Annotated in this window: 35 protein-coding genes and 3 pseudogenes (1 of these 38 running past the window's edge); 21 read left to right on the top strand and 17 right to left on the bottom strand. The window is 70.2% G+C overall.

What is annotated here, in order from left to right; all coding sequences use genetic code 11:
- Nucleotides 1-360: 360 nt before the first annotated feature.
- The 3 genes and pseudogenes from NQZ70_RS53450 to NQZ70_RS26590 form a co-directional block, all read left to right on the top strand.
- Nucleotides 361-1101 (top strand): annotated as a pseudogene (locus tag NQZ70_RS53450) (transposase zinc-binding domain-containing protein); the annotation flags it as partial.
- On the top strand, nt 1002-1874 hold the full coding sequence (locus NQZ70_RS26595; protein ID WP_237245676.1) for a transposase: 873 nt from the start codon (nt 1002-1004) through the stop codon (nt 1872-1874). The pseudogene NQZ70_RS53450 and the gene NQZ70_RS26595, both read left to right, overlap by 100 nt.
- Before the next feature lie 1259 nt (nt 1875-3133).
- Complete coding sequence (locus tag NQZ70_RS26590) at nt 3134-5842, top strand: kelch repeat-containing protein (RefSeq protein WP_129576710.1); 2709 nt, start codon at nt 3134-3136, stop codon at nt 5840-5842.
- 154 nt (nt 5843-5996) lie between these two features.
- On the opposite strand, the gene NQZ70_RS26585 is transcribed toward NQZ70_RS26590, so the two are convergent.
- The gene (locus NQZ70_RS26585) at nt 5997-6308 is read right to left on the bottom strand and encodes a hypothetical protein (RefSeq protein ID WP_129576709.1); all 312 of its coding nucleotides are present in this window, start codon (nt 6306-6308) and stop codon (nt 5997-5999) included.
- A gap of 518 nt (nt 6309-6826) precedes the next feature.
- Between NQZ70_RS26585 and NQZ70_RS26580 the strand changes: the two genes are divergently transcribed.
- Both NQZ70_RS26580 and NQZ70_RS26575 read left to right on the top strand, forming a co-directional pair.
- Nucleotides 6827-8023: an IS110 family transposase gene (locus NQZ70_RS26580; RefSeq protein ID WP_129572584.1), complete on the top strand. Its 1197-nt coding sequence runs from the start codon at nt 6827-6829 to the stop codon at nt 8021-8023.
- Between the two features lie 1556 nt (nt 8024-9579).
- Nucleotides 9580-10764 (top strand): hypothetical protein, encoded by a 1185-nt coding sequence (locus tag NQZ70_RS26575; protein WP_129576707.1) that lies wholly within the window; start codon nt 9580-9582, stop codon nt 10762-10764.
- Nucleotides 10765-10789: 25 nt separating this feature from the next.
- Here NQZ70_RS26575 and NQZ70_RS53445 read toward each other — a convergent pair whose 3' ends face one another.
- The 3 genes and pseudogenes from NQZ70_RS53445 to NQZ70_RS26565 all read right to left on the bottom strand — a co-directional run.
- Nucleotides 10790-11080: a glycoside hydrolase family 30 beta sandwich domain-containing protein gene (locus tag NQZ70_RS53445; RefSeq protein WP_408022440.1), complete on the bottom strand. Its 291-nt coding sequence runs from the start codon at nt 11078-11080 to the stop codon at nt 10790-10792.
- Between the two features lie 356 nt (nt 11081-11436).
- On the bottom strand, nt 11437-12063 hold the full coding sequence (locus NQZ70_RS26570) for a JAB domain-containing protein (RefSeq protein WP_207218010.1): 627 nt from the start codon (nt 12061-12063) through the stop codon (nt 11437-11439).
- Nucleotides 12060-12245, bottom strand: a pseudogene (locus NQZ70_RS26565) (sigma factor-like helix-turn-helix DNA-binding protein); the annotation flags it as partial. The gene NQZ70_RS26570 and the pseudogene NQZ70_RS26565, both read right to left, overlap by 4 nt.
- A gap of 113 nt (nt 12246-12358) precedes the next feature.
- Between NQZ70_RS26565 and NQZ70_RS53440 the strand changes: the two are divergent.
- Nucleotides 12359-12514, top strand: a pseudogene (locus NQZ70_RS53440) (hypothetical protein); the annotation flags it as partial.
- On the opposite strand, the gene NQZ70_RS26560 reads toward NQZ70_RS53440, so the two are convergent.
- Nucleotides 12476-12613, bottom strand: a complete 138-nt coding sequence (locus tag NQZ70_RS26560) for a hypothetical protein (RefSeq protein WP_237244081.1) — start codon at nt 12611-12613, stop codon at nt 12476-12478. The pseudogene NQZ70_RS53440 and the gene NQZ70_RS26560 sit on opposite strands and share 39 nt — an antisense overlap.
- Between NQZ70_RS26560 and NQZ70_RS53435 the strand changes: the two genes are divergently transcribed.
- Nucleotides 12577-13179 (top strand): transposase, encoded by a 603-nt coding sequence (locus tag NQZ70_RS53435; RefSeq protein ID WP_408022439.1) that lies wholly within the window; start codon nt 12577-12579, stop codon nt 13177-13179. The two genes, NQZ70_RS26560 and NQZ70_RS53435, sit on opposite strands and share 37 nt — an antisense overlap.
- Here the strand turns inward: NQZ70_RS53435 and NQZ70_RS26555 are convergent.
- Complete coding sequence (locus NQZ70_RS26555) at nt 13127-13540, bottom strand: transposase (protein ID WP_129576704.1); 414 nt, start codon at nt 13538-13540, stop codon at nt 13127-13129. The genes NQZ70_RS53435 and NQZ70_RS26555 overlap by 53 nt on opposite strands.
- On the bottom strand, nt 13530-13952 hold the full coding sequence (locus NQZ70_RS26550) for a transposase (RefSeq protein ID WP_165374180.1): 423 nt from the start codon (nt 13950-13952) through the stop codon (nt 13530-13532). Before NQZ70_RS26550 ends, NQZ70_RS26555 begins: the two co-directional genes overlap by 11 nt.
- A 602-nt stretch (nt 13953-14554) precedes the next feature.
- On the opposite strand from NQZ70_RS26550, the gene NQZ70_RS26545 reads away from it, so the two are divergent.
- The 4 genes from NQZ70_RS26545 (at nt 14555) to NQZ70_RS26530 (ending at nt 30032) form a co-directional block, all read left to right on the top strand.
- On the top strand, nt 14555-19777 hold the full coding sequence (locus NQZ70_RS26545; protein ID WP_129576702.1) for a non-ribosomal peptide synthetase: 5223 nt from the start codon (nt 14555-14557) through the stop codon (nt 19775-19777).
- Nucleotides 19764-25193, top strand: a complete 5430-nt coding sequence (locus NQZ70_RS26540; protein WP_020737863.1) for a type I polyketide synthase — start codon at nt 19764-19766, stop codon at nt 25191-25193. Before NQZ70_RS26545 ends, NQZ70_RS26540 begins: the two co-directional genes overlap by 14 nt.
- 112 nt (nt 25194-25305) lie before the next feature.
- Nucleotides 25306-25704 (top strand): nuclear transport factor 2 family protein, encoded by a 399-nt coding sequence (locus NQZ70_RS26535; protein ID WP_237244080.1) that lies wholly within the window; start codon nt 25306-25308, stop codon nt 25702-25704.
- 137 nt (nt 25705-25841) lie between these two features.
- Nucleotides 25842-30032 (top strand): AAA family ATPase, encoded by a 4191-nt coding sequence (locus NQZ70_RS26530; RefSeq protein WP_129576700.1) that lies wholly within the window; start codon nt 25842-25844, stop codon nt 30030-30032.
- 56 nt (nt 30033-30088) lie between these two features.
- Here the strand turns inward: NQZ70_RS26530 and NQZ70_RS26525 are convergent, their stop codons facing one another.
- The 3 genes from NQZ70_RS26525 to NQZ70_RS26515 all read right to left on the bottom strand — a co-directional run bounded on the left by NQZ70_RS26525 (nt 30089) and on the right by NQZ70_RS26515 (nt 32748).
- Nucleotides 30089-30505: a nuclear transport factor 2 family protein gene (locus NQZ70_RS26525; protein ID WP_061614382.1), complete on the bottom strand. Its 417-nt coding sequence runs from the start codon at nt 30503-30505 to the stop codon at nt 30089-30091.
- A complete protein-coding gene (locus tag NQZ70_RS26520; RefSeq protein ID WP_237244079.1) occupies nt 30424-31353 on the bottom strand; it encodes a hypothetical protein in 930 nt (309 codons plus the stop codon). The genes NQZ70_RS26525 and NQZ70_RS26520 overlap by 82 nt, the downstream gene beginning before the upstream one ends.
- A 144-nt stretch (nt 31354-31497) precedes the next feature.
- Nucleotides 31498-32748 carry a zinc-dependent alcohol dehydrogenase gene (locus NQZ70_RS26515; protein ID WP_129576698.1) on the bottom strand — a complete coding sequence of 417 codons (1251 nt, stop codon included), beginning with the start codon at nt 32746-32748 and terminating at the stop codon, nt 31498-31500.
- A 771-nt stretch (nt 32749-33519) separates the two neighbouring features.
- Between NQZ70_RS26515 and NQZ70_RS26510 the strand changes: the two genes are divergently transcribed.
- The 3 genes from NQZ70_RS26510 to NQZ70_RS26500 all read left to right on the top strand — a co-directional run bounded on the left by NQZ70_RS26510 (nt 33520) and on the right by NQZ70_RS26500 (nt 38426).
- Nucleotides 33520-33642 (top strand): hypothetical protein, encoded by a 123-nt coding sequence (locus tag NQZ70_RS26510; protein WP_257792724.1) that lies wholly within the window; start codon nt 33520-33522, stop codon nt 33640-33642.
- Between the two features lie 96 nt (nt 33643-33738).
- On the top strand, nt 33739-35271 hold the full coding sequence (locus tag NQZ70_RS26505) for a metallophosphoesterase (RefSeq protein WP_129576697.1): 1533 nt from the start codon (nt 33739-33741) through the stop codon (nt 35269-35271).
- 11 nt (nt 35272-35282) lie between these two features.
- Entirely contained in the window at nt 35283-38426 is a 3144-nt protein-coding gene (locus NQZ70_RS26500) for a tetratricopeptide repeat protein (RefSeq protein WP_129576696.1), read from the top strand.
- A gap of 517 nt (nt 38427-38943) precedes the next feature.
- Here NQZ70_RS26500 and NQZ70_RS26495 read toward each other — a convergent pair.
- The 6 genes from NQZ70_RS26495 to NQZ70_RS26470 all read right to left on the bottom strand — a co-directional run bounded on the left by NQZ70_RS26495 (nt 38944) and on the right by NQZ70_RS26470 (nt 47688).
- Nucleotides 38944-39999, bottom strand: a complete 1056-nt coding sequence (locus NQZ70_RS26495; protein ID WP_237244078.1) for a hypothetical protein — start codon at nt 39997-39999, stop codon at nt 38944-38946.
- 203 nt (nt 40000-40202) lie between these two features.
- Nucleotides 40203-41888, bottom strand: a complete 1686-nt coding sequence (locus NQZ70_RS26490; RefSeq protein WP_129576694.1) for a glycoside hydrolase family 43 protein — start codon at nt 41886-41888, stop codon at nt 40203-40205.
- A gap of 579 nt (nt 41889-42467) precedes the next feature.
- On the bottom strand, nt 42468-44249 hold the full coding sequence (locus NQZ70_RS26485; RefSeq protein WP_129576693.1) for a hypothetical protein: 1782 nt from the start codon (nt 44247-44249) through the stop codon (nt 42468-42470).
- Nucleotides 44250-44623: 374 nt separating this feature from the next.
- On the bottom strand, nt 44624-46321 hold the full coding sequence (locus tag NQZ70_RS26480; protein WP_129576692.1) for an AAA family ATPase: 1698 nt from the start codon (nt 46319-46321) through the stop codon (nt 44624-44626).
- 87 nt (nt 46322-46408) lie between these two features.
- A complete protein-coding gene (locus NQZ70_RS26475; protein ID WP_129576691.1) occupies nt 46409-46804 on the bottom strand; it encodes a hypothetical protein in 396 nt (131 codons plus the stop codon).
- A 158-nt stretch (nt 46805-46962) separates the two neighbouring features.
- Nucleotides 46963-47688, bottom strand: coding sequence for a tetratricopeptide repeat protein (locus NQZ70_RS26470; RefSeq protein ID WP_129576690.1), 726 nt, complete (start codon nt 47686-47688; stop codon nt 46963-46965).
- Between the two features lie 212 nt (nt 47689-47900).
- On the opposite strand from NQZ70_RS26470, the gene NQZ70_RS26465 reads away from it, so the two are divergent.
- The 5 genes from NQZ70_RS26465 to NQZ70_RS26445 all read left to right on the top strand — a co-directional run bounded on the left by NQZ70_RS26465 (nt 47901) and on the right by NQZ70_RS26445 (nt 55386).
- Nucleotides 47901-49175, top strand: a complete 1275-nt coding sequence (locus NQZ70_RS26465) for a glycoside hydrolase family 1 protein (protein ID WP_129576689.1) — start codon at nt 47901-47903, stop codon at nt 49173-49175.
- 25 nt (nt 49176-49200) lie between these two features.
- Nucleotides 49201-51027 (top strand): B12-binding domain-containing radical SAM protein, encoded by a 1827-nt coding sequence (locus NQZ70_RS26460; protein WP_129576688.1) that lies wholly within the window; start codon nt 49201-49203, stop codon nt 51025-51027.
- Nucleotides 51028-51548: 521 nt separating this feature from the next.
- Entirely contained in the window at nt 51549-53156 is a 1608-nt protein-coding gene (locus NQZ70_RS26455; protein ID WP_129576687.1) for a peptidase M10, read from the top strand.
- 142 nt (nt 53157-53298) lie between these two features.
- A complete protein-coding gene (locus NQZ70_RS26450; protein ID WP_129576686.1) occupies nt 53299-54111 on the top strand; it encodes a HugZ family protein in 813 nt (270 codons plus the stop codon).
- Between the two features lie 192 nt (nt 54112-54303).
- A complete protein-coding gene (locus NQZ70_RS26445; protein WP_129576685.1) occupies nt 54304-55386 on the top strand; it encodes a hypothetical protein in 1083 nt (360 codons plus the stop codon).
- A gap of 47 nt (nt 55387-55433) precedes the next feature.
- Here the strand turns inward: NQZ70_RS26445 and NQZ70_RS26440 are convergent, their stop codons facing one another.
- Nucleotides 55434-56720: a PAS domain S-box protein gene (locus tag NQZ70_RS26440; RefSeq protein ID WP_129576684.1), complete on the bottom strand. Its 1287-nt coding sequence runs from the start codon at nt 56718-56720 to the stop codon at nt 55434-55436.
- A 498-nt stretch (nt 56721-57218) separates the two neighbouring features.
- Here NQZ70_RS26440 and NQZ70_RS26435 point away from each other — a divergent pair, with 498 nt between their 5' ends.
- Complete coding sequence (locus NQZ70_RS26435; protein ID WP_129576683.1) at nt 57219-57494, top strand: hypothetical protein; 276 nt, start codon at nt 57219-57221, stop codon at nt 57492-57494.
- Nucleotides 57495-57537: 43 nt separating this feature from the next.
- Nucleotides 57538-57671, top strand: partial view of a PAS domain-containing protein gene (locus NQZ70_RS26430; RefSeq protein ID WP_129576682.1) — the start only. 766 nt of this gene lie beyond the right edge of the window; the window shows 134 of its 900 coding nt (coding positions 1-134); it begins with the start codon at nt 57538-57540; its stop codon lies beyond the right edge, outside the window.

Here is a 57671-nt window from a genome sequence, read left to right as displayed (position 1 = left end):
ACCACGCCTCGGCGCTAGAGAGCGCAGATTCAAGCACGTGCCTGGCACGCTGCTCATCCATGGTCCCAATGAGAGGCATGACCATCACCTGCTCGGTGATCGGGATCATCGCGTGGACAGCTCCGCTAGCCGGCTCTGCTGCACCCGGATGATCTCCTCCTGCAACGCTGCCCGCTCGCGCTCTGCGTTCTCGCGCGCCGACATATCGAGCGCGAGGCGGGTGCTCGGCGAGCGCCTCCGCCGCCGCGGCAGCGAGCGTCGCGGCCCGCCGCCCCCCGCCCCGCCGCTCCGCCATGGCGCCGCCATGGGCGATAGCCCGGCGGGTTGTCGAAATTCGCGGCGAAAACGCGCCCTCACCGCGTGGCGTGCGGCGTGCGGTGTCGGCGCCGTGTGGCCAGCGCGGCTCGCACCACGGGCGTCGTCTACGAGCGCCGTCGCCCCGAGAAGACGACGCTCTACGAGATCGTGCGCGACAATGTGGAGACGCTGTACGGGGCCATCGACGACGGCGCCATCGCCGTCCGGATACCCAAGCACGCGAAGAAGGAGCTCGAAGCCTACCTCGACTGCGGGCTGCTCTGCCGCGGGTTCGCGCGGCTCCGGTGCGAGCGCTGCGAAGAGAGTCGGCTGGTGACCTTCAGCTGTAAAGGACGCGGTTTCTGCCCGTCGTGTCTGGGCCGACGCATGTGTGCCACGGCGGCGAACCTGATCGAGGACGTCCTGCCCGAGGTGGCGCACCGTCCGTGGGGGGTGACGTCTCCGTTTCCGTGGCGGCGCAGGCTCGCCCAGGACGGGGCGTTGTTCGGCGTGCTGACCCGCATCTTCGTCGAGAGCGTGGAGCGGTTCTACGAAGAGCGCGCCGCGCGCCGAGGCGCGTGCGGCGCGGTCAAGAGCGGCGCGGTGACCGTCGTGCAACGCACGTCCGGCGACATGCGGCTCAATCCGCATCTGCACGTGGTCTTCCTAGACGGGGCTTATCACGAAGGCGGCACCGAGCTCGTGTGGAACGAACTCGGTCACCTGCGAACGCGCGAGGTCGGTCAGGTCCTGGAGCACGCCGTCGGGCGGATGCTCCGTTACCTCCGGCGGCACGGGCATCTCGAGATCGAGCACGACGTCGAGGAGGACGACGAGCCCGAGGCAGCGCTCTGTGCCTCCGCCGTCTCGGGACGAGAGTCGCGCCACACGTCGTCGCCCCGCAATGGCTCCGCGGGCTCTCGCCGTCTTCTCCGAGCGCGCTCGCGTACGACAAGCCGCTGTGCGCTGCGCTCGATGGCTTCACCTTGCACGCAGCGACGCGCGCCGGTGCGCACCATGCCGCAGCGAGGGAGGCGCTGCTGCGTTACGTGCTCCGACCCCCGATCGCAAAGGAGCGCGTCGAGCCGCAGCAGGACGGCCTGGTGCGGCTGTCGCTCAAGCGCGCCTTCGCTGACGGGACTGTCGCGGTGGACATGGATCCGCTCTCGCTGCTGTGCCGGCTCGCCGCCAGCGTCCCGCCGCCGCGCTTTCACACCGTCAAGTACGCGGGGGTGCTCGCCTCGGCAAGTCCATGGCGCAAGCGCATCGGACCGCGCCCTGCGAAGCCACAAGAGCCTACGAGGGCGGACGAAGACGCCGCTTCGAAACGCAAGCGTGGCGGCTATCGGCCGTGGGCCGAGCTCTTGCGCCGCACATTTGCGATCGACGTCCTCGAGTGCCCAACTTGCAAGGGGCGGATGAAACTCGTCGCCATGGTGACCGAGCCAAGGAACATCGCCCGCTTCCTCTCCGCGCTCGGCGAGCCGACCGACGTCCCAGCACGCTCTCCCAACCGAGGGCCGCCGTACTGGAAGAGCACCGTTCTGCGCCGCAAGGCGCCCGGTGACGCCGCATAGCGTCTCGCGACGCGCCTCCCGGGCCAGACCAACGCCCGGACGGACACATGGGCCCACGGCACGTCGCTGCGCCCCGTAGCGCGCTCGGCGCCGCCCGGACCACGCTCTTTCGGCCCAGGACCGAGCCATCACGACGCTCGCGGCCCCACCCTTTCGGTTTACTGCGCTACACTTCTTCGCGCTGCGATCCGGCTTCTTTTACCTACGCGCCGCGATCCACGATGGCGAGCTCCACGGGTTTCCAGGTGGATACAGCGCTTACGCCGAGTGGGCGGGTCTCCGGGCTACCCCTCAGGGTTGAGGGATCGCGCCGGCAGCATCGAGAACACGCGCGTGTGGCCCGCTCCCCAGCCGTCACCCTTGCGATCCAGCTGCGACTTCAGGTTCGCCAGGATGTCGGGTCACACGAACGTCAGCGACGGGTCCTTGCTCGGCAGGGCGCGTTCGCCGATCTGCTCTTCGGTGAGATCCAGGAACTTCTCGCGGTGCATGCGGAGGTAGTTGCCCTCGTTGCTCGAGCAGTAGGCGCACCCGAAGCCGCAAGGTCCATGATGTCGAGCTTGAAGTTGGACAGCTTCTTCTTCTCGAAGCCAGATGGATTGTGCGCCCGTGGAGCCGCGCAGCGCCCGGGCCCGTTTGCCGCCTCCGCTGTCGACATGCGGGTGAAGGTCTTCAGGTACACGCCGGCGGCGTGGCATGTCACGCCCGAAGCGTGACATCGGCCGTGACATGTCACGCCTAAAGCGTGACATCGACCGTGACATGTCACGCCTGAAGCGTGACATGCTCCCCGCTTACATCGGACAAGCTGTAGGGCGACGGAGCTGAACGACGGAGCCATCCGACGCCCCCAAAGAGCCCTCTCCGGCTGGGCTTTCCACGATCGCACTGCGCGGGAGGCGAGATGCTGGCGTGACAGGCTGCGGGAGGGAGGAAGAACGCCAGCTGGCACGCGGGTTGCAAATTGCAACCAACGCTTGAGGCTGTTCGGGACGTTTGCCCCCGAGCCGCTCATCGCCGGTCAAGCGAGGTACCAACCGCCAGGATTGCCTTTCGAATGTCATGAAACCGGTCGTTTTGCTCGCGCCGGCGATGCATGCGCGGAGTTTATCGCAGCGTGCAGCGCTTTCAACCGTCCTTCTCGCCGTACCCATCACGCCTCCCCGTAGGGGGTCGATGGGATCTCTCTGAACCCAAGGAGATCCTTAATGCATATCCGTATCCGGGCTCAAAGCCTGCCATTGGCATGCTTCACATGGATGACATCGCTCCTCGCCGGAGCGCTCTCCCTGAGCGTCCTCGGCTGCGCACAGGACAGCTCGCCGCCATCGGGTGACGATCTGCGCCTCCGCTTCCCTGAGCAGGCCGCAGAGGTGCTCGAGGGCAGCAACGCGTTCGTCGCCGTGGACGACGGGTTCACGATCGCCTCGACCGGCGATTCGAGCCGGGGCCTCGCGGAGCTGTTCGAGCGCCGCGGCGGGCTGCACGCCAGCCTGCCCGAGCGCGGGGAAGGCGAGGTCCGCTTCCATCTTCCCGGCGGCTTCGAGGTGGGCGTGCGCGAGATCGACGCCGAGGGCGAGGGCGCCGTCGTCGAGCGCGCCGTCGCGTACCGGCGGCAAGGCGGGACGTCGTTCTGGTCCGCGGTCGACGCCGGCTACGAGGAGTGGCTGCTGCTCGACGCGGGCGTGGCGAACGGCGACGCACCGGCGGCCGAGTGGGAGGTCAGCGGCGCGACGCTGCGACAGGACGGCGACGCGGTCGATGTCGCCGCCGCGGACGGCGTGGCGCGGCTGCGTGTGACGGCGCCAGTGGCGTACGCGAGCGGCGGGCGGCAGGTCCCGGTGCGGCTCGAGGTGCGCGGCGCGAGGATCGCGCTCTGGGTCGACGCGGGCGGCGAGGAGGTGCTGGTCGACCCGATATGGGCGCCGAGTCCCAACATGAGCACAGCGCGCTACTCCCACACCGCCACGGAGCTCGGGAACGGCAAGGTGCTGATCGTGGGTGGGTACGGCGGCAGCGGCACGCTGGGGAGCGCCGAGCTGTACGATCCGCTCCTCAATGCCTGGACGTCCGCTGGTTCAATGACCGCGGTACGGGAGGATCACACCGCGACGCGTCTCCTGGACGGTCGGGTGCTGATCGCCGGCGGGTATGCCGGCAGCGGCACCTACGTGTCGACCGCCGAGCTCTACGACCCGACGAACAACACCTGGGGGCCTGCCGGAACGATGGGCACGGGCCGGCGCAATCATACCGCGACGCTGCTCTCGAGCGGTAAGGTGCTGATCGCCGGCGGGTATACCAGCGGCAGCACCTACCTGGCGAGCGCCCAGCTCTACAACCCGGCGAACAACACCTGGACGTCCGCCGGAACGATGGGCGCGCAGCGCAAGTATCACACCGCGACGCAGCTCCCGAATGGTAACGTGCTCGTCGTCGGCGGGAGCAACAGCGTCGGGAACCTGAGCAGCGTCGACATCTACGACGCGGTGAACAACACCTGGCTGCCGCCCCTGTCGGCCCAGCCGATGTCCGTCGCCCGCAGCTCGCACACGGCGACACAGCTCCTGGACGGCAGGGTGCTCGTCGTCGGCGGCTCCACCAGCTCCGGCATCACGACGAGCGCCGAGATCTTCAACCCGGGGTCGTCCGACTGGACGTCAGTCACGCCGATGGGTCTTGGCCGCTACTGGCACACCGCGACGCGGCTGAGCGACGGCAGGGTATTCGTGGCTGGCGGCATGGACCCAGTCAGCTCCGGTGGCTCCTCGAGCGCCGAGGTCTACGATCCCGTGGGTAATACCTGGGAAGAGGTCGAGGAAGGGATGAGCACCGTCCGCATCAGCCACACCGCGACGCTGCTCTCGACCGGCAAGGTGCTCGTCGCGGGCGGCTTCGAACTCGTAGGCCTGAGCTTCGTGGCGAAGTCGAGCGCCGAGCTCTACGACCCGCAGGGCAAGAAGTGGACGAGCCTGTCGCCGATGGCGCCCACGCGCGCCAGGCCGACCGTGACGCGGCTGAGCGATGGCCGGGTGCTCGCCGTGGGTGGCGCCGTGGGGGACACGAGCGCCGCGGTGTACAACCCGACGACCGATGCCTGGACAGCGACCGGGTCGCTGACCGCGCCCCGCGTGGGTCACACCGCGACGCTGCTGGCGAACTCGAAGGTCCTGGTGGTGGGGAGCTCTGCCAGCCCCACTTCCGCGAACGCCGAGCTGTTCGACGCCTCCACCAACACCTGGGCGACCGCGGGCTCCACCTCGGCCCCGAACCCCAAACGCTTCAAGCACACCGCGACGCGGCTCCTCGACGGCAAGGTGCTTATCACGGGAGGGATACAGGCTGGCTCCAGTCCCGCGACCTACCTGAAGACCACCGCGGTCTTCGATCCCTCGACCAGCTCCTGGCTCGCGCGCCCGGACATGTCGGTCGAGCGCGCAGGGCACGTGGCGGTGCTGCTCCAGAGCGGCCAGGTGCTCGTCGCGGGAGGCACGAACGCCGGGGGGTCGCTGAGCTCAGTCGAGATCTACGATCCAGGAACCAATACCTGGACGCCTGCAGCCGCAATGCCGATCTCCCGCCGCGATTTTGACGCGGTCGTGCTCAACAACGGCGACGTGCTGGCGGTTGGCTCGACCACGGTCCCCTCGGTGTACAACCCGGGATCCGATTCCTGGACGCATCTGACGGGGGAGCTTGTCGGCGCTCGCTACGATCATACCCTGACGAAGCTCAGCAACGGCACGGTGTTGATCGCAGGAGGGAGGCAGACTACCAGTGGCAACCTCACTTGGGCGAAACCGGTCCTCTTCGATCCCGCAACCAACGATTGCATCCCGCTCGCGGACATGAAATACCCCCGTTACGGGCATGGAGCAGTCTTGCTCTTCGACGGCAGGGTGCTGGCCGTCGGTGGCATCGACAGCAGCGGCAACACCGTGTCGAGGCCTGAGTTCTACACCCCCTGACGCTGCCCGGCGCCGGGGCCGACCGTCGCGAGGACCCTCGACGTCCCCTCGCTGCATGGTCGGCCCCGGACGGGGCGGAAAGCTCAGGCCTGCTTACGCGCCTCCGCCTCCTCCACCGCCCTGCGGATCCCCCACACCCTCGGAGCTGAAGAGCTCAGCGGCCATTCGCCAAGCCCGTCAGGAGCGAGGCCACCACCGCGAGGGGGACGACCTCGCGCACGAGGTCGGCGCACTGCGCGAAGACTTGGGCCTTGGCGGCCTCTGGATCCGCTCCCATCCGGGAGGCGACCTGCCCCGCGGCCGCGGCGGCTTTCACGATGGGTTTGTAGGCGTTCTCCACGGGGTCATCCACCACGAACGCGAGGTTGGCCGCATGGGCGGCGGCATAGGCCGCGCAGATGGCCCCCTCCGGATAGACGGTGCCACAGTAGCCGGCATCGCAGTCCGCGAAGCGGGCGAGGTCCATCGCATCGCTCGCCGCGAGCCTCAGGGTCTCCAGGCTGGCCCCCTGTTCCCCGCGGGCCCACTGCTCGGCGGCCTCGAGTCCCCGGTGCAGCTTCTGCTCCTCCTAGATGGAATGAGGCAGCCCACGGCGCGCCTGGACCCATGATGCCGACCGTACCGACCCAAGCCTCTGCTCGACGCGTTCGCGCGGCGGGGCCTGCGAAGACAGCCCGCCGCACCGTGGAGGTCGGCCCATCGGCAGCCGAGGGTGCTGGAGTGCTCGGAGGCGTCAAGGGTTCGCGAGCGGAGCTCGCCGGCTCCGCCGCCCTTGACTCCCCCTGCGCGCTCCAGCCGGACAAAGCTGCGGGCGATGGGCGGACGGAGGCCTCCGGCGGGGGCTCCAGGCTCCGGAGAGGAGCGAGCAAGAAAGAGCCGCTCGGAGCAGCGAGCAATGTGGCTGACCTCTCGCCTGCAGGGTTGCCTGCGGGCACCCCCACGCGTTCGAGGACGCAGAAGACGGGGGCCCAGGAGAGGTCAGCCATGCGAAGTGTAGCGCTGGATCTGGGGGTCCATGAGATCTCATTCTGCGAGGTGGCGGGCGGGGCCGTGGTGCTACGGCGCACGGTTCGCTCGCTGGATTCGCTGCAGGATCTCCTCGGCCCGTCGTCCTCGCCGGCCCGGGTGGCGATCGAGGCCTGCCGCGAGGCCTGGGCGGTGCACGACAAGCTGCGCGACTGGGGTCACGACGTGCTGGTCGTCGACACCACGCGAGCTCGTCAGCTCGGCATCGGCCAGCACGGCCGCAAGAATGACCGCCTTGATGCCGAGGCGTTAGCGCGCGCCGTCGAGCGCGGGGGCATTCCACTCGCACACGTGCTGTCGCCTCACCGGCGGGCCATTCGCCACCAGCTGGCCGTCCGGCGCGCGTTGGTTGAGACGCGGGCCCAGTACGTCACTACCGTGCGCGGCATCCTGCGCGCTTGCGGACACAAGCTCGCGAGGTGCACCACCGAGGGATTCCTCACGGTGCTGAGCGCGGCAGCCTTGCCGGCCGAGACTCGCCAGCTCGTTGGACCTCTGGTGACAGCGCTGGAGATGCTCACCCCTCAGATCGCGCTGGCCGATGCCGCGCTCGAGCAGCTGTGCACCCACGAGCCGGTGATCGTGCGGCTGACCACGGCTCCCGGCGTGGGGCTGGTCGTCGCTGCCGCGTTCGTCTCGGTGGTGGACGAAGCCAAGCGCTTTCACCACGCCCACCAGCTCGCCTCCTATCTCGGCCTGGTCCCCCTGGAGGACACCTCCGGGGGGCGCGGCAAGCAGCGGCTGGGCTCGATCACCAAGCAAGGCAACGGCTATCTGCGCGCGCTGCTGACGCAGGCCGCGCACACGATCCTGCGGCACAAGAGCGGCGACGACCCGCTGCGCCGATGGGCAAAGGCCATCGATGAGCGCCGGGGTCGCCACGTCGCGGTCGTGGCGCTGGCGCGGCGGTTGTCGGGGGTGCTGTGGGCCATGTGGCGCGACGGCATGGTCTACGATGCGCAGAGCGCAGCGGTCGCTTCGGCCAAGGGCCTGCGGCTGCAAGCACAGTCGATCGAGCAGCAGGCGCAAAGCATGAAGGAGGCCGCGGCCAAGGCGCGCCGCCGGCAGCGCTCGATCGACAAGGGACTCGGCGTCGCTCGGGCAACGGCTCGGTCGAGGCCGGTCTCGACCTCAAGGAGGGCCTCGATGCACTGACTTTCCCCCTACGGGAACGTGCGCCACGAGCGCGTCACGCTGGGAGCGTGAAAGAGGGCCACGTGGATGAGCGCGGAAGCCTTCCGGGTGACCGGCCTGTGGGTCGAACATGCCGTCCCCTAGAATGCGCCTCCACGGTCCCGTTTCGGACCCCAGTGTGCATCCAGGCCACCAGGGCGACCGCCGGCCTGTGAATGCGGATCGTCGATCGAGCCACAGCTCGCTCCTGCGGACGCGACGAGGCGCTCAAGCACAAGCGGAACGACGCCCGACCAGGGCGAAGGGAGATGTCCATGCCGAAACGACCTGCACTGACGACGCCGAGCGCCGCCGCTGCCGAGCCGAAGCCGGCCAGCCGCGCAAAGAGAGCGCTCAAGCCCTTGACCTCAGGGCTGCCTCATCGTCGAAGGCATGCTCGAGGGTGAGCCGCGCGCAGGCGCAGGCGGCCAGGACGATGCGCCTGCGGTCCACCCCCACCCGGACCGCCAGCCACATGAGCCAATCCCCCCGGGCGCAGGTGCCCCAGGCCTCGGCGAGCGCCTTGCCCCGGGCCCAGGCCCGGCCCTCTTCGCACGCACCCAGGCGGAGGAGCTCGGCTTCCAGGCTCAGCGCGTCCAAGGGGTCGCTCCCGGCCTGCCCTTTCGGTTTACTGCGCTACACTTCTTAGCGCTGCGATCCGGCTTCTTTTACCTACGCGCTTCGCGCTGCGATCCGGCTTCTTTTACCCACGCGCAGACGAGCGAAGCGAGGCGGCGCCGTCGGCAGTGTCGGAGCGAGGCGCTCGGGACGTGGCGGTTGGGGCGCTGCTGACGATGGTGCATGGCGCGGTCGAGCGCGAGCGGGTGTCGACTGCGCTGGGCGCTGTACTGCCGTGGGCTGATGTTGGATTCGTGTCGGAGGGGATCTCGGTCCGGCATCTTGATCGGCTGCTGGATGGGCTCCTTCTGGCGATGTCGCCTCGCGTCGAATGGGCGAAGCTTTTGCGGCGGACTTACGCAGTAGATGTTCTCGCGTGCCCGCGATGCAGCGGCGGATGCGACTCATGGCCGCGATCACGGACAAGGCGACGGCGAGGAAGATCTTGAGCCACCTCGGTCTGTTCGCCGAGCCGCTGGAGTGCCGCGCGCGGTACCCGGCGGACCCCGCGTGACGAAACTGAAAGGGGAGGGACGCTGCTCGACGACGTGGCCGGGGGGAGGTCTGCCCTGAGGTGCGTGCGCCGGCCATCACGACGCGCCGCGAACCGCGACGGCGGCCGTTTGGACGAGCTCAGTAGTGTACAGCTATACGGTAGGATGCCTTCCGCTTGGTGCCAGTAGTGTACAGCTATACGGTAGGATGCCTTCCGCTTGGTGCGACGTCGCGGTAATCGCAGGCGTTTCACGAGTGGAAGGCCTGTCTGATCGCATAAGGCCCGTTCTGTCGATAAGCTCGTACAGTCGGACTGCACGAGCCAGGAACGGCTCCGAGAATCTTGACTTTGCGGAACGCGTTTGCTTGTCCTATCCGCCAAAGCGCTTGACGACGCTGAGCGGCTGGGCGAGGACAGAGTCACCATGAGGCGTTGGCTACTGGCTTTGGGCGTGTGCGTTTCCACCGCGGCGTGTGGTAACGGATCGAATGGGGACGCTGCCGCGAGCGGGGGCGCGGTTGGCACGGACAGCGGTGGGACGGGCAGCGGGGGCACGGCCTCCGGTGGTGCGACGGGCTCTGGGGGAACGGCCGAAAGCGGCGGCGCATCCAGCGGCGGCGCATCCAGTGGTGGGGCTGGCGGCTCGAGTGGGGCCACGGGTGGCGCGGCTTCGGGCGGGCAACCGGGCAGCGGCGGCCAAGGAAATGCCGGAAGCGGCGGCACGACCGGTAGCGGCGGCTCGGTCAGTAGCTGCGTCGGCGACCCGTTCCCCACGGCCGATCCCACCAAGACGGGCCCCTTCTCGGTCACCGCAGACAAGAACGTCGGCCCCCTCGCCGGCGTCGTTCCCGATCCGATCTATGGGGACGAGCAACAGCGCTTCAACGTGTACCGCCCGAGCAATATCGCAACCAGCGGCCACTGCCATCCGATCCTGATCTGGGCCAATGGCTACCGGGACAATCCGGAGCAGAAGCCGCCGAAATGCGTCGTCAACGCCGGCAGCAATCAGTGGTGCGGACAATACGGACCGATCGTCAACCATCTCGCGTCCCACGGTTTCGTCGTGGTGGCTTCTCTCAGCACCGCGACCGCCGAAGGCGATCCTCTTCCCACGACCGCGGGCCTCGATTGGATCTTGGAACAAGCCGAGGATGCGAGCAGCCCGTACTATCACGCCCTCGACACCACGAAGATCGGCCAGCTTGGCCATTCCTATGGGGGCATGTCGACTTGCAAGACGGCCTCCGATCCCCGTTTCTCGGCCCTCGGCACGATTTGCGGCACCAGTGCCCTCGAGGGAGTGCACACCCCCATGTTGTTCTTCTGCGGGGGGAACGACTCCACGGTGAAATGCAGCGGGGTCCACAATGTCTTCAAGACGGTCACCGATCAGCCCGCGTTTTTCCTCAACGAGCTCAACGCGGATCACGGTAGCTGGGTCTATCAGGGCGCAAATGGCGTGTCCCTGTCGTCGGCCGCGGCCTGGTTCCGCGTTCATCTGATGGATGACATAGCGAACAGGAACTTCTTCTACGGCGACAACTGCAAGTTCTGCACCGATGGCCGCGTGCAAGCAGAGCAGAACGCCCTGATGAAGGTCCCCTGAGCGACGGGGCCGATCTGGCTAGGCTTCACTGACTCACGAACGTCGTCACGCTCATGGCTTCGAGGGCCATCGGGAGCGTGGCGTCCGTTACGGTGACGGGAGTTCCTTCGGCCCAGTTCTTCGAAGCGGCGGTCACGAAGGGGACCATCGCGCTTGGCGCGGTGCCGCCTGCGAAGGCGAGGGGAACGGTCTGGGCGGAGGTTGTCTCGTTGATGGCGACGACGACGACTTTGCCGCTGTCGTTTGCGTAGGCGCTGACGAGGACCTTTTCTGGGAAGACGCCGGTGACGGCGACGCGGTGGTAGCCGGGGCGAATGTAGCCAGTAGTGTACAGCTATACGGTAGGATGCCTTCCGCTTGGTGCCAGTAGTGTACAGCTATACGGTAGGATGCCTTCCGCTTGGTGCGACGTCGCGGTAATCGCAGGCGTTTCACGAGTGGAAGGCCTGTCTGATCGCATAAGGCCCGTTCTGTCGATAAGCTCGTACAGTCGGACTGCACGAGCCAGGAACGGCTCCGAGAATCTTGACTTTGCGGAACGCGTTTGCTTGTCCTATCCGCCGCGTGCCGCTGCCCGAGGGCTTGCGGGGCTGCCGGCCTGGGCGGTGCGCCGGCGGCTGGATGCGCAGGGATTGGGCGCCCCGCCGCAGGGGCGCTGCGCCGCGCGGGGGCCTACTCGTGGACGGCGGCGTAGCGGCCGCTGGGCGTGACGATGACGTGGGCGGTGAGCGGGACGTGCAGTTCCTCGGAGAGGTGGCGCAGCTCCAGGGTCATGTCTTCGTCCTCGCGGGTCGGCGTCGGTTCGCCGCTGGGGTGGTTATGGGCCAGGACGAAGCTGTGGGCTGCCATGTCGAGCGCCGTGCGCAGAACGGTGGAGCGGCCGACGTAGAGGCCGTCGTCGATGCCGCGGGCGAGCATGCGCGTCTCGCGGACGCGGCCGTGGGTGTCGAGCGCGGCGATCCAGAGCTCCTCGTGGACCAGCGAGGCGAGCCTCGGGCCGAAGTAGCGCGCCACGCGGGCGGCGTCGGTGAGGAGCGCGCCCCGGCGCGCGCGGGCGGCGTGGGTGCGGCGGCCGAGCTCGAAGGCGGCGGCGAGGCGGGTCGCGTCACCGAGCGCGATCTGGGTGCGCTCGGCGAGGGCGGCGGGCGAGAGGCGACCGAGCGAGGGGAGAGCGGCCGTGCCGAGGATGCGCGGGCCGACGCCGGGCAGGCCGAGCACCATCTCGAGGAGGGCGGCCTCGGTCGCGGTCGGCAGCTCGGCCGCCGTCTCGGCGGGGGCGTCGACGGGGGCGCGGCTCATCGGGCGCATCGGGGCCACCTCCGAGAGCGGGTGAGGGCGCGGGCGAAGAGGCGGCGCGCGAGGCGGAGGCGGGTGGCGACCGTGGGGCGCGGGAGCGAGAGGGAGGCGGCGATCTCGAGCGAGGAAAGGCCGGTGGCGGCGAGCGACAGGATCTCGCGCAGCTCGGGGCGGAGACGGTGGAAGGCGCGGAGGAGGCCGCGGGCGACGAGGCGGGCCTCGGGAGAGGGGGCGCCGAGGCGCGTGCGGCGCGGTCAAGAGCGGCGCGGTGACCGACGTGCAACGCACGTCCGGCGACATGCGGCTCAATCCGCATCTGCACGTGGTCTTCCTCGACGGGGCTTATCACGAAGACGGCACCGAGCTCGTGTGGAACGAACTCGGTCACCTGCGAACGGGCGAGGTCGGTCAGGTCCTAGAGCACGCCGTCGGGCGGATGCTCCATTACCTCCGGCGGCACGGGCATCTCGACATCGAGCACGACGTCGAGGAGGACGACGAGCCCGAGGCAGCGCTCTGTGCCTCCGCCGTCTCGGGACGAGAGCCGCGCCATACGTCGTCGCCCCGCAACGGCTCCGCGGGCTCTCGCCGTCTTCTCCGAGCGCGCTCGCGTACGACAAGCCGCTGTGCGCTGCGCTCGACGGCTTCACCTTGCACGCAGCGACGCGCGCCGGTGCGCACCATGCCGCGGCGAGGGAGGCGCTGCTGCGTTACGTGCTGCGACCCCCGATCGCAAAGGAGCGCGTCGAGCCGCAGCAGGACGGCCTGGTGCGGCTCTCGCTCAAGCGCGCCTTCGCTGACGGGACTGTCGCGGTGGACATGGATCCGCTCTCGCTCCTGTGCCGCCTCGCGGCCAGCGTCCCGCCGCCGCGCTTTCACACCGTCAAGTACGCTGGCGTGCTCGCCTCGGCAAGTCGCCCACGTTGGCGCGCAAGCGCATCGGACCGCGCCCTGCGAAGCCAGAAGAGCCTACCACTACTGTGTCAGCGCGGCGCGGACACGAACCAATGCGCGCTGCGGCGTAACGGCGGGCGGTGGCACGCAGGGCAACGAGGCAGCCACGCGATCAAGGCGCGAGCGATCGCGCGGCGAACGGTCGCGAGCGAGTCGGCGAAGTGACGCTCAGGCCGCGAAGCGGAGCGGGTGGGCGTGACCTTCGGCGTCTGCCGAGGGAAAAAAAAGACCGATCACGCTCGGCCACGATGAAGGCGTAACAGCACAGGACGACGGAAACATGGTGGTGCGAGCCTCGGAATCGCCGCCCTTCGAAGTGATCGAGCCCCAGCTCGCCCTTCATCTCTTCGTAGGCCTGCTCAGTTCGGTAGCGCTCCTTGTACTGGCGTACGATCTGCTTCTTGGGCATCTTGGTACCCAGCGTCGTGACCGCGAACTTCGAGGGATCGCTTTCGCCGAACGGCCACTCGATGAGCAGCCACAGCGGTTCGTGCTCCTCGACCGGGATGCCATCGTCAATCGTCATTGGCGAGCCGAACGCGGCGCAAGGCGAACCGCGACGCGAGCTTCTTGCCCGTACCTTCGCGCCATGTGATCCGACGAAACGCCTTTTTGCCAAGCTTGCGCGCGAGCTCGTCGGCTGTCATGGGCGTCTTGTTCCAGCGCCCGCCAGGACCGAGGGCGACGACCATCGTCGTCCAGTCCACACCGACGGGGTAGTCGAAGCCGAGCAGGCGCACGGTGTCGCGAAACTTTGCCGAGCGACCGTAGACGGCGTCCGCAAGCACGAGCTGACCCGGCACGTTGTCGGCCGCAGCGCGCTCGATCGCGTCGAGTGCCAGATCCACCTTGCTCTTGAACTGAATGCCGTCAGGGATCTGCGCTTCGCGCCGGCGACTTGGATCGTTGGCACACTCCCAACGCGGCGATCGGCTCAACGCTCTTGCGTTCCAGATCGCTGAGAAGCCCCAGCGTGTAGCTCGCAAACGCCTCTCGGCGCTTGGGATGACCGAGGACCGTGCCAATGCCGTCGATCACCACCTGATTACGAGTGCTCCCGACGCCTCGTTCGCGGCGGGCTCCGTCGCGGTGTGCGAGCCCGGCGCGGTCGTCGCGGGCCACGCGGGCCACGCGGGCCACGACTGCCGGCCGGGAGCGATCGCCTCATGACGCAGCGCCGCGACCACATGCCCCTCCACGCCGAAAAAAGCCGTACGTCCCGCTTGACCTTCATTCCGCGGTTGTGTGTAATCGGCTGCGCTGCGAATAGCCTTGAATTGTGGACCGTCACCCTGCCACGGCGTCGATGGACTCGCCCATCGAAGCGTGAGTACCAGCGTGATGCAGCATGGTATCCGTGCCGACCGCGCCCCTGAAACGTCGGGGGCGCGCCCGTGTCACCGGCTGCCGCCCTGGAGCTCACTCCGGTGCTCCTGGGACGGTTCTGAACGAGATGCGTGACGCCCTCGCGTCGCTGCTCGGGCTCGCACACGGCGGCTGATGTTCTGCCCCTGAAGAGACTCCTGCCACCACATACGACATGACCTATCACGACTTCAGCTCCGAGGACGCCAGCATTCACCGCTCGTTCGAGCTCCAGGCCGGGCGCACGCCCGGCGTCGTGGCCGCATCCTTCGGCCCTGACCGGCTCACCTATCAGGAGCTGAATCGCCGCGCGAACCAGCTCGCGCACCACCTGAGGAGCCTGGGCGTCGGCCGCGACGTCCTCGTCGCGCTCTGCGCCGAGCGCTCCCTGGAGGCGCTCATCGGGCTGCTCGCGGCGCTCAAGGCCGGCGGCGCCTATGTCCCTGTCGACCCCGCGTACCCGCGGGAGCGGGTCGCCTTCATGCTCGAGGACGCCGGGGCGCCCGTCCTGCTCACCCAGGCGCGGCTGCTCCCGTCGCTGCCGCGCCACGGGGCGCGCGTGGTCCTCCTGGACGGCGATCGCGATCTGACCGCGGGCTTCAGCGGCGAGGACCCGCCGGACACCACGGGCCCCGACGACCTCGCCTACGTCATCTACACGTCGGGCTCGACCGGCAGGCCCAAGGGCACGCTGCTGACGCACCGCGGCCTCACCAACCTCACCCGCGCGCTGGCCGAGCGATTCGACGTGGCGCCGGGCTGCCGCGTGCTCCAGTTCGCGTCCCTCAGCTTCGATGCGTCGGTCTGGGAGATCGCGATGACGCTCGCCCGGGGAGGCACCCTGGTGATGGGGGCGCAGGCCGAGATGATCCCCGGGCCCGCGCTGCTCGATCGGATGCGCGCGGAGGAGGTGTCGATCGCGACCTTCCCCCCCTCCGCGCTCGCCGCCTTCCCCGAGGGCGCGGAGCGCTCGCTGCCCGCGCTCCGGACCCTCATCGTCGCCGGCGAGACCTGCCCGGCCGACCTCGCCGCGCGCTGGGCGCAGGGGCGCAGGTTCATCAACGCCTACGGTCCCACCGAGTTCACCGTGTGCGCCACGATGGCGGACGGGCTCGACCCGGTTCGGGACCCCGGCGAGCCCCTCTCCATCGGCCGGCCGATCAGGAACGCGCGCTGCTACGTGCTCGACCATGCCATGCGCCCGGTCCCGGACGGCGAGGCCGGCGAGCTCTACCTCGGTGGACCCGGGCTGGCCCGGAGCTACCTGGGACGGCCCGAGCTCACGGCGGCGCGGTTCGTCCCCGATCCGTTCAGCTCCACCCCGGAGGCCCGGCTCTACCGCACGGGGGACGTGGTGCGCCGCCTGCCCGACGGCGATCTCGCCTTCCTCGGGCGCGTCGACCAGCAGGTGAAGATCCGCGGCCACCGCATCGAGCTCGGCGAGGTCGAGGCCGCGCTTGGGCGCCACCCCGCCGTCCGCGCGGCGGTGGCCGTCGCCAGCGAGGGCCGCCTCGTCGCCTACGTCGTCGCGCGCCCGGACGCGCCGGACGCGCCCCCGGCCGCCCCCCGGGCCGTCGTGCCCGCGCTGCGCAGCTTCCTCCGCGAGAGCCTCCCCGAGGTCATGATCCCGTCGACGTTCGTGCTGCTCGACGCGCTGCCGCTCGGCCCCAGCGGGAAGGTGGACCGCGCGGCCCTGCCGCCGCCGGACGCCGCCCGGCCCGATCGCGGCGACGGCGAGCCCCTCGCGCCGCGCAACCAGATCGAGGCGGCGATCGCCGCGGCGTGGGCCGAGGCGCTCGGGATCGAGCACCTCGGCGTCCACGACGACGTCTTCGACCTCGGGGCGCACTCGCTGCTCGCCGCGCGGGTGCTGTCGCGGCTGCGCCGCGCGCTCGGCGTCGAGCTCTCCCTGCAGAGCCTGTGCGACGCCCCCACGGTCGCCGCGCTGGCCGAGCTCGTGGAGTCGCTCCCCCGGCCGAAGCAGCGCCCGGCCGCCGCGGCCATCCGGCCTGCGCCGCGCGACCGCCCCATCCCCCTCTCGCACGGGCAGCGGCAGATCTGGCTCCACGCCTCGCTCCACCCGGGCGCGCTGTTCTACAACGAGCCGTTCTCCCTGCGCCTCCGCGGGCCCCTCGACGTCCCGGCCCTGGGGCGCGCCCTCGACGAGCTCCTCAGGCGCCACGAGATCCTGAGGAGCGTCGTCGCGGTCGTCGGCGGCGAGCCCGTGCAGCAGATCCTGCCCCCGGCGCCGCTCGATCTGCCGGTCGTCGAGCTGACCGCGCTGCCGGCCGAGGCGCGGTGGGGGCGCGCCGTCGCGCTCGCCACAGACGAGGCCCGGCGCCCGTTCGATCTCGCCCGCGGCCCGCTGCTCCGGGCCACGCTGGTCCGGCTCGACGAGGCCGACCACGTGCTGTTCGTGGTGGTGCACCACATCCTGATGGATGGAGTCTCCATCTTCGACGCGCTCCCGAGGGAGCTCCACGCGCTCTACCAGGCGTTCGCCGCGGGCAGGCCGTCGCCGCTGCCCGAGCGCGCGATCCACTACGCCGATTACGCGGTCTGGCAGCGGGAGCAGCAGCTGAGCGGCGCCCTCCAGCCGCAGCTCGATTACTGGAGGCGACAGCTCGCCGACCTGCCCACCCTGGAGCTGCCGACCGACAGGCCGCGCCCGGCCGCCCCGAGCCTCGCGGGGGCCCGCCACTGCGTCGCCCTGTCGCGGGAGCTCACGCTCCGGCTGAAGGCGCTGGCCAGGGAGCAGGGCGTCACGCTCTTCGTGGTCCTGCTCTCGGCCTTCAAGGCGATGCTCTACCGGTACGCGCGGCAGGACGAGGTCGTCGTGGGCACGTCCGCGTCGTGCCGCCACCCGCCGGAGACCGAGGACCTCCTCGGCTTCTTCCTGAACACGCTCGTGCTGCGCACCGACCTGCGCGGCGACCCGACGTTCCGGCAGCTGCTCGGGCGCGTGCGAGCGGTGAGCCAGGCCGCGCTCTCGCACCAGGACGTGCCGTTCGCCAGCGTCGTGCAGGCGCTCCAGCCGAAGCGGGTCCCCGGCCAGAACCCGCTGTTCCAGGTCGCCTTCGTGCTGGAGCCGCCCGTGCCGGCGCTCGATCCGGGCTGGACCCTGAGCCAGCTCGACGTGGACACGGGCGCGTCCAAGTTCGACCTGATGCTGGAGCTCGACGAGCGCGAGGACGGCATCATCGGGCGCATCGAGTACAGCACCGCGCTGTTCGACGCCCGCACCATCGAGCGGATGGCGGGCCACTACGAGGCCCTGCTCGAGGGCGCGTCGCGCGACGTCGATCTGCGCCTCTCGGCGCTGCCGCTGCTCACGCCCGAGGAGCGGAGCGCGCTCCGCGCGTGGGGCACCGCCCCGGCCGGCCCCGGGTCGGACGCGTGCATTCACCGCCTCTTCGAGGCCCAGGTCGAGCGCTCTCCCGAGGCCGTCGCGGTCGTCTTCGACGACGGCGCGGGCAACGTCACGTCGCTCACCTACCGGGAGCTGAACCGGCGGGCCAACCAGCTCGCGCACACCCTGCTCGGCCTCCGCGCGCCGGGGGCGCCGGGGCCCGGGGCCGCGCCCGGCCCCGACGAGGGGGCCCTCGCGCGCACCGACGAGGGCGCCCTCGCGCCCGAAGACCGCGTGGCCGTGTGCATGTACCGGTCGATCGAGATGATCGTCGCGCTCCTCGGCGTGCTGAAGGCGGGCCTCGCCTTCGTGCCCCTGGATCCGACCTACCCCACCGAGCGCCTCGCGTTCATGCTGGAGCAGGCCCGGGTCCGCGTGATGCTCACCCAGGTGCGCGTCGGCGCGGTGCTGCCGGGGTGCCGCGCGCGCGTCCTCTGCCTGGACGCGGATCCCGAGGAGATCGGCCGGGCGCGCGACGACAACCCGACGGAGCTGGCGACGCCGGACCAACTCGCCTATGTCATGTACACGTCGGGCTCCACCGGCCGGCCCAAGGGCGTGGCCGTGCCGCACCGGGGCGTGGCCCGGCTCGTCAAGGGCACGACGTACGCGCGCTTCGCGCCGGACGAGGTCTTCCTGCAGCTCGCGTCGATCTCCTTCGACACGTCGCAGTTCGAGATCTGGGGCGCGCTCCTCAACGGCGGCCGGCTGGTCGTCATGCCCCCCGCGCCCGCGTCGCTCGACGACCTGGATCGCGTGATCCGGCAGCACGGGGTGACCACGGTGTGGCTCACCGCCGGCGTCTTCCACCTCCTCGTGGACGATCGGATCACGGCGCTGCGCGGCCTGCGCCAGATCGTGGCCGGGGGGGACGTCCTGTCCCCGCAGCACGTCAACCGGGTCCTCGCCGAGCTCCCGGGGTGCCGGATGATCAACGGCTACGGGCCCACGGAGGCCGCGACGTTCGCCTGCTGCGCCGCGGTGGAGCGCCCGGTCGGCCACACGGTGCCCATCGGAAGCCCGATCCCCGGCACGAGGGTGCACGTGCTCGACCGGGATCTCAACGAGGTCCCGGTCGGCGTCCCCGGGGAGCTCTGCATCGGCGGAGAGGGCCTCGCGCGCGGCTACCTCGATCTGCCGGAGCTCACCGCGGAGCGGTTCATCCACGATCCCATCGGCGGCGAGCCGGGAGGGCGGCTGTACCGGACCGGCGATCGCGTCCGCCTGATGCCGGACGGGCAGCTCGAGTTCCTCGGCCGCATGGATCAGCAGGTCAAGGTCCGCGGTTACCGGATCGAGCTCGGCGAGATCGAGGTGGTCCTCGGCGAGCACCCGGCCGTGCGCGAGGTGGTCGTGGTGGCGCAGCCGGCGCGCTCGGGCGACCGGCGCCTCGTGGCGTACGTCGTCCCGCACGGCGGCAGGGCCGCGGCGCCGCCCGCGCAAGCCGGGGCCCGCGCGCGCCCGTTCATGGCGGATCCGACCGGCGGGCTCGAGCGTGCGATCCGCGATCACGCGCAGCGGCGGCTGCCCGACTACATGCACCCCTCGGCCATCGTGCTGCTCGACGCGCTGCCCCTCACGGGCAACGGCAAGGTGGACCGCCGCGCCCTGCCGGCCCCCGTCGAGCTCCGCCCCGAGAGCGCGCCCATGGTGGCGCCGCGGAGCTCGCTCGAGGAGCGGCTCACCGCGATATGGCAGGACGTCCTCGGCATCGAGCGCGTGAGCGTGCAGGACAACTTCTTCGATCTGGGCGGCCACTCGCTGCTCCTGATGCGCCTCCACGAGCGCGTCCGGGAGTCGTTCGGCAGCGATCTCTCCATCGTCGATGTGTTCGCGCGCCCGACGGTCACCGATCTCGCCGCGTTCCTCGCGAGCGGCAGCGGCGGCGGGAGCGACCTCTCGGAGGCCAACGCCCGGGCGCTGAAACAGCGAGAGATCCTGAAACGAAAGAAGCAGGCAGCCAAGAGCAGACAGAATGGATCCGCTTGATCAACCCGTCCCGGAGGACCAAATCGCGATCATCGGGATGGCCGGCCGCTTCCCGGGCGCGAGGAGCGTCGACGCTTTCTGGCAGAACCTGCGCGATGGGGTCGAGTCGATCGCGGCGCTCTCGGATCAGGATCTCGCCGCGGCGGGCGTGCCCCCGGAGGTGGCCTCGGACCCGAGCTACGTCCGCGCGCGGGCCGTGCTCGACGAGGTGGAGTGGTTCGACGCGGCCTTCTTCGGGATGACCCCGCGAGAGGCCGAGATCCTGGATCCGCAGCACCGCTTCTTCCTGGAGTGCGCGTGGGAGGCGCTCGAGCACGCCGGGTACAACCCCGAGGCGTTCAAGGGGACCATCGGCGTCTACGCGGGCGCGAGCGGCCACGACACGTACTTCCTGAGCAACCTTTACCCGAACCACGAGCTCAGGAAGGCGATGGACTATCAAGTCTACGTCGCCAACGACAAGGACTTCCTGCCCACGCGGACCTCGTACAAGCTGAACCTCCGCGGGCCGAGCGTCGCGGTCCAGACCGCCTGTTCCACCTCGCTCGTGGCCGTCCACATGGCCTGCCAGGCGCTGCTCACCTACCAGTGCGACATGGCGCTGGCCGGCGGCGTGGCCATCAACGTCCCCACGCGGTCGGGTTACCTGTACCGGCACGGCATGATCCTCTCGCCCGACGGGCGCTGCCGCGCGTTCGACGCCGAGGCGCAGGGGACGGTGGTCGGCAACGGCGCGGGCGTCATCGTGCTGCGCCGGCTCGAGGACGCCCTCGACAGCGGCGATCACATCGAGGCGGTGATCCGGGGCTCGGCCGTCAACAACGACGGCTCGGGCAAGATCGGGTTCACCGCGCCGGGCGTGGAGGGGCAGGCGCAGGTCATCGCGCAGGCCCTGGCGATGGCGAACACCGATCCCGAGACGATCAGCTACGTGGAGGCCCACGGCACCGGCACGCGCCTCGGGGATCCCATCGAGGTCGCGGCGCTCACCCGGGCGTTCCGCGCCCGGTCCCGCGGCCAGCGCAAGGGCTGGTGCGCGCTCGGCTCGGTCAAGCCGAACGTCGGGCACCTCGACGTCGCCGCCGGCATCACCGGCGTGATCAAGGTCGTGCAGGCGCTCCGCCACCGGCAGATCCCGGCCAGCCTGCACTTCAAGACGCCGAACCCGGAGATCGACTTCGCGAACAGCCCGTTCTACGTCAACGCGGCGCTCGCGGACTGGGAGCCCGGCGACGGGCCCCGCCGCGCCGGCGTGAGCTCGTTCGGCATCGGCGGCACCAACGCCCACGCCATCCTCGAGGAGGCGCCCCACGCGGCGGCGGCGCCCGGCGGGCGGTCCTGGCAGCTCCTCCTGCTCTCCGCCCGCACGAGGACCGCGCTCGACACGATCACCGAGAACCTCGTCGGGTACCTCAAGGCGCACCCGGACGTCAGCCTGCCGGACGTCGCGTTCACGCTCCAGGTCGGCCGCAAGACGTTCCCGCACCGGCGCATGCTCGTCTGCAACGACGCAGACGAGGCGGTGAGCCTGCTGTCGACGCTCGGGGAGCGGCGGGTCCTCGCGCACGTCGAGGAGGCCATCGATCGCCCGGTCGTCCTCATGTTCCCGGGGCAGGGCACGCAGTACGCCGGCATGGCGCGGGAGCTGTACGAGCGGGAGCCCACGTTCTGCGCCGGCGTCGATCTCTGCGCGGCCATGCTCCAGCCCGAGCTCGGGTTCGATCTCCGCGAGGTGATCTACCCGCCCCCGGGGCGGGAGGCGGCGGCCGCGGAGCTGCTCAAGCAGACGCGCTTCGCCCAGCCCGCGCTCTTTGTGATCGAGTACGCGCTCGCCACGCTCTGGATGGAGTGGGGCATCCGGCCCGCGGCGATGATCGGCCACAGCCTCGGCGAGTACGTCGCGGCCTGCCTCGCGGGCGTCTTCTCGCTGGAGGACGCGCTGAAGATCGTCGCCCGGCGGGGCAAGCTGATGCAGGAGATGCCGCCGGGCGCGATGCTCGCGGTCCCGCTGCCCGAGGCCGAGGTGCAGCCGCTGCTCGACGAGGGGGGCGGCGCGCTCTCGCTCGCGGCCGTCAACGGGCCGGCCGCCTGCGTCGTGGCCGGGCCCGAGGACGCCGTCGAGGCGCTCTCCGACCGGCTCTTCGCCGAGCGCGAGCTGGAGTGCACGCGCCTCCAGACGTCGCACGCGTTCCACTCCCGGATGATGGAGCCGATGCTCGCGTCGTTCACCGCGATCGTGGCCCGCGCGCGCCCGAGCGCCCCGAAGATCCCGATCGCGTCGAACGTCACCGGCACCTGGCTGTCCGCGGCCGACGCGCAGGACCCCGGGTACTGGGCGAGGCACGTGCGCGAGCCGGTGCGCTTCATGGCGGGGCTCGGCGAGGTGCTCGCCGATCCGACGCGCGCCCTGCTCGAGGTCGGCCCGGGCCGGGTGCTCGCGACCCTGGCCAAGCAGCACCCCGCGCGGGGCGCCCGCCGGGTGATGCTCTCGTCGATCCGGCACGTCCACCACCGCCAGTCCGACATCGGGTTCCTGCTGGAGACGCTGGGCCAGCTCTGGCTCTCCGGCGTCCGCGTCGACTGGTCGGGCTTCTACACCCACGAGCCCCGCCGGCGCGTGCCCCTGCCGACCTACCCGTTCGAGCGGAAGCGGTACTGGATCGACCCGCCCTCGAGCGCCGCGCGCCGGCCGGCGCGCAGCGCGCCGGAGCCGGCCGGCCTGATCCACCTCCTGGCCTGGAAGCGCTCGGTGCTGTCGGGGTCGATGAAGGCGTCGGCCCGGCCGGCCAGGGCGCAGTGCTGCGTCGTCTTCGCCGACAGCTACGGGCTGGGCGCCCGGATGGAGATGCGGCTCCGCCGGGACGGCTACAAGGTCATCACCGTGCGGCCGGGCGAGGGCTTCGCCGAGACGGGCGAGGGCGAGTTCACCGTCGCCCCCGCGAGCCGCGCGGACCACGCGTCCCTCTTCGGCGCGCTGCGCGCGGCGGGCGTGTCCCCCTCGCGCATCATGTTCCTGTGGGGCGTGACCAAGCCCGCGCGCGCGCCGCTCGACGCCGGCCGCCTCGCGGAGGCCCAGCGGCTCGGGTTTGCCAGCCTCGTCGCGCTGGCCCAGGGGATCGGCGACGCGGGGATTCGCGACGAGGTGCGGCTCGGCGTCGTGACGAGCCACATGCAGAAGGTGACCGACGCGGCCGTGCTCTGCCCCGAGAAGGCCACGCTGCTCGGCCCGTGCGAGGCCATCCCCAGGGCGTACCCGAACGTCTCGTGCATCAGCGTCGACATCGACCTGCCGGAGCCGCGGACGCTGCAGGAGGCGAGGCTCATCGACCAGCTCCTCGCCGAGGTCACGCTGGAGCAGACCGAGCCCGTCATCGCCTACCGGAACGGGGAGCGCTGGGTCCGGATCTTCGAGCCCGCGCGCATGGACCGCGCCGAGGGCCTGCCGCCGCGCCTCCGGGAGGGCGGCGTCTACCTGATCGCCGGCGGGCTCGGGGCCGTCGGCTCCGCCCTCGCGGAGCACCTCGCGAAGGTCGCGCGCGCGAAGCTCGTGCTCGCGGGCCGGACGGCGCTCCCGCCCCGGGAGGCCTGGGACGGCCTCGCCGGCGCGGGCGCCTTCGACGCGCTACGCCGCAAGATCGGCGCGGTGCTCGAGATGGAGCGGCTGGGCGCCGAGGTGCTGCTCGTGACGGCCGACGTCACGCGGCTCGACGACATGCAGCGCGCGGTGGCCGAGGGGCTCCAGCGCTTCGGGCGGATCGACGGCGTGATCCACGCGGCGGGCGCCCGCCGCGCCGTGCCCCTCCAGCGCATGACGCGCGAGGAGGGCGAGGCGCTCCTCGCCCCGAAGCTCGACGGCGCGCTCGTCCTCGACGAGTCACTCCGGGGCCTCCGGCCCGATTTCGTCGCGCTGTGCGCCGCGCGGACCGCGGGCGCCCGCGGGGCGGGCCTCGCGGGCCAGTGCGCCGCGACCGCCTTCCTCGGCGCCTTCGCGCAGCGGCGGGCCGCCGGTGACGGCCCGCTCACGATCGCGATCGAGTGGGACCCGTGGCAGCGGCAGGACGCCTCGCGCGGCAAGGATCCCGAGCCCGCGGCCGACTCGAGCGAGGGCGGCGCGGCCGCCGCGGAGGAGGGGATCTCGCGCGACGAGGCGCTCGACGCCTGGATGCGCGTCCTCACGAGCCCCACGCCCCACGTCCTGGTCCTGAAGCGGGAAGCGCAGGCTAAGCAGCGCCCCTCGGCCAGCTCGATCGCGCCGCCCTCGCGGGACGTCGAGTCCGAGGGCATCCCGAGATCGGTCCACCCGCGGCCCGACCTCGGCACGGCCTACGTGGCGCCGCGCGATCCGCTGGAGCGCGCCGTCGCCGAGACGTGGGAGAAGCTGTTCGGCATCGAGCGGATCGGCGTCCACGACGACTTCTTCGCGCTCGGCGGCGACTCGCTGCTCGCCGTCCAGCTCATCTCCCGGCTGCGCAGCGTCGTGAACATGGATCTCCCCGGCCACAGCCTGCTCAACGCGCCGACCGTGGCGGCCCTGGCCGACCTCATCGCGCAGTCCGACTCGCCCTCATCCACCTCGCTGTCGAGGCGCTCTCCCGCGCGCCTCTTGCCCGCGTCGCTCGTGCGGATCAAGCCCGGCACCGGGCGGCCGCTCTTCCTGATGCACCCGGTCGGAGGGCACGTTTACTTCTACCACGATCTCGCCACCTGCCTGGACCCGGCGCAGCCCGTGTACGGGCTGCAGGCGCAGGGCATCGAAGGCAAGGCGCCGCCCTTGACCCGCGTCGAGGAGATGGCCGCGCGCTACCTCGAGGCGGTACGGCGGCACATCCAGCCGGAGGGCCCCTACGTGCTCGGCGGGTCGTCCTTCGGCGGGGTCGTCGCCTTCGAGATGGCGCACCAGCTCATCTCCGGGGGCGAGCGCGTCGCGCTTCTCATGATGATCGACACGCCCGCGCCCTCGGCGGTGTTCCCCGAGGATCTCGACACCCCCGAGCGCCTCGCCTACCTGATCAGCGGCGATGCGAGTCTCCCCGTCCCCGCGGAGGAGATCCGGCACCTCTCCCCGGACGAGCAGCTGCTCCACGTGCTCCAGCGCAAGAAGGGTGTCTCCCGGATGTTCCCGAAGCTGGCGCTCCAGGAGCTCGCCACGTTCCGCAAGATCGTCACCGCCAACCTGCAGGCGATGCTGCGCTACGTCCCCCGCCCCTACCCGGGTGACGTGCTCTTCTTCGAGGCGAGCGAGCGCGACGCCATGACCGTGAACAACCCGGCGCGGGGATGGCTCGATTTGATCCAGGGCCAGCTCACTGTCCACGAGGTCCCGGGCAATCACATCACCATGAATTTGCCGCCGAACGTGCAAGTCATGGCCGATCATCTGCGCGCGGCCCTCGAGGCGGCGGGACATCAGGGCTGATGTTGACGCCCGGCCGGCGGGCTCTTTACCATGGGTGTGGAGCGGCGACGGCGGCGCCCCCGCGCGGTCGCGCGGGCTCGAGTGCGGCCAGGGCGCGCGACGGAGGTGGAGAATGTCGAAGATCACCGCGGAGCAGGCGAGAGAGGAGCACGTCGCGCTCCTCAAGGCGTGGACGAAGGCGGTGGGGGCCGTCAAGGACTACGGCTTCCTCGATCGCCACCTGGCCGAAGGCTGGCGGTACGTCGATTACAACGGAGTGCAGCGCGGCAAGGACGAGTACCTGAAGCTCGTCGACAGCATGTTGACGTACACGCAGGAGCTCCGGCAGTGCGACGTGCGTATCGTCGGCGGGGACGTCGCTATCGTGAGCGGCGTCTACCGCTCGCGCGCCGAGCTCAAGGGCGGTGTCAAGCTCGATAACACCATCGCCTTCACCGCGGTCTGGGAGCTCAAGGGCGGTGAATGGAAAGCCCTCGTGCACCACACGACGAGGATCCATGGCGCGTCGTGATCGACGTCCGCGCCGAGCGGGTCGAAGCGCTCCGGCGGCCGGCGCCTCGCCGGCGAGGCCGGAGAAAACGTTGACATGGATCCTGCTTCGAGTACCGTACACTCAGGATCGTCCTATCGACGATCACCAGGGCTCTCATGGATCTTCGCCGGTTCCTCACGCACGCGGTGCAGATCGCATCTGCGCTGTCGAAACTTCATAAGTCAGGCACCCTTCACCTGGACATCCGCCCCGCGAACCTCTCCGTGCACCCGGAGAGCGGGGAGGTGTCGCTCGACGGTGGGCTGGCCGTGGTGCGCGGCGATGTCGGCCTCTCCGACGAGACGAAGATCAACCCGGAGTCGCTGCCCTACATCGCGCCGGAGCGGACGGGCCGCGTCGACTGGCCGATCGACGAGCGCGCCGATCTCTACTCGCTCGGCGTCACGCTGTACGAGCTGCTCTCCGGCAAGCTGCCGCTCGACGCCGAGGACGCGCCCGCGTGGGCGCACGCCCACATCGCGAGGGCCCCTGTGCCGCTCGCGGAGCTGGTGCATGACGTGCCCCGGATCGTCTCCGAGATCGTGATGAAGCTCCTCGCGAAGTCTCCGGAGGAGCGTTATCAGACCGCCCGCGGGCTCTGGTCGGATCTCCTCATGTGCCAGACCGAGCTGGAGGAGCTCGGGATGATCGACTCGTTCCCGCTCGGGACGGCCGACATCCCGGACCGGCTGCAGCTCCCGACGAAGATCTACGGCAGGAGGCGCGAGCGCGCGATCCTGCTCAAGGCGTTCGAGCGTGTGGTCGCCACGGGCACGGCCGAGCTCGTGCTCGTCGCCGGGTACTCGGGCGTCGGGAAGACCTCGCTCGTGAAGGAGGTGCAGGCGCCCATCGTCCGCGAGCGCGGGGCGTTCATCTCCGGGAAGTTCGATCAGCTCCAGCGCGACATCCCCTACCGCACGATCGCCCAGGCGTTCGGGGAGCTCGTCCGGCAGATCCTGACGGAGAGCCCGCAGTCGCTCGCGGGGTGGAAGCACCGGTTGAGCGACGCGCTCGGCGAGGAGGGGCGGGTCATCATCGACATCATCCCGCAGCTCTCGCTGATCCTCGGCGAGCAGCCGCCGGTGCCGCCGCTCGCGCCGAACGAGGCGCGCAGCCGCTTCGTCCGCGTGTTCCATGCGTTCCTCGGCGTGGTCGCGCGCAAGCGGCACCCGCTCGTGCTGTTCGTGGACGACCTGCAGTGGGCAGATCCCGCCAGCCTGAGGCTCATCCGCGACGTCGTCGCGGCGCCCGAGAAGCGGCACCTGCTCGTGATCGGGGCGTACCGCGACAACGAGGTGACCCCGTCGCACCCGCTCATGGAGGTGCTCCGGCAGATCCACGCCACGGGCGCGCGCGTCTCGACGCTCAGCCTCGACCCGCTCCCGCACGAGAACGTCCTCGAGCTCGTCATGGACACCTTCCGCTGCGAGGACGAGCTGGGGGCTCAGCTCACCAGGCTCCTCGTCCAGCGGACGGGCGGCAACCCGTTCTTCGTGGGCCAGTTCCTGACGGAGCTCTATCGCCAGAAGCTGGTCTGGGTCGATCCCGTGAGCGCCGTCTGGTGCTGGAACATCGAGGCCATCGCCGCGCAGAACCTGACCGACAACGTCGTCGACCTGGTGCTGGGCCGCCTCAGGCGGCTGGACGGCGAGACGCAGCGGGTCCTCTCCCTCGCCGCGTGCCTCGGCGCCCGCTTCGACGCCGAGGTCCTCTCGGCCATGTACGGCGAGTCGACCGAGACGACGCACGCCGCCATCTCCCCGGCCATCCGCGAGGGGCTCGTGGCGCGCCGAGGCAGCACGTACAAGTTCCTCCACGACCGCGTGCAGCAGGCCGCGTACCTGCTCATCCGCGAGGGCAACCACGCCTCGACGCACCTGCGCATCGGGCGCCTGCTGCTCGTCCAGACGCCGGAGGAGGCGCTGGAGGACCGGCTGTTCGAGATCACGAACCAGCTGAACATCGGCGCCTCCTTCATCACCGATCCGGGCGAGCGGCGCAGGACGGCTGAGCTGAACCTCCGCGCCGGCAGGAAGGCGAGGGCCTCCGGGGCCTACGGCTCCGCGGTGGCCTACTTCGCCGCGGGCTGCGCGCTGATCGGGGAGGACGACTGGGCGGGAGCCGACGATCTGCTCGCCTTCGCGCTGCACCTCGATCTCGCCGAGAGCGCGTGCGTGAACGGGGAGTTCGATCGGTCCATCGACCTCTGCTCGGTGCTCCTCGAGCGCGCGCGCACGCAGCTCGACAAGGCGGCGGCCTACCGCGTCCTGATGCAGAACCACATGGCCCGGTCCGAGCACGACGCGTGCATCGGCGTCGGGCTGGAGTGCCTCGCGCTGCTCGGCATCAAGCTCGGGAGGCAGCCGGCCGACGAGGAGGTTGTCGCGGAGATCACGGCGCTGCGCGACGCGCTCCGCGATCGCACGGCCGACGAGATCCTCGGCCAGCCGAGGATGACGGCGCCGCCGATGCTCGCGGCGATGGGCGTGATGGCCGTGATGTACGCCTCGACCTTCTACACCGATCCGAACCTCAACGACCTCCTGGTCTGCCAGATGGTCCGGCTCAGCCTGCTCCACGGCAACGCGGAGCCGACCGGCATCGGGTACACGTGCCTCGGCAAGGCGCTCTGCCAGAAGCTCGGCGCGTACCAGGACGGCGACAGGATCGGCAGGGTGGGCTACGAGCTGACCGAGAAGATGAACGCGCTCGTCTACAAGCCCGAGGTGGCCAACCTCTATGGCTGTCTGATCTCGGTCTGGACGCGCCACATCGACACCGGGATCGCCTGCCAGCGCGTGAGCATCCAGGCCGCGAACGAGGTCGGGAACCTGACGTGGGGGAGCTTCAGCAACATCCAGCTCACCCTGAACGTGATCGTGCGGGGCGACCCGATCGAGGAGGCGTACAAGGGCGCGGTGAGCGCGCTCGACTACGCGACGAAGGCGAAGATCACGTTCGCCGCGGACGCCGTGACGAGCATGCTGCGCCTGGTCCAGGCGATGAGGGGCGCCACGCGCCACCTCGGCACGATGAGCGCGGACGACTTCGACGAGCAGGCGTTCGAGGACCGCCTCGAGAAGGAGAGCTTCCCGAGCGTGCGGCTCGTCCATTACGTGATGAAGACCGCGCAGCACCTCCTGGCCTCCAACCCCGACGAGGCGGCCCTGGCCGCGGAGAAGGCGGAGCGCAACATCTCGGGGGGCAACGGGATGTTGTTCTCGGCCGAGTACCACTACTTCGGCGCCCTCGCCCGGGCGGCCCGCTTCTCCGGGGCCCCGGCCGAGGAGCAGGCCGGGCTCCGGCGATCGCTCGCCGGCCACGAGGAGCAGCTGCGCGTCTGGGCCGAGAGTTGCCCCGACAACTTCGCCGGCAAACACGCGCTCGTAGCGGCGGAGCGCGCGCGCGTCGACGGCAGGCACGACGAGGCCGCGGCGCTCTACGATAAGGCGATCGTGGCCTTCCGCGAGTCCCGGTTCATCCACCAGGAGGCGCTCGCGAGCGAGCTCGCCGCCCGGTTCTACCTGGATCGCGGCTACAGCGGCCTGCCGGGGCTCTACCTGCGGGAGGCGGTGGCGTCGTACTCGCGCTGGGGCGCGAGCGAGAAGGTGAGGCAGCTCGAGCAGCGGCATGCGCTCGTCCTGAACCAGGAGCAGCGCCGCGCGACGAGCAGCGGCGTCATGACGATGGCGGCGGAGGCCATCGACGCGCAGACCGCGGTGAAGGTCTCGCGGTCGCTCTCGAGCGACATGACGCCGAAGGAGATGATGGAGTCGCTCATGCGGCTCGTCGTCGAGCACGAGGGGGCGGAGCGGTGCTGTCTCCTGCTCATCGGGGACGGCCTGCGGCTCGCCGCCGAGGCCGTGGTGGACCGCGACGGCATCAGCATCCGCGTGTACGAGCGGAGCACGGCGCCGCTCGCGACCCGCGTCCCGGCGTCGATCGTCAACTATGTCGAGCGGACGCGGGAGCGGGTGGTGCTCAGCGACGTCGGGGCGAGCGGCGCCTTCGCCGGGGACGAGTACCTCGTGCGCGAGCGGCCGAAGTCGGTGCTGTGCATGCCGCTCATGAAGAACCCCGGCGAGGTGGGCGGCCTCCTCTACCTGGAGAACCGGCTGGTCCACGGCGCGTTCATCCTGCGCCGGCTGCCGCTCCTCGAGTTCCTGGCCGCGCTGTCGCTGCAGAACACCGTGCTCCGCGGCGAGCTGGAGCAGGAGGCGCTGAAGGTCCAGCGGACCGAGGAGGCGCTGCGCCGGAGCGAGAGGGCGCTCCGGGATCTGGCGGAGTCGAGCGACGTCCCCACGTGAGGCGCGGGCCGCGCCGCCGCACCGGCGTGGTGTGGCGGCGCGGCGTTCAGGCGCTCTCAGGCGCTCTCGAGCACGTGGCCCACGCTGTCGAGGAACGGCCTGTCCGACACGGAGAGGTGGAGCTGCACGAACCGCCAGTGATCCCCGTGGCGCTCCACCGTGCAGGTCAGTCGGAGCGCGGGCAGGTCGAAGCGCACGCCGCCCATGGTGGCGTGGATACCGAAGCCGGCCGTCCCGGCGCAGGCGGCCGCTCCCCCGGCCAGCAGACGCACCTGGACATCGCCGGTGATCCTGCACACGAGGTCCTTCAGGATCTCGCTCTGCCGCCGGAACGAGGCCTCGATCTCGGCCCAGCGCGTGAAGTGCAGCTTGTCGTGTGTGCCGTAGAAGATCAGGGCATCGTCACGTACGAACATGTCGCATAACGCGTCCACGTCGCCTCGCTCGAAGGCGCGCGCGAACTCGACGAGCATCTGGCGAACCGAATCTTCTGGACTTGCCGGCTTTCTCTCCGAGGACTCCATGCGCTCCGCTGCTCCCGTACCGATCCGAGCCTGATCTCGGCCGAGCATACAGCACCCCGGAGGCGACGCGCGACGCCCTGCGCGCGAAAGCGCTCGGAGCCCGGGCGGCTGCGCGCGACAAGGGTCGTCGCGGTCACGAACACGTAACACCACACGACCCCGACCAGCGCCAGCCGACCAGGTGCCCCCTCGAACCCCGGAACCCAGCTGACCAGAAACCCCACGAGCAGGAACAGCAGCCCCACGCCCTGCAGCTGCGCGATCGACATCCGCTTCAGGAGGGCGCCGACCGAGAGCGAGGGCAGGTACATGCTCAGGAGGTGCACCTGGATCACCCAGCTCGCCTGCTGGACCGAGCGCTGCTCGACGCCGCACATCTGGAGCGGCGTCGGCACCATGAGGAGGCTCATCACCAGGAAGGCGCCCGCGCCCATGGCCACCATGGGCCAGTACAGCGCGCGGGCGCGCGCGTCCGGCGCGGCGGAGGCCTCGGCGGCGCGCGCCTCCTGCGGCCCGTACGCCGCGAACGAGAGCGCCGCCATGAGCTGGAGCGCCGCGAGCATCAGCAGGGCAGCGGGCATGTACCTGGACGTCCGCCCCTCCAGCAGGCCGAAGAGCGAGATGCCGGGGACGATGCCAGCGGCGCTGGCGAGCTGGATCATGGTCAGCAGGCCCGGCGCCCTTGCTGCTCGGCTGCCCCCCTCGAGGATCGCGAAGCGATACTGCTGCACGAACGCGCCTTGCGGACCGACACCGCAGACCGCCGCGCAGAACAGCGGGAGATCGGCGCGCTCCACCGCGACCGCCGCGACCGCCGCGTTGGGCCACGGCCGAGCCCCGCTCGGCGGAAAGACAGACGGAAAGTGTTGGAAATGCCGAGCTATCTTCCGGCCCCTTCTCGCTGTCGCGGAAATCCCTGGCGGGATTTCTGACGCACGGAGCTACGCGACCGCGCGGTTCAGGTTGGCCGGGGTCCCGGCCGCCGACGGGCGCAGCTCGACCTTCACCCAGCCGGCCTCGCGCCGGTCGAACGCCTTGTACGCGTCGATCGCGGACGTGAGGGGCGCCTGCTTCGTGATGATCGTGGTGGGATCCACCTGGCCGGTCTGCACGAGGTCCACGAGCTTCGGGATGTACTTCCTGTGGTTGCAGTTGCCCATCTGCAGGGTGAGGTTCTTGTTCATCGCCTCGCCGATGGGGAACGTGCGCGAGGTCTGCGGGTAGACCCCGATGACCGAGATGGTCCCTGCCTTGGCCACGCAGCGGACGGCCCACTGCAGCACCTGCGACGGCCCGTCGCCGGCGCGGAAGGTGTCGCCCTTGGTCCGCGCGTCGGGGGAGATCTGCTTGACCTCCAGGTCGAACGCCTTGGCGTCGTGCTTTGCCTGCTTGTGGGCGGGGCCGTCGTGGGGGCGCTCGGCGTCGACGCCCACGGCGTCGATCGCCCGGTCCACGCCGATGCCGCCGGTGAGGCGCAGGATCGCGACGAGCGGATCCTCGGCGGAGAAGTCGACGGTCTCGGCGCCCTGGTCGCGGGCCATCTCGAGGCGGTCGGGCACTTGATCGACGGCGATGATGCGGCCTGCGCCCATGAGCTTGGCGCTTGCGATCGTGAACAGGCCGACGGGGCCGCACCCGAAGACCGCCACGGTGTCGCCGGGCCGGATCTCGGCGAGCTCGGCGCCGAAGTACGCGGTGGGGAAGATGTCCGAGAGGAGGATGGCCTGGTCGTCGCTGACGCCGTTCGGGAGCTTGACGAGGCCGACGTTGGCGAACGGGATGCGCGCGAGCTCGGCCTGGAGGCCGTCGAAGGGGCCGGACATCTTGGGGCCGCCGAAGAAGGCGGTGCCCGCGTGCTTGCCGTTCGGGTTCGCGTTGTCGCACTGCGCGTAGTACGCGGCGCGACAGTACGAGCAATAGCCGCAGGCGATGGTCGACGGCACGACGACGCGGTCGCCCTTCTTCAGGTTCCTGACGTCCTTGCCGAGCTCCTCGACGACGCCGACCGCCTCGTGGCCGAGCACGGTGCCCGGGACCATGCCCGGCATGGTGCCGCGGACGAAATGGAGGTCGGTGCCGCAGATGGCGCTGGCCGTGATGCGGAGGATGGCGTCGGTCGGCTCCTTGATCTTGGGCTCCTTGATGTCGTCCATCCGGATGTCGCCGATGCCGTGAAACACTACCGCCTTCATGAGATCTCGCTTTCTCCCTTCAGGGGTGGATCGCGCGCCGGGCTGCCACGGAAGGCGCGGACCGGTGCGCTGCTGAGATGGCTGAGGGGTCCGACGCGGGCTGTCTGTGCCGATCCCGTGCCAGGGCGAGGGGAGGGGGCGGGGGCGAGGCCGGAAGGATGCGGGGAGCGACCGAGGAAGCGGGCGGGGCGCCGTGGTGGTGCGGGCAGGAGTGGCGTGGTGCGCCGGGGGCGTGCTGCCGAGGTCGGTGCGGCGGGGTGCTCCTCCGGAGGGACGGCCGTGGCGATTTGTCTCGGAGAGGGACAATGGGGTGCGGAAAGTGCAGCGGGGTTGTTTCTGGAGGACCGTCGGCGGTGCTGGTGGCAAGCTCAGCTAGCCCGGATGGAGCGTCGGCGGTGCGGGAGGTGAGCTGAGCTTGCCGGGAGGACCGCCGGCGGTGCGGGGAGGGATGCTTCGCGACTGCCGTGGGGCAGAAATCCGGCCAGAAAAACCGGTCGATATCGAGTGGCCGCCGGAAATAGGAGCGATTTTCATGGCTTCCGCGTGTTTCGCCGCCGAGGCCGGTCGAGAACCAAGCGCGCGCGGCGGGTTCGATGGCCAGTTCGGCTTGGCATTCCCGAAACTTTTGGATTTCTACCTCCCTGGAGCCCGAGGAGCTGCCGCCGCCGTCACGGGGGCGTCGCAGAATCGATCGGGTGGCAGGCGCCACGAATGGCAGCGAGGCTTCCATGCGCGGACCTTCTTGCAGGCGACGCATGAAGCAGCCGCACAATGGGTGACCTGGGGAGCCCGTCCGGCGGCGCGAGGGGGGGCGCGGCGATGCTTGCGCGCTACGTCGAGCCGTTCGAGCTCACCGACCCGGCGCAGTGCACTCGCGGGGCGTACCGGATGTGAGGCGCCGCGCCACGCTTTACGCCACAATGCCCCCTGGTATCATGGCGCTCCTCGAGGCCGGGACCGACCCCGTTCGACTGGACGCCGGAGTTGAATGTGAGCACTTCCTGCTATCTGCGAGTTCTTCACGTTTCCGACTTTCACTTCCGGGGCCTTCGTGAAAAGGAGCCTTTTTTCCGAGATCTGGTGCTTGGCGAGTCGTGGCTCGACAACCTGGACGCCATCCGCCTAGAGGGCGCTGTCGATCTCTTGTGCATCACCGGGGATATCGCCGACTGGGGGCAGCCGGAAGAGTACGCCGCGGCGAGCGAGTTTGTCGAGGCCACGCGTGCGCGCCTCGGGCTCGATAGCGATCGCGTCTTCATTGTCCCTGGCAACCACGACGTGGCGCGCCTGGTCGCACGGGAAACATGGCAGAAGCTGCGCGAGCTGATCCCCAAGAGCGACCCTCTCGCGATTTCGCGCTGGATGGCCGGGATCATTGGCGCGCCACCCGGTCTCGTCGATGCGTGGCGCGATGAGATCTTATTGCGTCAGTCCGCTTATCGTGATTGGGTAAGGAGCGTTCACGGTGATGAGCTCTTGCCAGCGCATTCGCCGCATGGCCGTCTAGGCTACCGTGCGACGCTGAGTCTCCCGCACCTTCCATTCCCCGTTCATGTCATTGGGCTCGATACGGCCTGGTTGGCTGGAGACGACGCAGACGCCGGGCATCTCCTCCTCACCCCACACCAGATCCTCAGCTTGTGCACCGACGGGCGAGGCAAGCGGCTCCCCGGCGTACGCCTGGCGCTCATGCACCACCCACTCTCCGACCTGGCAGACGGCGACGCCAGCCGCAACTTCCTAGCGCAGTACACCGACGTAGTGCTGCGTGGTCACCTCCATCACTCGCGCGTGGAGACGCTGGACACGCCGGACGGACGGCTGCCACAGCTCGCTGCCGGTTCGATGTACGAAGGCTGGGGTGCAGCGCTCTATAGAAACGGTTGCGAGCTCATCACCATCGAGCTCGACGAGCTCGGGAGCCTGCGCGGCGGTGAGCTGCGTTATCGCTCATGGTCGCCCGAGGGGCATTGGCACGACGATGGATCCATCTATCGCTCCGCGCCGAACGGGCGGCTTGCGTGGGTTGCAAAGCATCAAAAGGACGCCGACGTTACGACGGCTGGGATCTCGATTGCGAACCGATTGCTCTCCTTGCTCGAGGAGACCAAAGAGCACGTCCGGAAGCGTGATGTGTCGCTCCACACCCCTCATCTCTGGCTGGCTTTGCTTCGCTCCAAGCCGAGCTTCGCGGCTGCATGTCTGGAGCGGTTCAGTCCGGGATCGGCGGCCCACCTGGAGAGAGCGTTCTCCTCCGCGATGGTCGCGCTGACACCCGCCTCGGGGCGGTTCGTCGAAGTTCGATGGAGCGAGCGGGAGGACATCAAGAACGCGTATCGCGCCGCTGCCGCTGATGGCGCCGCGTTCGTCGACGAGCGGTACCTCCTTCTGGGGTTGTTGACGACGCCGAGCAACACCACCCTCCAGCTGCGACAAAAGTACGGAGCCGACGGGATTCAGCACCTGGTGGAGCTGGTACGTAACACCAAGCCCGACCACGGCACTCCCTTCCTGGATCTCTGAGGAGCGTATCGATGCCCACGCCCTGGAACCCGCTCCTCGAGGCAGCCGCGCAAATCGCGGACGGCGACGCCCACCCCGCGCCCGCCACAGCCCGGTCGATCGGGATGCTGGGCAAGGACTATGAAATCCTGGGCATCAAGCGCGGTGGCATGGGAGAGGTTTACTTCTGCCGAGCCGTTGGAGAGGGCGGCGCGACACTGGCGTTGAAGACATTCCCGAAGTCGTTCTTCTTCAGCCCGGAGACGCGCCGCGCCTTCCTGCGGGAGATCGTGCACTGGATGCGGCTCTCGGGCCTACCCCAAATCCTCCCCGCGCTCGGGCTGCTGCACTTCGAGGGGCGCCCATTCGTGGTCATGCCGCACGTACGACCAGGGCCCGAGGGCCTCGTCACGCTGCACGACGCGATACGCTCCGGCCGTGCCTCGCGGCAGGAGAAGGTGCAATGGGCGCTCGATATCGCGCGCGGGCTGGCGGCCGCACAGGACCGCATCCCTGGCATCCTCCACGGCGACCTGAAGCCGGAGAACATCCTCCTCTGGAACGGGCGAGGGTTCGTGAGCGATTTCGGCCTCTCGCGTGTGCAAGGCAGCGAGGGTGCAGAGCTCGCCACGACGTATCCCTACCGCGCTCCAGAAGTGTGGCGAGGGGCCCCCGTTACACCCGCGGTCGACATCTATGCCTTCGGTGTGATCCTGTTCGAGCTCGTGACCGGTCGCATGCCGCTGGACGGACACGACCGGGGCTCGTGGGAGGCCGCGCATCTCGGGGCCGAGCCGGAGCGCCCAGCGCTGGCCGACCCGGTGGAGCGGCACCTCGTGGCGGTGGCGCTGTCGTGCGTGGCCAAGGCGCCCGAGGCCCGTCCGCGCTCGTTCGCCGAGGTCACCAAAACGATCCTGCAGAGCATCGAAGGTGATCCGATCGAACACCTCATGCGGGTCGTCGACGAGGTCGACGCCCGCGCGCGGTTCGCAGAGCTGCAGAAGATGATGCGCGGCTGGCTGATCGACACGCTGCTCAAGCTCGGCGAGGTCGAGCTCGCCCTCGAGGAGGTAGAGAGCGTCCCAGAGGGAGAGCGCGACGGCGGCCTCTGGATCCGCTACGGCGACGCCCTGTCATTGGCTGGCCGCGACGAAGACGCGATCACCAGCTTCGAGCGAGCTCTGGACCAAGGTCTCGATGATCTCTCCCGCTTCAACTGCATGAATGACCTCGCCTTGTCCCTGAAGCGGCTCGGGCGCGTGAAAGAGGCGGAGAAGGTCCTCGATGATCTCCTCTCGGTCGTCCCGGACTCGATGGTCGTCAAGGTCTCCGCCAACCTGGCGACCGTGCACATCGCAGCCCAGGAGCCGGAGAAGGCCGTCAATATCCTCGCGAACCTCGTGCGCCAGCATCCGGGCGAGCCGCGCGCATGGGCGAACCTCGGCATCGCGCGCTGCATGCTGGGCGAGCACGCGCAGGCAGTCTCCGACCTGCGGCGCGCGGTCGCGCTGGCGCCGGAGATGGTGGAGCTGCGCGTCATGCTGGCCGCCACGCTCATGGACCGTCTCGACGCGTTCGACGATGCAGCAACGTCGCTCGAGCTCGCGCTCCAGCAAGGTGCGGGTGACGACCTCGAGCTGTACGCGCGGCTATTGGTCTGTTATTTGAATCTCCGCCGCACGCAGGACGCGGCCCGCATCACCGTCGAGATCAAGGCTCGTTTCGGGAGCGAAGGGCTGAAGCAGATACAGGAGTCGCTCGTAAACGACGGTGCCGGATCCGAGGGCGGCGATACGTCGCACCTGCCATCGCATTCGCCCGTGTCCAATGAGGAATCCGAAGGGTCGCGCGATTTACACGCCGCGCAGGACAGCGCCGCGACGCCGTTGACCCGGCGCCGTCATGGCTGGGTCTTGCCGGTTGCGGGCGCGGCGGTCGCGGTGGTCCTTGCCTTCGTCCCGGAGCTCCCAGCGCTCCCCTTCGCCCTGATCGCCGCTCTCTGCATGATCGCGGCGGTCTGGTTCGGCCGCCGCCCGGAATCGCGGAGCGCAGAGGCGAGCCCGCCAGAAGTCGAGCCCCCGAGGGCGCCGAGCGATGCTCAGGAGCAGACATCGCCCCCTGGACGGACGTCCATCCTCCCTTACATGAACGTCCGGATGTACGCCGATATGCGCAGCTTCTCTCTGGACTTCTACGATGATCCTCGGCGGCCGGACTATGTCGAGCAATTTCTTCGCGGCTACCGGGACATCGTCCGGAAGATGCCGGCGTACGGAATGAACAATGAGCTGAGGGCCACACCGTTCTATTTCACGCAGTGCGCTCGGTGCGGCTTCCACATCCTGACCAACCGCGATCGAGGATACAAGATCGATTGCAGGCTCTGCGACGGACGGAGCCAAACCGCGCCCGCCGCTGCCCAGCACCTGATCGACCTCGCGGAGAAGGTGACAGCCGCGACCGGCCTGAAGATCACCGACTACACATCGGCCGGGTTGTTGCTGCTGGTCCAGGTCGAGGACGCGAGCGTCGAGGACCGTGTCCGAGCGGCCTGTGAGAAGGTTGGCTTCGAAGTGGCGCCTCGCGACGGCTTCGCGGCCAGGGTCCTTCTGACGAACGCCAGGGAGCGGACCACGCTCTCGCCAGATCGGACCGCCTGGATCTTTCAGAAGCGCAGCGTGACCAAGGAGAAGGGTTACGACAAGATCACCCCGCGCTTCCTAGACGCCCTCTTAGAGGAGCTCCGGGAGATCGCGCCCGGCGTCATGACGGCATCGATGGCGATCGACCTGGCGTACCTGGAACCTGATTACGAGCGGAAGCTCCGCGAGCGCGCGGAGGCCGCTGTCGAAGCGGAGCCGTACGACGCCGGCCACCGAAAGCGGCTTGCCAACATGCTCCGCGCTGCAGGAGATCTCACCGGAGCACGCGAGCACGCGCTCGCCGCGGTGAGCCTGGCCCCCGCCGATGCCGATGCGTTGGTCGAGCTGGCGGCGACCGAAATCGCCATGTCGCGGTTCGAAGATGCGGCGAGCAGCGCGGAGAAGGCCGTTCAGCTCGACCCGCTCCATCGATTCGCCCTGGCGGCGCTCTTCGCTAGCAGCAGGGAGCTCGGCCGTGAGGAGCGCGCGGCCTGGGCTGCAGCGAGGCTCCGGAGCCTCGGTGGTCTCGTTTAGCACCACCGTGTCGCGACCGAGCGGGATGAGCCGATGCTGCCCCCAGGAATCTCCCGGAAATTTGGAGCCTTTCTGCGGACCGGGGCTTGCCGCCCCGTAGGGGCACACAGCCTGACGTGCCGTGGAGTACACAATGGACGCCGCCGCCCAGCGGCGGCTGGACGCCTACTTTTCGGACATCGGGGGGCGCCGTGCTCCGGGCGCGGGTAGTGCTCAAAATTGAACATGAAGGCGGGAAGGCGGGAAGGAAAGATCAATGATCTTCCCGCCTTCCCGCCTTCATGTGGAACTCTCTCCGGGCAAATGTGAGCACTACCCGGGCGCGGCGCTGCCTCGACGACCGCGGTATGCGCTCGCCATGACGGGCTCGGGCCGCGTGCCCAGCTACGCCGCGTCGAACCCGGAGGCGCGGAAGCTTCCTGCTGCCCGACCGCCCAGGATGGCTATGAGCGATGAGGCGGGCGCGGGCGCTCGCTCCGCGCAGCAGCGCGAGAGCGAGCGCCGCAGGCAGCCTGGTTCACTCGCCCAGGAGATCCAGCCTCGAGCCTGGCACCATCCTGTAGTCACCGATCGCCAACCCCTGCAGATCGCTCGTGAACTCGAACGGACCGAGCACGTGAATCACCTCGCCGCTCGTGCCGCCGGCGCCGCCTTCGCCGCTCGTGCCGCCGGCGCCGCCTTCGCCGCTCGTGCCGCCGGCGCCGCCTTCGCCGCTCGTGCCGCCGGCGCCGCCTTCGCCGCTCGTGCCGCCGGCGCCGCCTTCGCCGCTCGTGCCGCCGGCGCCGCCTCCGCCGCTCGTGCCACCGGCGTCGCCGTCGCCGCTCGTGCCGCCGTCGCCGCCCGTGCCGCCGGCGCCACCCGTGCCGCCGGGACTCGTGACCGTGATGGAGTCGACATAGACCACGGTCGGGTTGGCCCAGGGCCCCGAGATACCTGCGTCGACCCTCAGGCCGATGCGCCTCACCTGGGTCTTGTCGAACGTCTTGGACTCATCCGCAGCGGCAGCGGCGTCGACGTCGATGGTGAGCTCTGTCCATTGCTGCAGGCTGCTGAGGTCCGTCCACGCCCACGGGATGCCTATCCAGGCCTGTGCACCGCCATTCTGTACGAACGTCTGCACGCCACCCCCGGTGCCGGCGTACACCTTCACACGGAACGTGACGGTGGCGCCGGTCAGGTCGATCAGCTCCGGCATGTCGAACTGGAACAGCGTCCCTGTGTCGGCCTCGGTGAGCGGCACGGCCAGCCGGGCGCAGCCCGAGCAGACCTCGGCCGGACCGGGACCGATGTCCACTTCTTCGACGCCGCCCGCGCCGCCCGCGCCACCGTCGCCGCCCGTGCCGCCATCGCCGCCCGCGCCGCCGTCGCCGCCCGTGCCGCCATCGCCGCCCGCGCCGCCGTCGCCGCCCGCTCCTCCCGTGCCGCTCGCGCTCCCGGTACCGCTCGTCGACGAGCTGCTCGAGCTGCTCGTCGTGGTGCCTCCACCCGCTCCGCCTTCGCCACCGGACCCGCCCTTGCCGTCGTCATCGCCGCAACCCATCGTGACGAACGAGCCAGCCAGCAAGCCGCACATTGCCAAAGCAAAAACTGATCTCATCGCATCCTCTCTACGCTCTACGCTTTTGTCCCACGCGACGGCGCGCGGTTCGGGCCGGCGTTCGCCGTGCCTGCTCCCCTTGGTCCCAGCGCTCTGAAAGCCAGCCGCGCCGGATCCCGGCATTCTCTATGCTTGCCGGGAGCGCGCCCGCTGGATCCTCGCTCCGGGCACCGGCACCGTCAGTTCGCGGCGGCCCCGCTCCGCCCGGCTTTTCGCGCACGACGCCGCGCGACGATCGCGCCCAACGCGGTCAAGGCGGCGAGCACGCCCGCCGGGGAGCTGGGCCCCGATTTGACCCGGCACCCACACCCGCCCTCGTCCTCGCTGGCGCCGTCAGGTGGGGCGGCGCCAGCGCCGCCCGTGCCGCTGCCGGTCGTCGCTGCGCTGCTGACGCTCCCACCCTCGCCCGAGCCGCCGCTGCCCGTCGCTCCCCCTTCACCCATGTCCGGACCGCCCCCGCCGCCTGTCGGATTGGATGCGTCGAGCGGAGTGAACTTCCACCAGTTGAAATTGAACAGGGGACCTTTCCCACCGGTGAACTTCAGATACAGATCGTGTATCCCTGTCGCACCGTCGACCGCACAGGACTTGGTAACCCAGGTCTGGGCGCCGCCGGTACCCTGAACCATGCAGGTCCCCACCAGCGTGCCGGTCGCGCTGTCGAGGCGCAGCTCGATGCTGCCGCCGCCGGTCGCCGAGGCCACCCTCGCATCGAAGGACGCCGCGCCGAGGCCGAAATCGACGCCCTTCACCTTGATGTAGTCCCCGTCTTCGATCGACGTGACATTCATTCCCCCCTCGCTGCATGCCTCGGTCTCGACGCCGGAGCCCCAGGCGATGGTCTCAGCCTCCGTCATGACGTACGGATCGAGGGTGCCGACGCCAGGCGGGCCCTCCTCGGTCATCGTGATCGTCGGGATGGTACCATCGGCGTTGTAGGTGAATCGCTCGACGGCCACCGAGCGGTGATAGCCTCCTCCGCCCGGCAAAGCGCCGTTGTGATAGAAGAAGTACGAGTTGTCCTTGAAATCGATGATGCCCGGGTGATTGGTGAAGCTGCCGCCCTCTGTGGGCATGATGACCCCCCGGTACGTCCATGGACCGGTGGGGCTGCTGCTCGTGGAGTAGGCGATATACTCGGGGATGCCGCCGGCCGGATACGCCAGGTAGTACATCCCATTGCGCTTGTAGAGCCATGGACCTTCTTCGTACAGGGTCGGTCGCTCGGCGCTCCCGGTGCGCTGTCCAAAGCTCTCCGCCGTCATGGGCACGCGTACGACGTCCCCCTCGTAGGAGATCATGTCCTCATTCAGCTTCACGTAGCATAGGTTGGGATTTCCCCAGTAGAGATAGGCCTGACCGTCGTCGTCGATGAACACCGTCGGATCGATGTCGCCGCAGTTGGCGGTGATCAACGGCCGCTCCAGGGCGTCTTCGAACGGACCGACAGGGCTGTCCGACACGGCGACGCCGATGACCATCCTGTTGAGCGTCCTGCTCGTCGTGGGAACGTAGAAATAGAACTTCCCGTTTCTGTGGGCGACCTGACCCGCCCAGGCATCTGCCTTCGACCAGCTGAAATCCTTGTATTTCAGCGGCGATCCGCGATCCGTCCAGTTCACCATGTCCGTGGACGAATATACCCTCCATTCGTTCATCCCGAAGAACGTCGAGGCGCTGTCTTCGTCATGTCCGGTATAGAGGTATAGGGTCCCGTCGTGGACCATGGGGGCAGGGTCGGCGGTGTAAATGGTCTGTACGATGGGGTTGTCTGCCCTGGATTCGGACGGAAACGCGGTTGTGCTAAAAAGCAACGATGCCGCGATGAGGAGCTTATGCTGAAGGGATGTCGTGATCGTGGCCATTTCTGGTCCTCGCTGCTCTCCTGAAGAATCGTTAGGCGGTGCCGAATGTCGTAGCTCGCTCAGGCGATGACTCTCCGGCGCTTCTCGTTGGGGCGCTTCGCAGCATTGACAGCCCAGCCCATCAAGAGCTCATCAGCGATCGCGTCCGAGACGAGCGGGCGAATGGAATCAGCGCCGGGGCCGAGATCGAGATCGATCGGATGACGAAGGTCTCGGTGCGCATGACCCATCCAGGGCTAAGCAAAAAGGTAACCGTTCGCGGGTCGGATCGCGTTCTTTAGCAATTTCAGGCACTTACGAACCCATCCATCCTTGGCATTGGACTCATGAGCCCGCTTGGTCTTGCAAGTGTGCGAAATTGCTTCGTTTGTCGATCCGATTCGTGAACGTTTACAGCAGAGGGGTACCGATCGGGCCTATTGTGAGCGCTCACATTGTCGGTGTCAATTCCAATCGACCACGGCGTGTTCGCGCCTCGCCGAGGAGGTCCGATCGATCCGAAGCCGAAGCCGATGGCCTCCGAAGCCCGCTCCGGCAGGTCGCGTACGGTACGAGGAGCTCAGAGGAGCTCGTCCACCCTCACTGGGGCTCGTCGCGCTTCCGGAACCACGTGGAGAGATAGCGCTCTCCGAGCTCGATGAAGGCTTCGCGCATCATGGCCTCGTAGACGATGGCCTCGAGGGCCCCAGGGGGCGGGGAGGCGGCCTGCTGTTGGATGAGCCCAGCCGGGACGCGCCGCGCGATCGTGTGGCTCGTGAGCAGCGGTTGAGCGTCTCCGGGCAAGATGAGCTCCGTCTTGAAGAAGAGCTTGAGCCCCATGATGATGATCTGCGGCTTCTTGCTGCCATAGGCGAGCCCGGACGACTCGACGCGATAGCTCACCACGAGGGAGGGGGAGGTCACGGAGAGCTGCGCCTCGGGGGAGCCCTCGAAGGGCGGGCCCGGCTCGAAGGTGACGAGCTCCGGCTCGAACCCCCGCGCGAGCCCCTCCGCCAGCGCCGACGCGGTCCGCTTCTCCTGGGGATCGAGGCGGGTCGCATCCACGTAGCGCGTCGGCAGGGACGTCACGCCGCGGAACATCGGGCTCTTCATCACGAGCTCGTCGGCGCGCTTCAGGTCCTGCGACGGAAGCCGCCGGAAGCGGACCTGGACGGCCGGGCCGCGGAGGCCCTGCGGCGTGCTCTCGGGCCCCACGCGCTCCGCGTAGGCGAGGAGCCGCCGCACGAAGTCCGCGTTCCGCTCGCCCCCTTCGGGCATCTCGCCCTTGTACCGGTCGAGCGCGCGCGCATAGAGCGCGTGCCTGGCGTCGTTGAACGCCTTGTCCAGGCCGTGCTTCGGGTAGCGCTCCGCGAACGCCCGCAGCGCCGCGAGCGTGCCCACCTCGCGCGCCCGCTCGAGCGCCGCGGCGAGCGCGGCGCGGCGGGCCGCGGCCACCTCGGCCTGGATGCCCGTCTCGGGGTAGGCGCGGATGAAGTCGTCGATGGCCTCCACCGAGCCTTTCGCCACCGCGAGGCGCAGCTCGGCCCGTGGCAGCAGCACCTGCGAGACGACCTCCCCGTGGCCGCGGCCGCGGGCGATGTAGCGCTGGTACGCGGCCACGTCGTCGCGCGCCCGCGCCGCGGCGTACATCCGCGCGTCGCTCATCCGGTTGCGGAGGAAGAAGAGCCCCGAGCCGAGGGCGACGCCGACCGCGGCCGCGAGGAGCCATGCATAGCTCTGCCACCCCGGGACCTCGCGCGAGAGCGGGATCGACGACGCGAACGGGCTCTCGATGGCAGGCGGCTCGAGTGGATCGAGCCGGCGCAGCTCCGCGGTGTCTGGCCTCGCTTTCATGCGGCTCCACGCCGCTTCGATCTCCCGGATCACGTCGCCCGAGCGCGACGGGTCCTCGAGGGGAAATGCGTGCCGCGTGCCGCCGAACGTGAGGACCACGGCGCCCCGAGGGTCCGCCGAGACGCGCGAGAGCTCCGCGAGCGAGAAGACCCGGAGCCTGTGGTCGCGCGCGTCGATCAGGTTCGCGGGGAAGACGAACAGGCCGGGCGCGAACGGCAGCGTGATGACGTCGGCGTTGTAGGCGAGCGCCTGGAGCACGCCGATGGCGGTGGTCGCGGCGAGCAGCACGTACGCGGCGGCCGCCGCCGTCGGGTGGAGCGCGAGGGCGCTGTCGACGTCGCCGAAGCCGGCCGCGCAGAGCGCCGCCAGCAGGAGGCCCGCCGCGGCGCTGACCGCGAGCCACGCCACGACGGTGCGCCGAGTCCCGAGCCGGCTGACGATCGGCGCCGGCGCGAACTGCCCGCGGAACGCCTCGAGCACGCCGTCCTGAATGGCGCGCGGAAGCTTGTAGAAATCGATCTCGTGCATCGCGCTGCTCCCACTCGGCGCCGGGGGTCGGCGCCCTTCCGCACCTCGACCTGCCGATCGACCCTAATGCATTTCGCCCCGAGCTCCGAGACCGGAGATGGCAACTCCTTGCAGCAGGAGCGTGCGACGATGCGTCGACTTCTGCTCCTCTGGCACTTGTGCAGTCTGCTCGACGCCGGCGCTGCGGTGAGCTGCGGCGCCGGCGAGCCCCCGGGTGACGGCTCGAGCGCGCCGGGGCTGGCGGCTCCGCCGGCGTCGCGTCCGGGAGCGGCGCGCCGGGCGGCAGCGGCGTAGCGCCTTTGCGTCGAACTCCCTCTCTCTCCGGATCCCTTGCTGGACTCCTGGTGGGTGGGACCAGCCCGGAGTGTATGAACCTATCCCGGCGCTTCCGCGCGCACCCGGACGACCTTCCCATCGAACGCGACGGCCAGCGCGTGGACCGGCACAGCCCCGCTCGCGCGCAGTTCGGCGGCGTAGCCTCGCGTCCGGATCTGCGCCAGCGCCTCGTCGAGCGCCCGATCGAGGCTCACGCGCGGCGCGCGGGCGACCTTGAGCTCGAGCACGACGCCGGGCCGACCGGGCTGCGCCGGCCGGATCATCACGTCGGGGCGCCCCTGTCCGGACTCGCGGTTCGAGCGCACCTGGTGGCCTGGCTCGAGCGCGGCCAGCAGGCCGGCGACGAAGCCGTGGTAAACCGCTTCCGGGTCGACCCTCGTCGCGTCGTGGTACGAGAGCACGTCGGTGACGAAGGCCTGGAGCTCTGCCTCGAACCCCGCCGCGTCGCCCGAGAGGAGCGCGGCGAGGAGCCGTTGCATGCTGGTGCCCTGCCGCTTCAGCCGCGCCTCCGCCCAGCGGCGGAACGTGCCCGTGTAGAGCAGCCGCACCTCGCGGTTCGGGATCTTCAGCGCGTGCGCGGGCTGCTCCCCCGGCCCGCGCGAGCGCTTCTCGGCGCGAAGATATCCCGAGAAGACCAGCAGCCCGAACAGCGCGTCTTCGTTCTGCGCGAGGTCGCCGACGGCCACGTTCTCCTCGAGCACGCGCTCGATCTCGCCGCCCTCCATCAGCACCTCCAGCGCGGGCTGCAGCGTGACGGCGTGCTCCTCGATCACCTTCTGGATGAGATCGTTGGAGCTCGTGCCGAGCCAGAAGGGGAGCGGATCCGCGTCTCTCCCCTCCAGGAAGCTGAGGATCGACCAGGGGTTGTAGATGACCGCGCCGCCGAAATCGTACCCGTTGTACCAGGCGCGGATCACCTCCAGCAGGCTGCGCCGGCCGGCCTTGTCCAGCAAGGCCTCCACCTCGGGCTCGGTGAACCCGAAGCAGGTGCTGAAGTCCGAGCGGAGCAGCGAATAGACCACCACGTTGTTGAGCCCCGAGAAGATGCTCTCGCGCGCCACCCGGAGGATGCCGGTGAGGACGGCCCGGTGGAGGTGCGGATTGCCCTTCTGCCCCTCGGTGAGGAACGTGCGCACGAAATCGAGGATCCGTGGCGCGTAGCCGTGGAGATAACCGGCGTGGATGGGCTCGTCATATTCGTCGACGAGCATCACGACGCGCTCGCCGTGGAAGCGGTGGAGATGGCTGGACAGGTCCAAGAGCGCGCGGCCATACACCGCCTCGGACGCCGTGCCGTCCAGCACTTCCCGGTAGCGGCGCTGCTCCACGTCCCCGAGCTGGCCGCTGTCGAGCACGTAGCGGTGCTGGTCGTAGAGCGCGACGATCTTTTCCCGGAGGGCCGCGAAGCAGCGCTCGAACGTCTCCTGCTTCGCTCCTTTCAGCGTCAGGTAGATGACGGGATACCGCTGGAAGTGCGCGCGATAGCGCTCTCCGGCCTGCCAGATCGAGAGGTCCTCGAAGAGCCGCGAAAGGTCCTCCTGCCGCTTCTCGAAGAACCAGCGCAGCGTCGACAGGTTCAGCGTCTTGCCGAACCGCCGGGGGCGGGGGAGGAGGACGACCTGGACGCCCTGCTTGTCGATCAGCTCGCGGATGAGGTGGGTCTTGTCGACGTACTCCAGCCCGGACTCGCGGAGCTGGCGGAAGTCGTCGATGCCGAGCGCGACGCGGAGGGACATGGGTCCTAGGCGTATGCTGTCCGGACGGCGCGAGGTCAAGCCAGCGTCCCGGCCCCGGCACCCGCGCTCGCCCTGCTGCGCTTACGCCTACGGCCCGGCCGCCGCCATCGCTTCGGCCGGCGTGCGTTGCCGCGCCTCGCCCGCGCCGGCCGCCACGCCGTCGATCCGCAGGTCCGCCCCGTCGGCCCGCGCGATCGCCTGCCCGAACCACCGCCCGATCCGGGAGCGGAGCCCCCGGGCGAGCTCGGGCCGCGCGCCGGCCCGGGCCAGCACCTCGAGCACCGACGTCTCCGGCGAGGCGGCGACGTCGACGATCGTGCCCTGCGGCGTCTCGCCCGACACCGCCCGCAGGATCGCCGAGAGGAGCGCCTCGACCGGGATCGCGTGGGCCTCGTCCACCCGGCTGTGCGCGATGCCTCGCTGCGACAGCCCACCACAGACCTGCTCCGTGAGGACGGGATCCTCTCCGGTGATCAAGAGCATAACAGGGCTCCTCCTCGGCTGGCGTCGACCGATCGCTAGCCACAGGAGCCCTCACCGTTCAATGGCTGCTCCCCCGTCCGACACGGACGATGCCGCGGTATCGGGGGCGGATCCCCTGTCCGACGCGGACGATGCTGCGGTATCCGGCGCGGACCCGATCACCGCCCCTGGCGCCGCGGATCCGCCGCCCGCCCCCGCGCCGGCGCCGTGGCGTACAGCGCCAGCGCGCGCCGCACCGGGCCGCGGTCGGCGCCGCCCGCCCGCACGGGATCGGCCTCGCCGACGAGCGCCGACAGGGCGCGCGCCTGCGTCCGCGCCGCGGCCTCCCGGGCGGGATCGCCCGCCTGCGCGGCCAGGGCCGACAGCCGCCGCGACACGCCGAGCGCCGCCGGCAGCGCCCCCGCGGCCACGTACGCGGCCGCGAGCTCCTGGAGCAGCCCGGCGTCGTCGCCCCGGAGCGCCACCGCCGCCTCGAGATCGGCGATCGCCTCGTCGCGCCGCCCCTCGCGCCCCCGGAGCGCCGCCCGGGCGCGGTAGCCCTCGACGAAGCCGCGCACGTGGTCCAGCGCCACCGTATAAGTGCGCTCCGCCTCGCGCGGATCGCCCGCCCGCTCGTACAGCGCGCCCAGCCCGAGGTACGCCGGACCGTAGGTGGCGTCGAAGCGGACCGCCTCCAGGTACCGCGACAGCGCCACGTCGGCCTCGCCGGCCGCCACGCGCGCCTCGGCCTGCCGCGTCAGCTCGGCGGCTTGCGCCGTCGCCCAGCCGACGCCGTCCGCCCGGGCCGGCGCGGCCTCGTGCAGCAGCGCCGTGGCGACGGCGAATGCGAGGGCGCGCGCGCCCCGTCCTGCGCCCGCCGCACCTCCGCCTCGCACCGCGCGCACCGGTCGACAGCGTACCGGCGCCCGGTCGATCGGGCAATCGCCGCCCCGCGCCCGGCGCGCCGCCCGCCTCCACCGGCGCGCCGCCCCGCTGCGTGCCGCCGTACGCGGCACGCCGGTCGCGCCGGTCACGCCGCAGCGCAGCGCGCCTCGGCGGCCGCGCTCCTCGCGCGGAAGGCAGCCGCCCGGCGCGAGTTCGCGTAGGATGCGCGGCCATGGGTGAGGACCTGTGCTTCCCGGACGCCTTCCTGTTCGGCACTGCCGCCTCTGCCACTCAGGTCGAGGGGCACTGCGCGCAGAGCGACTGGGCCGCGTTCGCGCGCGAGCCGGGGCGCGTCCGCGGCGGCGATACGCCGGACGACGCGTGCGACCAGCTGCACCGCTTCCGCGAGGACGTCGCGCTCCAGGCGCGGCTCTGCATGGGGGCCCACCGGCTCTCCATCGAGTGGGCCCGCGTCGAGCGCGAGCCGGGCGAGTTCGATCCGGCCACGTGGGACCACTACCGCGACGTGCTCGGCGCGCACCTCGAGGCCGGGATCACCCCGATGGTCACCGTCCACCACTTCACCCTGCCGCGCTGGGTCGCGCAGCGCGGCGGCCTGCTCTCGCACGATCTGCCGGCGCTCCTCTCGCGCTTCGCCGAGCGCGCCGTCGAGGCGCTCGGCGACCTCTGCCAGCTCTGGGTCACCATCAACGAGCCCAACATGCTCGCCCTGCAGGCCCACCTGCTCGGCGTCTGGCCCCCCGCGCGGAGCTCGCCCGTCGAGGCGGTGCGCGCCCACCAGAACCTCTTCCGCGCCCACACCGCCATGTACCGCGCCATGCACGAGGCCGCCGGCCGCCGCGGCCACCCCATCTCGGTCGGCGTCGCGCACCACCTGCGCGTCATCGAGCCGGAGCGGTTCGGGCGCCTCGCCGACCGCATGTGGGCCGCGCTCTTCGAGCGGCTGTTCAACGACGCGTTCGCGCGCGCCGTCTGCGACAGCGGCCTGCACGACTTCTTCGGCGTGAACTACTACAGCCGCGACCTGGTCCGCTTCTCCGCGGCGCACGCGCGCGCGGGCTTCCTCCGGCGCCTCGTCCCCGAGGGGGCCGAGGTCAGCGACCTCGGCTGGGAGATCTACCCGGAGGGGCTCGGCTACGTGCTCGACGCCTGGTGGCCCCGCGCCCGGGTCCCCATCTACATCACCGAGAACGGCATCGCCGACGCCGACGACGACCAGCGCCCGAGCTTCCTCGTGCGGCACCTCGCCGAGGTCGCGCGGGCGATCGGGCGCGGCGTCGACGTGCGCGGGTACATGCACTGGTCGCTGCTCGACAGCTTCGAGTGGGCCGAGGGCTACGCCCCGCGCTTCGGGCTGGTCGAGGTCGACCGCGCGACCCAGGAGCGCAGCCCCCGGCCGAGCGCCGAGCTGTACGCGCGGATCGCGCGCGCGCGCCGCATCGACGCCGCCGGCGCCTCGCTCGCGCGCGGCGCCGCGCCCGCGTGACCCCAGCACCGGAAAGGCAGGACCGATGCGCATCGCGCTGCTCTACCCACCGCCCTGGAAGATCCCCGCGCCGGGGGAGGCGCCCGACACGAGCGGGGACGGCCCGCCGGCGGACTACCGCGAGGGCGACCTCGACCCGGACTTCCACCAGACCCCGTACGGGCTCTACTCCCTGGGCGCGCAGGCGATCCGCGCGGGCCACCAGGTGAAGGTGCTGAACCTCTCGTCGTACCCGTTCTCGCAGGTCGAGCGGGTCGTGCGCGAGCTCGACGCGGACGTCTTCGGCATGTCGTGCTGGACCGCGAACCGGCGCGGCGTGGCGCTCACCGCCCGGTGCATCCGGCGGCTCCACCCCGCGGCGCACATCATCGTCGGCGGGCCGCACGCGACCCCGCTCGCGGCCGAGATGCTGCGGCACCACCCCGAGATCGACACGGTGGCGCTCGGCGAGAGCGAGCTCGCGTTCCTGGAGCTCCTCGAGCGCCTCGAGGCCGGCCGGCCGGCGCTCGGCATCGCCGGCACGGCCTACCGCGTCGACGGCCGCGTCGAGCTCGGCCCGCCCCGGGCCGCGATCGAGGACCTCGACGCGCTCGAGTCGCCGCACGACCACTACGCCACGCACATCGTGATGACCTCGCGCGGCTGCCCCTGGGCGTGCACGTTCTGCGGGGCCGAGACGACCTGGGGCCGCGGCTTCCGGGGCCAGTCGGTGCCTTACGTGCTCGACGCCCTCGAGGCCGCGGTGAACAAGCTGCCCGTGAAGATGGTCCAGATCAAGGACGACACCTTCACGACGAACCGGAAGCGCGTCATCGACATCTGCCGCGGCATCCGCGAGCGGAAGATCTCGTTTCTGTGGAGCTGCGACACGCGCGTCGACGTCCTCGGCGACGACCTGCTCCGGGAGATGCGGCTCGCCGGCTGCCAGCGCCTGAGCCTCGGGGTCGAGTCGGGCTCGCCGTCCATCCTGAAGAACATCGACAAGAAGATCACGGTCAAGAAGATCATCGAGTCGACCGAGCTCGCGAAGAAGTACGGTATCCAGGTCCGCTATTACATGATGCTGGGCAACCGCGGCGAGACGGCGGAGACGTTCCGGGAGACGCTCGCGTTCCTGGAGGCGGCGAAGCCGCATCAGTACATCTTCTCGTGCCTGTCCATTTACCCGGGGACGAGGGATTTCGACGACGCGGAGGCGGCCGGCTGGCTCGAGCGCGAGGTGTATTTCCGCGGGGACTTCCAGGAGCTCAAGACCCCGTTCGACGCCTCGGAGGCGGACACGGCGCTGATGAGCGCGTGGTTCGAGCAGAACAAGGGGCTGCGCGAGCTCTACCGCGAGGGGGTGGAGGAGCGGCGGGCGATCCTCGCGCGGCTCGGGGATCATCACGCGGCGCACCTCGAGCTCGGGATCGCTTATCTCGACGCGGGGCGGCTCGATCTGGCGGAGCGGCACGCGGCGCGGTCGCTGGAGCTCGGGTATCCGTTGCCGGGGCTGGCCTACAACGCGCTCGCGTGCGTCGCGGCGGCGCGGCGCGACTGGCAGGCGATGCAGGATCACTTCACGGCGGCGGCGAAGCGCGATCCGCAGCACGCGGTGCTCATCCGCAACGTGCAGGCGGCGCGGGCATGGTACGCGAAGGGCGGTCCGGACCGGGGGCTGCCGCTCGATCTCGTCGCGCGCTGCGACTTCCAGCTGCTGGAGCGGACGGCGCAGCCGGCGCTCCCCGGGCCGCTGCCGGAGGACTTCGCGGTGTGGCCGCCGGCGGCGCCGCGGCCCGCGCCGGCGCGGCCGGCCGAGGCGGGCGGGCGCGACGCGGCGGCGCAGCGCGGGCGGCTGCGGGTGGTGCCGTAGCGCCGGGCGGCGCGGCGAGCAGGCCGGCAGAGATCACCTGGCGGCGCTCGGTCCAGCGCCTGCGCGAGAGGATGGATCGGGCGGGCGAGATCCGTCGGAAGCTCGAGCCGGTGCGGCCGATGCCATAAAACGTCGCACGCGGGCAGGCAGATGGCACGGTGCCACCCCGTGCCATCCCCGAGCTGGCACGTGCCACCGTGGCTCGTGGCGGCTGCCCCGCCGGGCGCTGGTCTGCTGGGCTTCCTGATGGAGCGCGCCTCGGCTGGAATCGACGTCATCCCGTGCGGTGAAGTCGCGCGGGGCGTCGTCCCACGCAGGAGGGGCTGTCGCATCGCGAGATGGCACGGTCGTTGCTTTATGCGCGCCCGGATGGGGAGAGCCGAAGGCGGCTCGTCATCCATTGGAAGTCGCGATGCGCATGGCCGGAGCGGCGGCACCGAGCGCGGTGCGTGGCTTCACCATCACTTGGAGATTCGAACGTGTCGCTTACCGCATACTCGCGTCCTTTCATAGCAATTGGCTTGTTGCTCGGGCCCATCTCGCTTGTCGGATGCTACTCGGCGGAGGCGGAGGAGGACACGGCCGAGGAGGACACGGCCGACGAGGAGCTCGTCGCGACGGCGGGGCAGCGCCCGCTCCTGTCGTACGAAGAGTTCCGCAAGACGCTGGTCTGGCTGCCGTCGAAGGGGGTCTGGGTCGCCGAGGGTGATATACCGCTCCGCGGCGAGGAGGGGATCCGGAAGTTCTACGAGGATCATTACTCCCCCTCCGGCGCCCTGACCGTCACTCGGATCGGCAGCTCCAACAACATCTGGAGCCGGGCCGACCGGCTGAGCCTGACCTATTGCGTATCGCAGTCCGCGTTCGGCGCCAACTACAACAGCGTCGTGGACGCCATGCAGCAGGCGGCCGCAGCGTGGGAGAACGCCGCCAACGTCCGCTTCGTCCACGTGGTCGCCCAGGACACGAACTGCACGAACACCAACAACAACGTGAAGTTCAACGTCACCTCACCGGCGCCGCCCCCCGGCAATGGCTTTGCATTTTATCCGGACTGGCCGCGCGATTGGCGCGAGTTCCTGCTGACCTGGGATCCCACCTGGTCGACGGACTGGCGCCAGCCCATCGGCGTCATCATGCACGAGCTGGGACACGTGCTCGGGTTCGACCATGAGCACATCCATGTGCCCGGCTCGCCATGCGAGGATCCCACGTCAACCGCGGAACTGGTGACCGAGTACGATTCGCTCTCCGTCATGCACCGTACCACGTGCCAAGGCAGCACCAACACGACCGGGGCTTTCTTTCTGTCCCAGCGCGACATCGAGGGAGCGCAGGCGCTCTACGAGGCGCCCACGAACGTCGCTGACACGACGATCTCGGGGACCCTGTATGCCCGCAAGCGCTCCAATGGCGACATCTACAAGAAGAGCAGCTCGACGTGGACGAAGGTCAGCGGACCCGTGCAGGCGTTCCTCACCATCGGAACTACCCTCTACGCGCTCGGGTCGAGCTTCGGGAACGTCCTCGAGTACAGCGGCTCCGGGACGACGTGGACGACGATCGGGGGCTCGGCGAACCAGATCTTCGTCTGCGAAGGCGCGCTGTGCGCGACCAACTCCGACGGCGACGTCTACAAATACAGCGCCACCACCAACACCTGGACGAACATCGCCGGTCCCGGCGCGTCGTTCGAGTCGACGGCCGGCTCCGGCTCGCTCTATGCCCTGAGCGTCGACCAGGGCGAGGTCTGGCGGCGCCTCTCGGGTACGTGGACCAACGTCGGCGGTGCATTCGCGGATCTGTTCGGCGCGGGCTCGTCGATGTACGGCCTGACGCGGGACCGGCAGACGCTGAAAAAGTACTCGGGATCGGGCACGACCTGGACGACGGTCGGCAGCGCCGGCAGGCAGTGGCAAGGACAAGCCAATGGGGCGTTCTACGCCCTCACGCCGGACGCCGGCGCCGTCTACCGCTATGACGGCACCGGGACCAACTGGAGCTACGTGGGCGGCGCAGCGGCGCGCCTGTACGGCACGCACGATCTGTACGCCACAGAGACGAACGCCGAAGACATCTGGGTTTACAATGAGGTAGGGAACAACTGGACCTACGTGGGTAAGCCGTAGCGCGACGCCCCCCGCCCCGCGGGAGCGCGGGCGCTCGCTCCGCCGTCGAGCAGATCGAGCGCGACGCACCGCGGAGCGCCCCTGAAGCCGCCGCCGACCGGGCAGGTTCCCGGCAGCCCCGTGGGTGTGCTACCCGCACTCCATGTCGAAGAGCGCAGACCACGGCCGTCCTGATTCCACCCCTGAGACAGCGCCCTCTGCACAGACGGCCCCGTCGCCGAGCCACGCCGAGCGCTGCCGCACCCTGGCGCAGCGGGCCCGCACGGCCACGCTGTGCACGCTCGCGCGGGACCCGGCCGGCTACCCCTACGGCTCGCTCGTCACCGCCGCCGTGGACGCGCACGGGCGGCCGCTGCTGCTGCTCTCCGCGCTCGCCGAGCACACGGGCAACCTCAAGGTTCGCGCCGAGGCGTCGCTGCTCGTCGCCGAGCCCGCCGAGGGCCGGGCGGATCCGCTCGCGCTCGGGCGGATGACGCTGATCGGCCCGTGCCGCCCTCTCGAGGCCGCCGAGGCGGCCGCCGCCCGCACGACCTTCCTCGCGGCGCACCCGCGCGCCTCGTACTACGTCGATTTCACGGACTTTTCCTTCTACCGGCTCGACCCCGTGTCGATCCGCTACGTCGGCGGCTTCGGCCGGATGTCGTGGGTCGACGCCGCCGACTACGCGGCCGCCGAGCCCGATCCGCTCGCGCCCGACGCCGCGCGCATCCTCGAGCACATGAACACCGATCACGCCGATGCCGTCCTCGCGTACGCGAAGGCCCTCGCCGGCATCAAGGACGCCACCGGCGCGACGATGACCTCGGTCGACCGTTACGGCTTCGAGCTCGACGTCATCACGCCGGCGGGGCCGAAGGCGGCGCGGCTCGCGTTCGACGCGCCGGTCTCCACGAGCGACGAGGTGCGCAAGGCGATGGTGGCGCTCGTGCGCGAAGCGCGGGGCCGCAGCGCCTGAGGGCCGCGCGCGAGGAGGGGCATCGCGCTCGCACCTCCGCGAGCGCGCCCGGCGGCGCGCCCGCGAGGCGGCGGCGCCGCCGCCATGGCGCCGCCACCGCCCGAGCGCGCCTCTTCGCCCAGAATATCCGCCGTACCGCGCGGATCTCGGCGCGCCGTTCCCCCGGCACGCGACCTGCCAATCGCGCGCCGCATGGGAAACGCCGACGTCACGCTGCGCCACATCGCCCGGAGGCGCCCTGGAGACCTGGCGCGCGCATTCGTCCCTGAGCGCCGGTCGGTCGAGGTCCTCGGCTGGGTCGACTCCCAGGTCACGAAGCTCGAGCGACGCCTCGACAAGGCGCTGCGCCTGCGTGTCGGCGGCGAGCTGCGCGTGCTGCACGTCGAGTTCTGCTTCTCGCTGCGCGACGACGTGCCGGACCAGGTCTTCGAGTACCTCGGCTCCCTCTTCACCGCGCTGCGCGCCGAGGCACGAGGGGAGCCGGTGCCGCCGATCGAGAGCGTGGCCGTGGTCCTCTCGGGCCGGAGGCGGCGCTTGCCCGCGATCGGCGCGCGCCGCACGGCGTGGCCAGGGCGGCGGTTCAGCGGCACGCACTTCCGGATCGACGCGGTCTACCAGCGCACCGTGGCCGAGCTCCGGGCGCGCGGCAGCGTGTTCTGGCTGGCGTTCGCGCCGCTCGCTCGGGACGCCACCGCGGCGGCGATGCGGGAGGTGGTCGAGGAGATCCACGCGCGGGCAGCCACCGGCGAGGAGCGGATCGAGCTATACACCGCGCTGCTGGTGATGGCAGCCATCGACCCCTGGGGACATAATCTGCGGGAGGAGCTCGCCATGCTGTTCGACGACAGGGAGAGGGAGACGGAGAAGAAGCTGCTCCGGAGCATTCCGATGATCGGCGAAATGATCATGGAGGCCGAGCGGCAAGCGGCTCAGAGAGCCGCGCAGAGAGCTGAGAAGAGGGGAGAGAAGCGGGGTGAAAAGCGGGGCGAGAAGCGGGGTGAAAGGCGGGGCGAGAAGCGGGGTGAAAGGCGGGGCGAGCAGAAGGGGGCGCAGAAGGCCATCGCGGAGCTGCTCGGCCGCCTCTTCATCCGGCGGGTCGGGCGCCGGCCGACCGCGGAGGAGGAGCGCTCGATCGTCGAGCGCGCGCTGGCGATCGGGCCGGCCGAAGTCGAGGATGCCTTGCTCGATCTCGACGCCGACGCGCTGGTGCGCTGGCTCGCCGAGCCGATCCGCCGGCGCGAGCCTCCCGAACGCGCAGGACGAGCGCGGTCATGATCGACGCATAGGGCGAAGATCCCGAACACCCGATCCTGAGGCGACCGTCACCCTCGGCGGCGGCGCGCGCCGCCCGGCCTGCTCCCGCGGCGCGAGCGCCCGAGCGCGTGGTGGAGCCCGCTCTGGAGCGAGCTCAGCGTGGCGATCCCCTGGAGATCGATGCCGATACCCACCATCGTCTGCGCGACCTCGGGGCCCACGCCGGTGAGGATGACCTCCGCGCCGAGCAGGTTGACCGCCTGGGTCGCCCGGATCAGCGCGTCCGCGATCTCGGCGTCCACCACCGGCACGCCGGTGACGTCGAGGATGACCGTGGCCGCGCGCTGCGCCACCACCCCATGCAGCAGCCGCTCCAGGAGCTGCTCGATGCGCACCCGATCGAGCCGACCGACGAGCGGCATCACCAGGATCCCCGCGTCGAGCGGGATGAGCGGCGTCGACAGCTCGCGGATCGTCGCCTCCTGCGCGTGGATCATCTGCTCTTGAAGGGCCGCCCGCTCCACCTCGGCCCGCCGGAGCTCGGTCACGTCGTACCCCTCGGCGATCAGGAGGACGATCTCGCCCGACGCGTCGACGATCGGCTTCATCTTGAGGTCGAGCGCGGCCACGCGCCCGCCCGTCCCGTGGATCTCCAGCTCGCACGAGGCTCGCGCGCCCGACGCCGCCTCCTCCACGCACGCCTTCAGCCGCTCCTCCACGCCCGGCGCGCCGCCCCAGAACGGCGCGCGCCAGAGCGGCTCGCCGCGGCCCTGCTCGGGGCGAGCCCCGGTGAAATCGGCCATGGTCCGGTTGGACTCGAGCAGCTCTCCCCTCGGGGTGAGCAGGCTGATGAACATCGAGGTCTCGTCGAAGATCGCTCGAAACTTCTGCTCGCTCTCGCGCAGCGCCTGCTCGCGCCGCAGCTGCTCGGTCAGCGGGCGCGAGAAGGCCGAGAAGAACTGCTCGTCGCCGCTCCGGACGAGGTGAGAGCTCACCTCGACGTCGATCAGGCGGCCGTCCTTGTGGAGGTGCCTCGTGATGAAGCGGAGCGCCCCCTTCGCCCGGATCTCATCCATGATCGCGGCGGCCTCGTGCGGCGGCTGCGGGTCGATCTGGCCAATGTGCATCGTCAGGAGCTCGCTCCGGTCGTAACCCACGATGCTCGCGAAGGATGGATTGCAGTCGAGGATCTCGCCGTTCATCCCGAGGACGTGGAACCCCTCGACGGCCGCCTGCAGGATCAGCCGCGTCCGCTCCTCCCGGCGCCCGAGCTGCTCGTGCAGCCGGTCGATCTCCTTGCGCAGGCCGGCGTTCTCCACCCGGAGCCGCTCGATGCTGTCGTGATCTGTCGCCACTTCGCTCTTCCTTCCGTCTTCCCCGCCGGTGCCGCCGAGCCCTGCCGAGGCGGCTCTCCCCCCGCGCGCCGCGGCCCTGCAGGGACGATAGCCGATCTTGGCGCCTCACCCGGGCTCCCGCCGGCCCGCGCGCGCCCTTTCCGCCCGCGGCCGGCGCGGCGGGCAACCTCAGCAGATCGGATGAAACCTGCGCGGCACGGCCCCCGCCACGGCCCAGCTGCGTGCGTCGCGCGGCGACGAGGCCCACCAGCGGCCGCGGCGCAGAGCGCGCGGCCGGCGCGCGACCCGAGCCGCACACCACGCGGCACACCCCGGTGCGCCGCGACGCACCACCCACCCGGAGGCGCGCCCGCTCCACAGTGATGTGTAATCCAGATTACGCCTATTGAGTTCGAGTCAATGGTGGGATGTACGTGCGATCACGCTGATTGTTGACACCTCCCGTGACAGCGAGTCCAATGTTTCCGCGAAGCGCGGCGATCAAGGAAACGCGAAGGCATGGGATCCTCGGACAGCACCCCTCGATGTGAGCGCGCCGGGCTGGTGGAGCTCCTCGGGCGGACGCTCGGCAGCGCCGCGGCGGCGGAGATCGTCGACCGGCAGGGCGAGCGGCTCGGGCTGAGGGAGCCCATCTTGCCGCTCGAGGCCGCGTACGAGGTGCTCGACTCGCTGGCGGCGATGCCCGGCGTGATCGGCGCCGCGGCCTGCCTCGCGCGGACCGAGCTGCGCGTCGCTTCGGTCCGGCGCCGGCTGGAGCAGCGGAATCGGCGGTAACCCGGGGCCCGCGGCGGGGCCGGAGTGAATCGAGAGGATCTTCATGTCTTCGGAACCAGCGAGTCGACCCATCCTCGTCGTGGACGACAATCCGGACATCCATGTGTTGATGGAGCGGATGCTCGTGCCCAGGCCGCTCCACGATCCGGAGATGGTCCGCGGGCTACAGGCCCTCGA

The sequence above is a fragment of the Sorangium sp. So ce836 genome (assembly GCF_028553905.1).
Taxonomy (GTDB): Bacteria; Myxococcota_A; Polyangia; order Polyangiales; family Polyangiaceae; genus Sorangium; species Sorangium cellulosum_D.
Note: the sequence above shows the minus strand (reverse complement) of the source record. Positions and strands in the feature narration are given on the sequence as shown.

Bases quoted from the DNA above. Each gene is read 5' to 3' on its own strand.
- NQZ70_RS26590 (WP_129576710.1), top strand. From the start codon at position 3,134: ATGACATCGCTCCTCGCCGGAGCGCTCTCCCTGAGCGTCCTCGGCTGC.
- NQZ70_RS26585 (WP_129576709.1), bottom strand. From the start codon at position 6,308: ATGGACCTCGCCCGCTTCGCGGACTGCGATGCCGGCTACTGTGGCACC.
- NQZ70_RS26580 (WP_129572584.1), top strand. From the start codon at position 6,827: ATGCGAAGTGTAGCGCTGGATCTGGGGGTCCATGAGATCTCATTCTGC.
- NQZ70_RS26575 (WP_129576707.1), top strand. From the start codon at position 9,580: ATGAGGCGTTGGCTACTGGCTTTGGGCGTGTGCGTTTCCACCGCGGCG.
- NQZ70_RS26570 (WP_207218010.1), bottom strand. From the start codon at position 12,063: ATGAGCCGCGCCCCCGTCGACGCCCCCGCCGAGACGGCGGCCGAGCTG.
- NQZ70_RS26560 (WP_237244081.1), bottom strand. From the start codon at position 12,613: ATGGCGCGGCTCTCGTCCCGAGACGGCGGAGGCACAGAGCGCTGCCTC.
- NQZ70_RS26555 (WP_129576704.1), bottom strand. From the start codon at position 13,540: ATGACGATTGACGATGGCATCCCGGTCGAGGAGCACGAACCGCTGTGG.
- NQZ70_RS26545 (WP_129576702.1), top strand. From the start codon at position 14,555: ATGACCTATCACGACTTCAGCTCCGAGGACGCCAGCATTCACCGCTCG.
- NQZ70_RS26540 (WP_020737863.1), top strand. From the start codon at position 19,764: ATGGATCCGCTTGATCAACCCGTCCCGGAGGACCAAATCGCGATCATC.
- NQZ70_RS26535 (WP_237244080.1), top strand. From the start codon at position 25,306: ATGTCGAAGATCACCGCGGAGCAGGCGAGAGAGGAGCACGTCGCGCTC.
- NQZ70_RS26530 (WP_129576700.1), top strand. From the start codon at position 25,842: ATGGATCTTCGCCGGTTCCTCACGCACGCGGTGCAGATCGCATCTGCG.
- NQZ70_RS26525 (WP_061614382.1), bottom strand. From the start codon at position 30,505: ATGCTCGTCGAGTTCGCGCGCGCCTTCGAGCGAGGCGACGTGGACGCG.
- NQZ70_RS26515 (WP_129576698.1), bottom strand. From the start codon at position 32,748: ATGAAGGCGGTAGTGTTTCACGGCATCGGCGACATCCGGATGGACGAC.
- NQZ70_RS26510 (WP_257792724.1), top strand. From the start codon at position 33,520: ATGGGTGACCTGGGGAGCCCGTCCGGCGGCGCGAGGGGGGGCGCGGCG.
- NQZ70_RS26500 (WP_129576696.1), top strand. From the start codon at position 35,283: ATGCCCACGCCCTGGAACCCGCTCCTCGAGGCAGCCGCGCAAATCGCG.
- NQZ70_RS26495 (WP_237244078.1), bottom strand. From the start codon at position 39,999: ATGTGCGGCTTGCTGGCTGGCTCGTTCGTCACGATGGGTTGCGGCGAT.
- NQZ70_RS26490 (WP_129576694.1), bottom strand. From the start codon at position 41,888: ATGGCCACGATCACGACATCCCTTCAGCATAAGCTCCTCATCGCGGCA.
- NQZ70_RS26485 (WP_129576693.1), bottom strand. From the start codon at position 44,249: ATGCACGAGATCGATTTCTACAAGCTTCCGCGCGCCATTCAGGACGGC.
- NQZ70_RS26480 (WP_129576692.1), bottom strand. From the start codon at position 46,321: ATGTCCCTCCGCGTCGCGCTCGGCATCGACGACTTCCGCCAGCTCCGC.
- NQZ70_RS26475 (WP_129576691.1), bottom strand. From the start codon at position 46,804: ATGCTCTTGATCACCGGAGAGGATCCCGTCCTCACGGAGCAGGTCTGT.
- NQZ70_RS26465 (WP_129576689.1), top strand. From the start codon at position 47,901: ATGGGTGAGGACCTGTGCTTCCCGGACGCCTTCCTGTTCGGCACTGCC.
- NQZ70_RS26460 (WP_129576688.1), top strand. From the start codon at position 49,201: ATGCGCATCGCGCTGCTCTACCCACCGCCCTGGAAGATCCCCGCGCCG.
- NQZ70_RS26450 (WP_129576686.1), top strand. From the start codon at position 53,299: ATGTCGAAGAGCGCAGACCACGGCCGTCCTGATTCCACCCCTGAGACA.
- NQZ70_RS26445 (WP_129576685.1), top strand. From the start codon at position 54,304: ATGGGAAACGCCGACGTCACGCTGCGCCACATCGCCCGGAGGCGCCCT.
- NQZ70_RS26435 (WP_129576683.1), top strand. From the start codon at position 57,219: ATGGGATCCTCGGACAGCACCCCTCGATGTGAGCGCGCCGGGCTGGTG.